This window comes from Pseudomonas sp. SST3 (assembly GCF_003325755.1).
In genome coordinates this window covers 57,672-115,342 of sequence record NZ_QORI02000002.1, presented here as the reverse complement: position 1 = coordinate 115,342, position 57,671 = coordinate 57,672, and the positions used below count along the sequence as shown (strand labels likewise).

Genomic DNA, 57,671 nt, shown 5'->3' with positions numbered 1-57,671 from the left:
GTCGCTCTAGCACCCGGGCACCGCGCTCACGACACAGCCGCTCAAAGTCCTCAAATGTGCAAAAGTGGATGTTCGGCGTGTTGTACCAAGTGTAGGGGAGAAACTCCGACACGGGCATGCGGCCCTTGCTCGCAAGGTACCAGCGGCAGCGCCAGTGCCCGAAGTTGGGGAAGGTAATGATGCACTCGCGCCCGACCCGGAGCATTTCCTTGAGCAGCAGGTGAGGGTAATGAACCGCCTGTAACGCCTGGGTCATGACCACCATGTCGAAGCTGTCACTGGCGAAGTTTCCCAGGCCCTTGTCGAGATCCTGCTCGATGACGTTGACACCTTTCTCGATGCAGGCGGCGATGTTGTCGGGATCGATCTCCAGGCCGTAACCGCTGACCTGCTTGTTGTCTCGCAGCCAGGCCAGCAGCTCACCGTTGCCGCAACCGAGGTCGAGCACGCGGCTACCTGCTGGTATCCAGTCTTGGATGATGTCCAGATCGGCGCGCATGTGGGTTCCTTATACAGCGATGCGGTTCATGTAGCCGCGAAACGCCTGCAGATAGCGGGGGATAGGAATAAGAAAAGCATCGTGGCCCTGAGGGGCGTCGACTTCCAGATAGCAGACGTTCTTGCGTGCCGCCATCAGCGCATCGACGATTTCATGCGAGCGCTCCGGCGAGAAACGCCAGTCGGTGGTAAAGGAAATCACGCAGAAGTCCGCCTTGGCGATCGATAAGGCTTCGGCCAGATCGTCGTCATAAGCGGCGGCTGGATCGAAGTAATCCAGCGCCTTGGTCATCAACAGGTAGGTATTGGCGTCGAAGCGACTGGAAAACTCTTCGCCCTGGTAGCGCAGATAACTCTCGACCTGAAACTCGACGCTGTTGAAATCGTAGTTGAGCTTTTCGCTCTTCAGGCCGCGGCCGAACTTGGTCCCCATGGCGTCATCGGACAGGTAGGTGATGTGCCCGACCATGCGGGCCAGCATCAGGCCGCGCTTGGGAATGACGTTCCGCTCCTGAAAGTGACCGCCGTGGAACTCCGGATCGGACAGAATCGCCTGGCGGGCCACCTCATTGAACGCGATGTTCTGTGCCGACAGCTTGGGCGCCGAAGCGATGGCGACGCAGTGACGAACGCGCTCCGGGTAGCTCATGGCCCACTGCATGGCCTGCATGCCGCCCAGGCTGCCACCCACTACCGCCGCCCATTGTTCGATGCCCAGCACGTCAGCCAGTCGTGCCTGGCTGTTGACCCAGTCCTCGACGGTAACTACCGGAAAGTCCGCTCCGTAAGGCTTGCCGGTCAGTGGGTTCTCGCTGCTGGGGCCGGTCGAGCCGTTACAACCGCCAAGGTTGTTCAGGCTGACCACGAAAAAGCGATTGGTGTCGATCGCCTTGCCCGGCCCGATGCAGCTGTCCCACCAGCCGGGTTTGCGGTCGCTGAGGTCATGGTAGCCGGCCGCATGGTGATGCCCGGACAGGGCATGACAAATCAGCACAGCGTTGCTGCGCGCGGCGTTCAGTTCGCCGTAAGTCTCGTAGATCAGTTGGTAGTCGTTCAGCGTGCGTCCGCAGGCGAGTGCCAGCGGCTCGGCGAAATGCTCAACCTTCGGACTCACCAGACCAACGGAGTCGGCTGGAATAGCTGTGGGCATCGACCCTGGCTCGTACTGGAAGAAGGCGGCAAAGTCTAAAGGTTAGCGCGCTTCAATTCATCCTCAATCGTAAAGCGGCGTCAGCTCACGCTGGCGCTGGTGAGGCTGACGACCTTGCCCTGACGGCGGATCGGTGCGGGTCGCCGCAGCAACCGCAGCATTTCCCCGGCCTGGGCCAGTTGCAGCTCCAACTCGGCACTGTAGCGTGCCAGCAGCCGGCCACGCTGACTGCTCTGCTGGCTATCCTGCGCCAGAGTCTTGAGGCGTAGCATGTGGGCTTCGAGCTGCTGCTTATGCTCCAGCGAATGTTGCATCAGCGGCATCAAGGCTTCACCAGCCCATTGCTCGGCCTCGCGTCGCAGGCGTTGATGCATCCCGATCACCTCTTGTGCGAGAGTGGCGAAGAAGCGACGGGTCAGGGTGCGTTGTTCAGTGAGCAGTGTCTTGAGCTGCAGGCGGAAATGGTCTCCCTTGATCTGCAGTCCTTTGAGTTCCTGCTGATACGGGGCGAGCAGAAACAACGGAGCGTCGGCGCCTTGCAAGGGGTTCGCTTCATTGTGCCGCCGATAGATCGCCGAGACGATTTTGTTTGCCAGTGCGGCTTCGTGCTCAAGCGCCCCCAGGTCCTGCTCGACCGAGCGGAAGAAGTGCAGGATGCTCAGGTTGATACCCAGGGTGGTCAGGCTGCCGGTCAGGCTTCGACGCAGGCGTGTCAGGTGTTCCTCCAAGCGCTCGGCGCGCACGGTGCTGCGCAGCAATTCACCCTGACGTTGCAGCAGGCGCTGGTTGGTTTTCAGCTGCAGCAGGCGCTTGTGGTGCTGGTTATGTTCATGACGAGTGCGGGCGGTCAGTTCCAGCAGTAGCTGCCCGCTATCCTGGCGCTGGTTGTTGAGCAGCTCGCCCTGTTCGCGAATCTTGGCCAAGCGCTGGGTCAGGATATGTTGGCTGTTCTGCAGCAGAGCGAGCACCTGGCGCACCACTTGTTGCTCGAGCAGGCTTTCCTTCTGCGCGAGGATGCGTTCGCAAAGCAGATGCTCCAGCGACAACAGCTGGCTGCGCTCGAGCAAGCCCCGGTCGCCGCGAATCTTTGCCAGCAGCGCCTGTTTGGCCGAGAGCGGTAGCACGTCTTCGACGGCGATCCCCAGCTGCTGAGCGGTGGCGGTTTGCATCCGTTGAATGGCCTCATTGACGAAGGCATCGCCGGAAACGTCGTCCCAGAGCACGTCGATTTTGTTCAGTACGGCGAACAGGTGGTTCTGGTTGCCGTCATCGAACTGACGGATGTGCTGCTGCCAGATATCCATGTCGCTGGCCGTCACGCCGGCATCGGCGGAGAGCAGGAATATCACCGCCTGGGCGTTCGGTAGCATGGACAGGGTGAGTTCCGGCTCGCTACCCAGCGCATTCAGGCCGGGCGTGTCGAGAATACGCAGGCCTTGGCGCAGCAGTGGATGATCGAAGTTGACCATCGCGTGCCGCCAGGCGGGCACCATCACTTCGCCGGCAGTTTCCGATTGCTCCAGGGTGTCAGGGTGGAATCCGAGCTGGATGGCTTGCTGTTCAGGCAGCGACCTGGTGGCAGCGACTTGGGTGAATGCTTCTACCATAGCGTCCGGGTTGTCCGGATCCAGCGGGATATTTCGCCAGACATGCGGGGTGCGCTTGAGCTGGGCGATGCTGGTTTCGTCCAGGCGTGATTCGATAGGCAGCAAACGGATGTAGCAGCGTTCCGCGCGCGGATCGAAAAACAGTTCGGTCGGACACATGGTGGTGCGACGGCCCGTGACGGCAGTATGCGTTGGCCGTACCCGGAGAAAAACAGACTGTTGATCAGTTCCGTCTTGCCCCTGGAAAACTCGCCAACAAAGGCCAGGGTGATGTGATCGGTGCGCAGCAGTTTCAGCGCGCGGTCCAGTCTGGCATCGACCGCCTCGGAATTGAGACGGTTGTGGGTCAGCCAGCTGCGGTAGCGAGTGATCTCGCGAATGAGGTCGCGCTTCCAGGTGACGTAGGCATCCACCTGCCGGTCGAGTCGTTCCATGATCGTGATGCATCCTGAAGGCGTAATCGGGCGATTATCCCAGTCGCCCGGTGCGCGTCAATCGAGCCGCTGTGAACTACCGCCCAAAGGCTGCATCAGGCGAGTGGGCGGCGGTACACGTCAGATCAGCGAACGGAGAATGTTGGGCATGTGCGTCATCATTGCCAAGTTATTGATGACCAGCATGTCCAGCAGCTTGATCGCGAGGAACGCAAAGATCGGTGAAATATCCAGTCCGCCGAGATTGGGTAGCAGGCGGCGGAAGGGCGCGAGCGCCGGCTCGACGATCTGGCTGACCAGTTGCGCGCCGGGGTTGTGGCTGCCAGGCGCTACCCAGGACAGGATCACGCTGATGATCAAGGCGTAGAAGAAGATGTTGAGGAACAGCCCGGTGACGCCAATGATCGCCCAGACCAGCAGCTGCAGCGGGTTGCCGATGGTGCCGTAGGCCAGCATCAGGATTGCAGCCATCAGCAACACTTGAACCACGATGGCCAATACCAGCGAGGACAGGTCGAGCCCGCCGACGCTGGGAATCACCCGGCGCAACGGCTTGAGCAGTGGGTGCGTGGCGCGCACGATGAACTGGCTCAGCGGGTTGTAGAAATCGGCCCGAACCAACTGCAGGATAAAGCGCAACAGCACGATCAGCAGGTAGAGGCTACCGAGCGTCTGGATGATCAGGATCAGGGCTTGCGAAAGTTGCGACATGAAGGCTCCTTATTTGCCCAATTGTTCGGCGAGTTCGGCCGAGCGGTGCGCGGCTGCATTCATCGCCTGTTGAACCAGGGTTTCGAAGCCGCCCGCCTGGAAGGTTTTGATCGCCGCTTCGGTGGTTCCGTTCGGCGAGGTGACCCGGCGCCGCAGTTCCGCTGCGTCGAGGTCGCTCTCGCAGGCCATGCGGGCAGCGCCTAGCGCGGTGTGCATGGTCAGTTCGGCCGCCGTGGCGCGAGGTAGCCCCAGCTGTTCACCGGCCGCGGTCATGGCTTCCATCATCAGGAAGAAGTACGCCGGGCCGCTGCCGGACACGGCGGTGACGGCGTCGATTAATGCCTCGTTGTCTAGCCAGAGTGCCAGACCAACCGCCGACAGCAGCTGCTCGGCCTGCTGCTTCTGTGCGTCGGTGACCTGGGCGTTGGCAAACAGCCCGCTGACCCCCTGGCGCAGCAACGACGGAGTATTCGGCATGCAGCGCACGATCGCTCTTGGCGACTGCGCACCCAGCCAATCCTGCAAACTGGCGCAATTGATCCCGGCGGCGATCGATACGATCAGCTGTTTCGCTTGCAGGTGTCTGGCGAGGTCACGGCAGACGGCTTGCATCACCTGTGGCTTGACTGCCAACACGATGACATCGGCGCTCGCCAAGGCTTGGCCGTTGTCGGCAAAGGTTTCGATGCCATGGGTGGCCTGGAGCTCGGCGCGCTTGTCTGCGCCGGGATCGCTGGCGCAAATGGAGGTGGCTGGGATGCCTTGGGCACGCAGCCCGCCGATCAGGCTGGCAGCCATGTTTCCGCCGCCAATGAAGGCAATACGGGGTGTGCTCATGCGTGGATTCCTTTATTCATGCGGGCGGGCGGCCATAGTCTCGGGCACCGAACAGAGCGGTGCCGATACGGACCCAGGTGGCGCCTTCGGCAATGGCGGCCTCGAGGTCCTGGCTCATGCCCATGGAGAGAGTGTCGAGTTCGAGTCCGAGCTCTTTTTGCAGTTGACGCAGGCGGGCGAAAGCGGCGCGCTGCTCGGCGGGGTCGTCGGTCGGTTCGGGAATTGCCATCAGCCCGCGCAGGCGGAGGCGGGGCAGGGCGGCAATGGTGTGGGCCAGTTCCGGTACATCCTGCGGCTCGCAGCCGGACTTGCTGGCTTCGCCGCTGACATTGACCTGCAAGCAGATATTCAGCGGTGGCAGTGATTCGGGGCGCTGGTCGGAGAGCCGCTGAGCGATCTTCAGGCGGTCCACCGAATGTACCCAATCGAAATGTTCGGCGATCGCCTTGGTTTTGTTTGACTGAATCGGGCCGATGAAATGCCAGGTGAGGGGGAGGTCGCCCAGGTCGGCCTGTTTGTCCAGCGCTTCCTGCAGGTAGTTTTCGCCGAAATCGCGCAGTCCGGCGACGCTGGCCTGGCGAATGGCGTCGGCGGGCTGCGTCTTGCTCACGGCCAGCAGGCGTACCTCGTTGGGATCGCGCGCTACAGCTTGCGCCGCCTCACGGATGCGCGCTGCGACCTTTGCAATATTGTTCGCTATCGTGGACATTACCTGCGCCTGCCACCTTAGGGTCTGCGCGGCATTCTACCTGCTTGCTTGTAATTGGGGAGTCCCATGGATATCACAGAACTGCTGGCCTTCAGCGCCAAGCAGGGTGCGTCTGATTTGCACCTGTCTGCCGGCCTGCCGCCGATGATCCGCGTCGACGGCGATGTGCGGCGAATCAACCTGCCGGCGATGGACCACAAGCAGGTGCACGCGCTGATCTACGACATCATGAACGACAAGCAGCGCAAGGATTTCGAGGAATTTCTCGAGACTGACTTTTCGTTCGAAGTCCCCGGCGTAGCGCGTTTCCGAGTCAACGCCTTCAACCAGAATCGCGGTTCCGGTGCCGTGTTCCGGACCATTCCATCAAAAGTGTTGACCATGGAAGACCTGGGCATGGGCGAGGTCTTCCGAAAGATCACCGACGTGCCGAGGGGACTGGTGCTGGTGACCGGTCCCACCGGCTCGGGCAAGTCGACCACCCTGGCGGCCATGCTCGACTACCTGAACAACACCAAGTACCACCACATCCTCACCATTGAGGATCCGATCGAATTCGTTCACGAATCCAAGAAGTGTCTGGTCAACCAGCGCGAAGTGCACCGCGACACCCTGGGCTTCTCCGAGGCCTTGCGTTCTGCCCTGCGGGAAGACCCGGACATCATTCTCGTCGGTGAAATGCGCGACCTGGAAACCATCCGTCTGGCGCTGACCGCCGCGGAAACCGGTCACTTGGTGTTCGGTACCCTGCACACCACCTCCGCCGCCAAGACGATCGACCGCGTGGTTGACGTGTTCCCGGCCGAAGAAAAGTCCATGGTCCGTTCGATGCTCTCCGAATCGCTGCAGGCGGTGATTTCCCAAACCCTGCTGAAGAAGGTTGGCGGCGGTCGGGTGGCGGCCCATGAGATCATGATCGGCACGCCGGCGATCCGTAACCTGATTCGCGAGGACAAGGTGGCGCAGATGTATTCCTCGATCCAGACCGGTGGGTCGCTGGGCATGCAGACACTCGATTCCTGTCTAAAAGGCTTGCTGGCCAAGGGTTTGATCTCGCGCGACAGCGCCAAGGAAAAGGCCAAGCAGCCCGAAAACTTCTAACCTACCGGAGGCCTGGCGGCGTTGTCGCCTGGCTTTCGCTTCGCGACAACGCGGCTACGCCAGACTACGAGAACGACAATGGAATTCGAGAAACTGTTGCGCCTGATGGTGGAAAAGGGCGGCTCCGATCTGTTCATTACCGCCGGCGTGCCGCCTTCGATGAAGGTCAATGGCAAGATCCTGCCGGTGAACAAGACGCCAATGTCGCCGGAGATGACCCGCGAAACCGTGCATGCCGTGATGAACGAGCAACAGCGCCGCGAATTCGCCGAGAACCACGAATGCAACTTTGCCATCAGTGCCCGTGGCATCGGTCGTTTTCGTGTCAGTGCCTTTTATCAGCGCAACCTTGCCGGCATGGTGCTACGTCGCATCGAAACGAACATTCCGACGCTCGAAGACCTCAAGCTGCCGGACGTTTTGAAGAAGCTGGCGATGACCAAGCGTGGCCTGGTGCTGTTCGTCGGTGCCACAGGTACCGGCAAGTCCACCTCGCTCGCTGCGATGATCGGCTACCGTAACAAGAACTCCAGCGGCCACATCATTTCCATCGAAGACCCCATCGAATTCATCCATCAGCATCAGAGCTGCATCGTCACCCAGCGCGAAGTCGGCATCGATACCGATTCCTTCGATGTGGCGCTGAAGAACACCCTGCGCCAGGCCCCCGATGTGATTCTTATCGGCGAGGTGCGGACCCGCGAGACCATGGATTATGCCGTGGCGTTCGCCGAAACCGGCCACCTCTGCCTCGCGACCCTGCACGCCAACAACGCCAACCAGGCGCTGGATCGGATCATCAACTTCTTCCCAGCCGATCGCCAGCAGCAGGTCTGGATGGACCTCTCGCTCAACCTCAAGGCCATCGTCGCTCAGCAGCTCATCCCCACGCCGGATGGCAAGGGACGCCGTGCGGTCATCGAAGTTCTGATCAACACGCCGTTGGCGGCCGATCTGATCCGCAAGGGCGAGGTGCACGAACTCAAATCACTGATGAAGCGCTCCACCGACCTCGGCATGCAGACGTTCGATCAGGCGCTCTACAACCTTTACGTGCAGGGCGAAATCACCTATGAGGACGCTTTGCTCCACGCCGACTCGTCCAACGACCTGCGTCTGATGATCAAGCTGGGCTCGGAGACCGATGGCGAGCACCTCTCCAGCGTCTCGCAGGGCCTGACTCTGGAAGTCAGCGACGACGAGCCGGGACGCAACTTCCGCTGATCAAATCTGCCTGGGCAGGCCGACGCGTTTACCTGGGCGGCTGGCAACACGCTCGGCCTGGCCGTCACGTTGCGCGCCGGCCCGGGCGCGGCTCATTAGCTGCGGAATTAACGGGCCTTCCGGCAGGTTTTTCCAGAAGCGCACCGGCAGGTTGCTCTGCATCACCTCGCGGTTGAGTCGTGCCGGGTTGAAGGTGCTTTCGTAGTAGGTCTTCCACAGTTCCGCACCCGGGTCCCGTGCGGTCTGCGCCAGCTGTTTCCAGGCGGGCGGACAAGGCTGGGCGTAGTGCATGACCTGGCCATCCCATAGCACCGCATCATCCGGTGTCGCGATCAGCCACGAATGCAGTCCCATACGCTCGGCGAAGTGCGGCGCCGCGCTGGGCAGAATATCGTGTGCAGGCTCGAACCAGGCCACATAGTCAGGGGCCTCATTTGAGCCCGTTGGGCTGAAGCGGAGAAAGGCGTGCATATGGTGTGCTTCGCGGCGTACTGACTTGATCCGCGCCTGCAGCTCACTGCCATCGGCATCGCCAGCCAGCCTAGCCGTTTGATCGCCTTTGGCGACTCGCCAGAGAATGCGATATAGCAAGCTCCAACGATCACTCGTGCGATAGCGCGCCGCCGCCTCCAGTTCCGCTAGCAATTGCCGCTGAATGCGGATTGACCGGGGTTTCTCGATCGCCTCGAGCGTTTCCGCCTCATCGAATAGACCGCCCGGCGCGTCGCCGCTTAGCCATTCCACTTGATGCGGCGCGACCCCGCCGAGCAGCAGACGGCGCGCGGCGGCGCGCCAGCCATCGAAACTGCCATCAAAGCGCACCTGGCGCATCACCACAGCCCCATCTGCACGGGACCTTCGCTGAGCTGCGACGCAAGGTGGCTGACTCTCGGTAGGCCAGATTGGGTCGGTAGTCCTGGGTGATGACGAAAGGTTTGGCTTTCTCCAGCGAGCAGCGCAGGCGTGTCAGGTCTTCGAAGCGGATGCGCTTCTGCCGGCGCAGGGCGACCAGGCGTTTGGCACTTAGTATTCCGATCCCAGGGACACGCGCGATCAATGCGGGCTCGGCCCGGTTCAGATCGACCGGAAACTGCTCTCGATTGGACAGTGCCCAGGCCAGCTTGGGGTCGATATCCAATGGCAGGTTGCCGGGGCCGCTGAGCAATTCGCTGGCCTGGAAGCCATAACCGCGCATTAGAAAGTCGGCCTGATACAGGCGATGCTCGCGCAGTAGCGGCGGTGCTTCGAAGGGCACGGTCTTGGGGCTATGCGGGATCGGACTGAACGCCGAGTAATACACCCGGCGTAGACGGTAATCGCCGTACAGTGACTGTGCGGTGTGGAGAATCGTGTTGTCATCCGTAGCATCGGCACCGACGATCATCTGGGTGCTCTGTCCGGCCGGAGCGAAGCGCGGCGCTCGTTTTTCTACCTGAGCTTCGGTCTCGCCCTGGTGAATTGAACGCATCGCCTGTTTGATCGTTACGACCTGCTTTTTTCCGGCGCCAGGCGGATCAGGCTGCTCTCGGTCGGCAGTTCGATGTTGACGCTGAGCCGATCGGCATAACGGCCAGCTTCTGCTATCAGGAGAGGGTCGGCGTCGGGGATGGTTTTCAGATGTATATAGCCGCGAAACTCATGTTCTTCACGCAGTAACTTGGCGACGCGGACGAGCTGTTCCATGGTGTAGTCCGCCGAGCGAATGATGCCGGAGCTGAGAAACAGTCCACTGATGCAGTTCCGGCGGTAGAAATCGAGCGTCAGCGTCACTACCTCTTCCGGTGTGAAGCGTGCGCGGGGTACATCGCTCGAGCGCCGGTTAACGCAATACTGGCAGTCATACAGGCAGAAATTGGTCAGCATAATCTTCAGCAGCGCTACGCAACGCCCATCCGGCGTAAAGCTGTGGCAGATGCCCATGCCGTCCGTGGCGCCGAGTCCGCTGCGGCCTTTTGAGCTGCGCTTCGGCGCGCCGCTGCTGGCGCAAGACACGTCGTACTTCGCGGCGTCCGCCAGTACGCTGAGTTTCTCTATCAGTTGCATGAGGAATTGCCGTGATACTGTTTGCATGTACAGTATCACGATGACATAGCCGAACAACGCCCGCTCGGCAGAAACTACACGCAATCGGAATCGGATAAGCTCAACGGGCATCACCCAAATCAGACAGCGAGGCTTAGATGCGGCAGAACACCCATAGCACCCTGATCGGTTATCTCCTGTGGATCTTTGGATTCCTCGGTTCCCACCGTTTCTATTACGGCAAGCCGATCACTGGCACCATCTGGTTCTTCACCCTCGGCTTGTTCTTCGTCGGCTGGATCATCGATCTGTTTCTCATCCCGTCGATGGATCGGCAGGCCGACATGCGCTTCCAGCCGGGGCCGATCGATTACACCGTGGCCTGGATCCTGCTGACTTTTCTCGGTGTGTTCGGCGTGCACCGTATGTATCAGGGCAAATGGATTACTGGCCTGATCTACCTGTGCACTGGCGGGTTGTTTTTCGTTGGCGTGCTCTATGACTTCTGGACACTGAACAGCCAGATCTCGATGCGCAACATGGAAAAGCGCTGGTAGCGGCGAGTCTCGAAGGCGGCCCGGCTTGCGGGCCGGGCTGCCTGAACATCATCGAATCAGTCTTGGAAGGCGACTCGGCCGTCCACGATAGTGTGGCGCACTGCGCCCGGCAGACAGTGGCCGATGAAGGGGCAATTGCGGCCTTTCGAGTGCCAGACTTCGCCGGCCAGCGTAGAGCCGCGCGGATCGAACAGAACCAGATCGGCAGCTTCGCCTACGGCCAGTCGTCCGACAGGCAGACGCATCGCGGCGGCCGGGCCGCTGCTCAGGCGAGCGAGTAGCGTCGGCAGGTCGAGCAGGCCATCTTCCACCAGCGTCAGAGCCAGCGGCAGGAGGATTTCCGCGCTGCTGATACCAGGCTCGGTTTCGCCGAAAGGTGCCTGTTTGGCGTCTGCTTCGTGGGGCTGATGGTGGCTGGATATCACCGAGATGACACCGGACCTGACGGCTTCACGCAGGCCTTCGCGGTCGGCTGCGCTGCGCAATGGCGGTTGCACGTGGTAAAGGCTGGAAAAGCCATGCAACGCCTCGTCGGTCAGAATCAGCTGATACATCGCCACATCGGCTGTGACCTGCAGACCGCGCGCCTGGGCTTCGGCGATCATCTGTGCACCGCGGGCTGTGGTGAGCTGGCTGAAGTGGGCGCGAACGCCGGTCTGCTCAACCAGTAGCAGGTTGCGCGCCAGTGCGATGGTCTCGGCGGTTTCGGGGATGCCGGCCAGGCCCAGGAAGGCTGCTGCGGGACCTTCGTGAGCCAGCCCGCCGGTGGCCAGGTCGGCGTCCTGCGAGTGAATGACGACCGTGAGGTCGAACGTCGCCGCGTATTCCAGAGCGCGGCTAAGGTTGCGATTGCTGTTGAAGTTGGTCAGGCCGTTGCCGAAGGCGACGCAGCCAGCATCGCGCAACGCCACCAGCTCGGCGAGCTGTTCACCCGCCAAATCGCGAGTCAGGGCGCCGATCGGGAAGACCTTGGCATGACCGGACTCGCGGGCGCGGTCGAGAATCAGCTCGGCAACCGCCGCGGTGTCCAGCACCGGCCGGGTGGCTGGTGGGCAGCACAGGCTGGTGATGCCGCCTGCCGTAGCGGCGAGTGTCTCGCTGGCGATGTTGCCCTTGCGGCTATAGCCCGGCTCGCGGAGGGCGACGGACAAATCGACCAGGCCGGGCGCGGCGACCAGACCCTGGGCGTCGATGGTGTGCGCTGCGCTGAAGCCTGCCGGCGCCTGGCCGATAGCAACGATCCTGGCGTCCTGGCAGTAGATATCGGTGACTTCATCGCGCCCGCTGGCAGGGTCGATCAGGCGTGCACCGAGGATTTGGGTTGGCATCAGTTCTGCTCCTCGGCTGCGTATTCGTTTTCGAGCTGCCGTTGGGCAGTCTGGCCACTCATCGCCATGGAAAGCACTGCCATACGGATTGCGATGCCATAGGTCACCTGGTTGAGAATGACCGACTGAGGGCCATCCGCCACTGCCGACTCGATCTCGACGCCACGGTTGATCGGCCCCGGATGCATAACGATGGCGTCCGGTTTGGCCAATGCCATGCGCTGCGTGGTCAGGCCGTAGAGGCGGTAGAACTCGCCCTCGCTGGGCAGCAGGCCACCTTGCATACGTTCACGTTGCAGGCGCAGCATGATCACCACGTCGACGTCGCGCAGGCCTTCGTTCATGTCGTGATAGATGCTGACGCCGTACTGCTCCAGGCCGACCGGCAGTAGCGTTTTCGGACCGATCACACGAATGTCCGGACAGCCGAGGGTCTTCAGGGCAAGCATGTTCGAGCGGGCCACCCGCGAATGCAGTATGTCGCCGACAATAGCCACCGACAGTTTCTCGAAGTCGCCCTTGTGTCGGCGAATGGTGAGCATGTCGAGCATGCCTTGGGTCGGATGCGCGTGGCGACCGTCACCGCCATTGATGACCGCCACATCGGGGCAAACCTGTTCCGCGATGAAATGCGCGGCGCCTGAATCGGCGTGGCGGACAACGAACATGTCGGCGGCCATGGCTTCAAGGTTGCGCAGCGTATCGGTGAGGGTTTCGCCCTTGCTGGTGGAAGAGGTCGAGACGTTCAGCGTGATTACGTCTGCCGATAGCCGCTGGGCCGCCAGTTCGAAGGTGGTGCGGGTGCGCGTGGAGTTTTCGAAGAAGACGTTGCAGACAGTTTTGCCGCGCAGTAGCGGGACCTTCTTGACTGCCCTGGCGCCGACCTCGAGAAAGGAGTCGGCGGTGTCGAGGATTTCGGTAAGCAGTGCGCGCGGCAGGCCATCCAGGGACAAGAAATGGCGCAACTGACCGTTGTCGTTCAGCTGTAGCGGGCGCTTGGCGTCGATAGGCGTCATCGCGAGGGTCTCAATTGGCGGAGGCGAGGGTCTGGAGCTCAAGTGCGAGCGGGGCGGGGCCAAGCAATTTGACGCGTTGGTCGGGTGGCAGAGATAGCGTCGCCCCGACCACGTCCGGTCGGATCGGCAGCTCGCGGGCGTTGAGGTCAAGCAGGCAGATCAGGCTGACGCTGGCGGGTCGGCCGTAATCGAACAGCTCGTTGAGTGCGGCGCGGACGGTTCGCCCGCTCATCAGCACATCGTCAATGAGCACCAGGTGTTGTCCATCGATTTCGAATGGCAGCGCCGAGGGGCGAACCTGCGGATGCAGGCCGTTCTGGGTAAAGTCGTCGCGATAGAAGGACACATCCAGCACACCGAGGGCTTCCTGTTTGCCGCGCAAGTCCAGCAGTGCCTGGGCGACCCAGACGCCGCCGGTATGGATGCCGATAAAGCGTGGCTCCAATATGTCGTGGCTGCTCAGGTGTTGCTCCAGTGCTGCGGCCATTTCCGGTAGCAGCTGATCAGGGTTCGGCAGGATCATTCGTTTCTCTCCTTGAAGCGGCTTTCAGGCGTTGTGCTGCGCGGTCAGCCAGCCTTCGAGTAAAAGGGCCGCGGCGAGGGCATCGACCGGGCGCTCGCGATAGCCACCTTGTTGTCCGCCGCGCAGGCGCTCGCCTTTGGCTTCGTAGGTTGTCAGGCGCTCGTCGTGGGTGTGTACCGGCAGATTGAACCGGCCGTTGAGGCGACGCGCGAACTTCTCCGCGCGAGCGCTCATCTCACTGGGACTGCCATCCATGTTCAATGGCAGGCCGACCACCAACGCATCGGGTTGCCATTCGCGTAATAACGCCTCGATCTGCGACCAGTCGGGCACACCGTTCTGTGCCTTGATCACGCAGAGTTCTCGTGCCTGGCCGGTGACCGCCTGGCCGACGGCGATGCCGATCTGCTTGGTGCCATAGTCGAAGCCCAGCAACAGGCGCAGGGCGCTCATGCGTGGCCGACCTGACTACTGAGCAGACCGAGGTCCACCCCTAGCGATGCAGCAGCGGCAGACAGGCGTTGCTCATGGGGCAGATCAAACAGGATATGCGGCTGCGCCGGGCAGCTCAGCCAGGCATTGTCGACCAGCTCCGCCTCAAGCTGGCCCGGCTCCCAGCCGGCGTAGCCGAGGGCGATGAAATGCTGTCTCGGGCCATATCCATCGGCAATGGCAAAAAGCACGTCCTGGGACGTGGTCACGCCTAGCTCGCCAAGTCCGAGCGTCGCCTGAAACTGGGCGTCGGATGGGTGCAGTACAAAGCCTCGGTCGGTCTGCACCGGGCCGCCGGAGAAGATCGATACCTGCTGGCTGCCAGGGTCGATGGGCTCCTCCGGGCGTAGTTGCTCAAGAATGTCGGCGAGATTCAGCCCGCTTGGACGATTGACGATGAGTCCCATTGCACCGTCCTGATTGTGCTCTATAAGGTAGATCAGTGCCTGGGCAAAGTTGGGATCTGCCATGTGTGGCATGGCAATCAGAAAGTGATGCTTGAGGTAGCTGGGCGAGGATGCGTTCATGGGCGCTAGCTTAAGCGTTGCGAGCAGGGTCGTGAAGCCGCTCAAGCTGGCTTGTCGCGCTCCCGAGGTTTCACGGCCTGCGCTTGATCGCCGATCAGCGGCTCGATAGCCGGTCGCCGCGCTCGAAACGCCAGGTCCTGATGATTTCGACCTGGTCAAATTTCTGCGCCAGCTCACCGGAGAAGGGTGCGAAGGGTGCTGCGAGCCTGACGATGCGCATGGCCGCCTCATCGAGCACTGTTTGGCCGGAGGATTCGAGCACCCGAAGCTCCTGTACCGCACCGTTGCGATCAATGATCACCAGCATGCGCAGGCTGCCATATATCTGTTGACGACGTGCTTCGTCGGGGTAGTTGAGGTTACCGATACGCTCAACTTTTTTGCGCCATTCGTCGCGGTACCAGGCGCTGATGTCGCGCATGGTAGCGGCGCTGTTCTGACGGCTGACCCGAGGCCGCTTGGCGTATTGCTCGACCTGCTGGGCCAGCTCCGCTTCGAGGCTGGCGATCTCCGCACTGAGCTGTGAGCTGTCATAGACGGGCGCCGGCTGTGCCTGGGGCTGCGGCTTGTTTTTCTGGGGTTTTACCGGGGTTTTGTCCGGTTGCGGCGCGCGGGTCGCCACGGCGGTCTTCGGTGCCTCGCTGCGCGTGCTCGGTGGTGGTGACGACGCCGGAGTCACCTTGCGTACCTGGGTGTCCTGAAACGGCGCCTGCTCGGTCGTTTTCGGCGACGCTTTATGTTCCAGTGTGCCGCTACCCTGCTGGTTGTCCTGTGCGAGGAAGTCGGCCTCTTTCGGCTTGTCTTCGCTTTTGAAGGTAGACAGGGTGATTTCCAGTGTCTTGCTGATCTGCTTCGGCTCGGATAGCGAGAAGCCGAGGCCGAGGATCAAGGCTGCATGCAACGCGGCGGCGAGAAATATCGTGAAGCCGAGACGATCCGCCGGACGGACGCCGGTATGGGCAGGAGTGGGTTGGCGTGTAGCGGCGTTCATCGCATTTCAGTCGGCTCGAAGTGCGCGCAGTCTGCCCAGCGTGACTGCAAAAGTCTATGAACCAGGCGGCAGCTTTGGTGAGTGAGTATGACGAGGGTAGCGGAGGCGGGTAGCCAGCATCCGCTTTGCCTGCGGCGGGTTGCGGCTGGTCCGGCGCGCCAGCCGCTGTGGCTTGCTAGGCGTTGTGCCGATCTTGCAGTTTCGTGGCGATAGCATCCATTAGGCGCTCGCCGATACGGGTATCGAACGCGTTATCGATCTCGCGAATGCAGGTCGGGCTGGTGATGTTGATCTCAGTAAGAAAATCGCCGATCACGTCCAGTCCGACGAACAGCAGGCCACGCTTTCGCAGCTCCGGCCCGACGATGCTCGCAATCTCTCTATCGCGATCGGACAACGGCTGAGCCACACCGCGTCCACCGGCGGCAAGATTCCCGCGGGTTTCGCCTGCCGCCGGGATGCGCGCCAGGCAGTAGGGCACCGGCTCACCATCGATCATCAGGATTCGCTTGTCGCCATCCTTGATGGCCGGGATGTAGCGCTGCGCCATGATCTGGCGACTGCCGTGCTCCGTCAGCACTTCGAGAATCACCGAAAGGTTCGGGTCGCCTTCGCGGTGTCGGAAAATCGAGGCACCGCCCATTTCATCCAATGGTTTGAGAATGATGTCACGCTGCTCGCGGGCAAACTCCCGCAGAATGTCGGACCGCCGACTGACAAGCGTCGGCGGCGTGAGTTGCGGGAACTGGGTAGCAAAGAACTTCTCGTTGCAATCGCGCAGGCTCTGCGGTCGGTTCACCACCAGCGAACCGGTTTGTTCGGCAAGCTCCAGCAGGTAGGTGGCATACACGTACTCGCTATTGAAGGGTGGGTCTTTGCGCATCAGGATGACGTCGAGCTCGGCCAGTGCGTTATCGACCTCTTCGTCCGCCTCGTACCAGTGTTGGGGGTCGTTGAAGACCTTGAGCGTGCGCATGCGGGCACGCGCTTCGCCGCCGAGCTGGTAAAGATCGCGCTGCTCCATGTAGTAGAGCGTCCAGCCGCGGGCCTGGGCAGCCAGCAACATGGCCAGCGAGCTGTCCTTCTTGAATGCGATCTGCGCGATTGGGTCCATGATGATCCCGACGCGAACAGTCATGTGATGATCTCCAACGAGGGGCAGGGCGGAGCTGCCAAGGCTTGAAATGTCGACGCAGATTGGCGGCGGTTGTGCGTTGGGTCAAGGAAAATCCCGCTGCTCCGGCGTCAGATAGCTTGCATTTGAGGAGTGTGCTAAAAAGGTCCGGCGATTGGGTGCAGCCCATCGATGACAGGGCCTCTGGCGCACTGACATAACGATAAACTACGACTCACCGAGGCGATGGTAGGGCGAAATGGAACAGCACTCCGAGGGCTTGAAGGTCATGGTGATCGACGATTCGAAAACGATTCGTCGCACCGCCGAAACGCTGCTGAAGAAAGTAGGTTGTGATGTGATCACGGCGGTGGATGGCTTCGATGCGCTCGCCAAAATCGCGGATAGTCACCCGCGCATCATTTTCGTCGATATCATGATGCCCCGACTGGATGGTTATCAGACCTGTGCGCTGATCAAGAACAACAGTTCTTTCAAGTCCACCCCGGTAATCATGCTGTCCTCCAAGGATGGCCTGTTCGACAAGGCCAAGGGGCGGATCGTGGGGTCGGATCAGTACCTCACCAAGCCTTTCAGCAAAGAAGAGTTGCTCGGTGCTATCAAGGCCCATGTGCCTGATTTCGCACCGGTAGAGCAAGTATCCTGAAGTTCGGCCCTGAGTGCCGCTGAAGCCTTTCCCACGGAGTAACCATGGCTCGCGTTCTGATTGTTGATGATTCGCCGACCGAAATGTACAAGCTGACTGCCATGCTGGAAAAGCATGGTCATGTCGTTCTGAAAGCCGAAAACGGTGCCGATGGCGTAGCGCTTGCTCGCCAGGAAAAACCGGACGCTGTGTTGATGGACATCGTTATGCCTGGCCTGAATGGTTTTCAGGCCACTCGCCAGCTGACCAAAGATGCTGAAACCAGTCACATTCCGGTAATCATTGTGACGACCAAGGACCAGGAAACCGATAAGGTCTGGGGCAAGCGTCAAGGTGCCAAAGATTACCTGACCAAACCAGTGGATGAAGCGACGCTGCTGAAGACTCTGAACGCCGTACTGGCCGGTTAATCGGCAGTTTCGTAATCCGGACAAGGGATGTTGCCAGCATGTCGGATACGCCTACGCCGTTTCAGCGACTTCTGGAAATCGATGCCCGTTGCCGAGCGTTGGCTGCCGGCCTGCCTTCGCAGCAGGAAGCCATCCAGACCTGGGCTGGCATCGGTTTTCGAATGGGGGGCCGTTTGTTTGTTGCCCCGATGGGGGAGGTCGGCGAAATACTCCATGAGCCCCGCTACACGCTGCTGCCCGGTGTAAAAGCCTGGGTGAAGGGTGTGGCGAATGTTCGCGGCAGACTGTTGCCGGTCATGGATCTGTGTGGGTATTTCGGTTTGGAGCTGTCGCCTCTGCGCAAGCAGCGGCGGGTTCTGGTGGTTGATCATCAAGAAGTGTTTGCGGGGCTGACGGTCGACGAAGTGTTCGGCATGCAGCATTTTCCGGTAGATGCTTTCTCCGAACAGCTGCCGCCGGTCGAGGCGTCGATTCAACCCTTTATTCATGGTGTGTTTCAGCGCGAGCAGCCGTGGCTGGTATTCAGTCCACACGCGCTTGCTGCGCATCAGACATTCCTGGACGTGGCGTATTGATTTAGGTGGGGTCGGCTAATGCCGGCCTTTTGGTTCTTGGAAGGAAACGTACGGGTGGTCCAGGCGGGGGCCGGAAAAATGAAAAAAATGAACGCAAATGCATTGCTGGCAGGGGTACGTAGCAATACGTTGATCGCCGGGCTATTTCTCCTTCTGATCGTGTCGATGGTGCTGTTGTTCGTGAACTTCGCGTACATCAATACCCAGGCTGACTATGACAATGAATACATCGGACACGCTGGCGAGCTGAGAGTTCTATCGCAGCGCATCGCGAAGAACGCGGTTGAAGCGGCTGCCGGTACGCCGGATGCGTTCGGCTCGCTGAAAGACGCACGAAACGACTTCAGCGAGCGCTGGGGCTATCTCTCCGAAGGCGATGAGAGCATCGGGTTGCCGGCGGTTCCGCAGTCGCTGCGGACCGAAGTCGCTGCGGTGCAGCAGGATTGGGATACCTTGCGGCAGAACACCGACGCAATTCTCGCCAGCGAACAAACCGTACTGTCCCTGCATCAGGTCGCGGCTACCCTCGCCGAAACCATTCCGCAGCTGCAGGTCGAGTACGAAGAGGTTGTCGATATTCTTCTGGAAAGTGGCGCTCCGGCGGCTCAGGTTTCCGTCGCGCAGCGTCAGTCACTGCTTGCCGAGCGTATTCTGGGTTCGGTGAACAAGGTGCTGTCCGGTGATCAGGATTCGGTTCAGGCGGCCGATATGTTCGGTCGCGATGCAAGCCTGTTCGGCCGCGTACTCAACGCGATGCTCGAAGGCAACGAAGCCATGGGCATCACTCGAGTCAACGACGTCGAGGCGCTGGATCGTCTGGCCGCGATTTCCGAACTGTTCCAGTTCGTATCGGGTTCGGTAGACGAGATTCTCGAAACCTCACCGGAGCTTTTTCAGGTCCGTGAGTCGTCGAACAGCATTTTCGAGGTTTCGCAAACCCTGCTCGACAAGACTTCGGTCCTGACCCAAGGGCTGCAAGGTCGTGCCGAAGCCCGCTACATCAATACCCTGGCGGGCTACGTCCTCGGTGCCCTAGCCCTTGCCTCGATCCTATTGATCGGCCTGGTCATGGTTCAGGAAACTCGTCGTCGATTGAGTGAGACGGCGGAAAAGAACGAGCGTAACCAGACGGCAATTCTGCGCTTGCTCGATGAGATCGGTGACCTGGCTGATGGTGACCTTACGGTAGCCGCCACGGTAACCGAGGACTTCACCGGTGCCATCGCCGACTCGATCAACTACTCCATCGACCAGTTGCGCGATCTGGTCGAAACGATCAACCAGACTGCCGTTCAGGTATCGGGCGCAGCCCAGGAGACCCAGGCAACCGCCATGCACCTGGCCGAGGCTTCCGAGCATCAGGCCCAGGAGATTGCCGGTGCCTCCGCAGCGATCAACGAAATGGCAGTGTCGATTGACCAGGTATCGGCCAACGCCGCGGAGTCCTCTGCGGTGGCGGAGCGGTCCGTAGCCATTGCCAACAAGGGCAACGAGGTGGTGCATAACACCATCACCGGCATGGATAACATCCGTGAGCAGATCCAGGACACGTCCAAGCGAATCAAGCGGCTTGGTGAATCGTCCCAAGAGATCGGTGACATCGTCAGCCTGATCAATGACATCGCCGACCAGACCAACATTCTTGCACTGAACGCCGCTATTCAGGCCTCGATGGCCGGCGACGCGGGCCGAGGCTTCGCTGTGGTTGCGGACGAAGTACAACGCCTCGCTGAACGTTCATCCGCTGCGACCAAGCAGATCGAAGCGCTGGTCAAGACTATTCAGACGGACACCAACGAAGCCGTTATCTCCATGGAGCAGACCACTTCCGAAGTGGTTCGAGGCGCTCGCCTGGCCCAGGATGCGGGTGTCGCGCTGGAAGAGATTGAGAAGGTATCCAAGAGCCTTGCAGCCCTGATTCAGAACATCTCCAACGCCGCCCGCCAGCAGGCTTCGTCGGCCGGCCACATCTCCAACACCATGAACGTCATCCAGGAAATTACCTCGCAGACCTCCTCGGGTACCACCGCTACCGCTAAGAGCATTGGTAACCTCGCGAAGATGGCCAACGAAATGCGCCATTCGGTTTCCGGCTTCACCTTGCCGGAAACGCAGGATCAGGCCTGACTGAGAGCGCAGCGGCCGGAAGGTCGCTGTGAAAGTTCATGAGTAAGGGGCAGGGCATGCAGCCAAGTGTCGACTGGTCACTCAGACCCTTGGCCGATATGTCGTCAGCGGAATTTCATGACTGGCAAGCCTTGCTCGAAGAGCGGTCCGGCATGGTGGTTACCGAACAACGTCGAATATTCCTGCAGGCGAACCTGAGCAGCCGCATGCGCGAAGTCGGAGTGACGGATTACGCCAGCTATTACCGCCAGGTCACCGATGGTCCTCGGGGCGCGGTGGAATGGTCAACGCTGATGGATCGCTTGACGGTCCAGGAAACCCGCTTTTTTCGACATCCGCCGTCGTTCGCGCTGCTTTCGGCCTACATGCAGCAGCGGTGCGAGTCGCGCGCTGCTGCACGGCCCTGGTCGTTGTGGAGTGTGGGGTGCGCAAGCGGCGAGGAGACCTATTCACTGGCGATCTGCGCGGCGGAAGCGCTGTCGGCCGAAGTCGGTGACGGGCAGTACGGGGTGATCGGCACCGATATCAGCCTCAGCGCGCTGGGCCGGTCACGGGATGGCCTCTACAGTCGTCGTCGACTCGAGCAGATGGCACCTGACCTGTGCGCTCGGTATTTCCAGCCAATGCCGGACGGTCGCTTCCAGGTGACGCCCAGCCTTGCTGCGCGTGTGTGCTTTGCCAGACTTAACGTGCTGGAGCTGAACGGTGCGCCTATGTCCGATATGGACGTCATTTTTTGTCAGAACCTGTTGATCTACTTTCGTCGCTGGCGCCGCCGCGAAATCCTCAATCATCTGGTCGAGCGCCTGGCGCCGGGAGGATTGCTGGTTATCGGTGCAGGTGAGGTAGTTGGCTGGCAGCATCCAGAACTGGTGCCGGTAGCTGATAGTCAGGTTTTGGCCTTTACCCGGAAATGTTTATGAGCGGAGTCGCTATGGGTGATCGGCACGATTATGTCGCCCTGGAGTGGGTGAAAGGCGAGATTGCCGAAACGCTGAAGCAGGCGCGACAGGCCTTGGAAGCGTTCGTCGAAAACCCGCAAGACTCGACGCGGATGCGCTTCTGCCTGACCTACGTGCATCAGGTGCACGGCACCTTGCAGATGGTCGAGTTCTACGGTGCTGCATTGCTTGCCGAGGAAATGGAGCAACTCGCCCGAGCCTTGCTGGACGAGCGCGTCGCCAGCCAGGCCGAGGCGCTTGAAGTGCTGATGCAGGCGATTCTGCAGATGCCGGTATATCTGGATCGCATCCAGAGTGCCCGCCGTGATCTGCCGATGGTCGTGCTGCCTCTGCTCAACGATCTGCGTGCTGCGCGGGGCGAGAAGCTGCTTTCGGAAACCAGCCTGTTCTCGCCCGATATGTCGGCCCGGACGCCGGCCCTGTCGGGTGAGTTCCTGGCTCAGCGGCAGACCTCCGATCTCCCCGGCTTGCTTCGTAAGCTGCGGCAGATGTTGCAGGTGGCGCTGGTTGGGGTGATTCGCAACCAGGATCTCCCCACCAATCTCGGGTACATGGCGCGGGTTTTCGCGCGTCTGGAGATGCTCTGCAAGGATGCACCGCTGGGTGCGCTGTGGCAGATCGCATCGGGCGTGGTCGAAGGCATGGCCAGCGGCGCGGTCGCTAACGGCACTACGATTCGCAACTTGTTGCGCCAGGTTGACAGAGAACTCAAGCGACTAGTGGCGCAGGGTGCCGACGGGATTAACCAGGCCGCACCGGACGAGCTGACCAAGAATCTGCTGTTTTATGTCGCTAAGGCACCCTCGCATTCTCCCCGTATTCAGGCGTTGAAAGCCGAATACAGCCTGGACGATGCGTTACCCGACAGCGCCGTGGTCGATGAGGAGCGTGCCCAGTTGGCCGGTCCGGACCGTGGGGCCATGCGTTCGGTTGTGGCTGCGCTGTGCGAGGAGCTGGTCAGGGTGAAGGACAGCCTGGATCTGTTCGTACGCAGCGATCGCATGGGGCTCGCCGAGCTCGCCGCGCTGCAGCCGCCGCTCAAGCAGATTGCCGACACGCTTGCGGTGCTGGGTTTCGGCCAGCCACGCCGGATCATTCTCGATCAGATCGGATTGATCGACGTTTTGGCGCAAGGGCAACAGCAGGCCGATGATGCAGCGCTGATGGATGTTGCGGGTGCGCTGTTGTATGTCGAGGCGACGTTGGCTGGCATGGTCGGGGGCACGTCTGACGAGCGAGGCGAAGAAAGCCATGTGCCGACTACCGACGTTGCCCAGATTCATCAGCTGGTTATTCGCGAAGCGCGTACGGGACTTGAACAGGCCAAGGACGCCATCATCGAATTCATCGCTTCTCAGTGGAATCATCAACATCTCGCTCGAGTGCCGGAGCTGCTGACGCAATCGCGCGGTGGGCTGGCGATGGTCCCGCTTGCGCGTGCCGCCGCCCTGCTGGAGGCCTGCAATCGTTATATACAAGAGCAACTGCTCGAGCCTCAGGCGATTCCGGATTGGCAGAGCCTGGATACGCTCGCCGATGCGATAACCAGCGTCGAGTATTACCTTGAGCGCCTTAGCGAGGACTGTGGATCGCAGGGTGATCTGATTCTCGACGTGGCCGAAGAAAGCCTCGAGACGCTGGGCTATCCATTGCGCGAGCAGCCGGTGCTGAAGCACCGCGACGAGCTCAGTGCTGAGGCAGATCTCACGCTGTCCGATCCGCTGGACGAGATCGAAGTGTTGCCGGAGCCAGGCCTGGAGCACTCTGACAACTGGCAGTCGGATCAAGACAAACTGCAATCCGGTGATACATCGGCTGAGGACCTGGCAGCCGGTGAAGCCGAGTTCTTCATTGATTGGAATGACGAAGAACACAGCGACCACGGCGATGACGCAATCGAGTCCAATGTTACCGCTTGGCCGAGTGAGACCATCGAGCTCACCGAGCCTGAGCTTGCGCGCCCTGTGACGGTTGATGACCTTTCGGAGCAGGCAGGGGACGATTCGCTCGGTTATACGGTGGATTGGAGTGAAGCTGAAATGGCTGAGCTCGATATGCCCGAGGTGATACTGCCTGAACCGGTCGAGCAGCCAGCCGCGGCGCAACCGGCAATGAGCATGGAAGACGTCATGGCGGCGCCGGTCGTCTCGATCAATCCCCCTGCACAGAATGTCCCGCAGAGCTTGCTGCCGCCGCCGGAAGGCGAGGAGCCGGTTGATGAGGACCTGCTTGAGGTCTTCATCGAGGAAGCGGCAGAGGTGCTCGAAACCATTGGTGAGTATTTGCCCCGGTGGTACACCGACGCCTCGGATAAGGAGGCGCTTGGTGAGGTTCGGCGAGCCTTCCACACGCTCAAGGGCAGCGGACGCATGGTGCGCGCGCTGGTTATCGGTGAATTGGCGTGGTCGGTGGAAAACCTGCTCAACCGTGTCCTCGACCGCAGTGTCGAGGCGAGTGATGCGGTGAAGAAGCTCGTGACCGATGTGGTCGCGCTGATGCCTGCTCTGGTCGACGAGTTCGCTGCCAAGGCGCAACGCCAGCGCGACGATGTCGATCGATTGGCGGCCAACGCCCATGCGCTGGCAAAAGGTCAGCCGACCGATCCTGATCCGCAAGGTGGTGATGCGCTCGATGCGCCACAGGAATCGGTCAACGAAGACGTGCTGGACCCGCAGCTGCTGGAAATCTTCCGCAACGAGGCGGAATCCCATCTCACCACATTGGTCGATTTTCTCGCCGATTGTGCGCAGCGTCTTCCTCAGCCAGTGACTGACGCGTTGCAGCGAGCGCTGCATACGCTGAAGGGCAGCGCGCATATGGCGGGCATCCTGCCCGTGGCGGAAATTGCCACTCCGCTGGAAAAGATGGTCAAGGAGTTCAAAGCCAATCTGATCCCAATGGATCTGGCCGAAGCGGAGCTGCTACACGCGGCCGAGCAGCTCCTGCGACGTGGACTGGAGAACCTAGAGCTCGATCCGTTGGCCCCGATCAAAGGTGCCGAGGAGCTCATCGCTCACGTCCATGCACTGCACCAGGCTCGGCTGGCGGACGCTGGCGAACGTGGGGACAACCAACAGGGAGAGCCTCGCGATCCCGGCATGATTGCACTGTTCCTGTCCGAAGGCATGAATATTCTGCTGGATGCCGAAGACCTGCTGCAGAGCTGGCGCGAGCATCCTGCCGAACGCCAAGAGTTGACCGCACTGCTGGAAGAGCTTACGACGCTCGGCCTCGGTGCGCAGATGGCCGATCTTCCGCAGATCGACGCGCTGTGTCAGGTGCTGCTCAATCTGTATGCAGTCGTGCAGGATGGCCGCCTCGCGGTTAGCGCGCGGTTCTTTGATGACGTTGAAGAGGGTCACGAGACGCTGGTCGGCATGATGGACCAGGTTGCTGCGGGCCTGCAGGTCACGGGGCAGCCCGAACTGGTGGCTCGGCTGCAGAACCTTCTAGCCGAGGCGATTGATCCATATGCATACGAGCTGCCGGCCGACGAAATACAGCCGGACTCCGTCGCCATTACCACTTCGGTTGGCGACGTAGCTCAGAGTACCGCCGAAGCCGAAGCCGAAGCCGAAGCCGAAGCCGAAGCCTGGCCTGCCGAGGCCAGCTCGGAGATGGACGAGCTGGACGAAGAAATGGTCGAGATATTTCTCGACGAAGCCGTCGATTTGCTGGAAAGCGCGGGTGGCGCGCTGGAACGCTGGCTGGGAGATTCGTCCAACCAATTGGCGCTCTCCGCCCTGCTGCGTGACCTGCATACTCTCAAGGGTGGCGCGCGGATGGCCGAGATCCGGCCGATCGGCGATCTGGCCCATGAGCTCGAAACCCTTTATGAAGGGTTATCCGATGGTCGCTACGTGCATGCCGACGATCTCGCGACGCTGTTGCTGCGCAGCCACGATCAGCTTGCAGTGCAGCTGGAGCAGCTCCAGGCGCACAAGCCAATGGATGACGCAGTGGGGCTCATCGAGCGTATTCGGGCCTATCGGCAGGGCGTCACGCCGGCCTTCGAGAACGGCGCTACCGCACTCGAGCAAGCGATAACCTCGTCCGAGGACGCACAAGACATGGTGCCGGGCGATGAGCATGCGCTTCTGGAGCCGGCGGACCTGATTGACGAGTCCCTGCGCATTCCCGATGCGGAGGCAGCGATCGACTCGGATATCGGTCAGGCAGAGGGCAAAGGCACACCGGACGGTGCGCTCGCCAGCGAACCTGGAAACCCTGACGAAGAGATACCAGAAGTTGCGGCAGAGGCTCTCGAGTCCGAAGCGCTCGAGCAACCCAAGGCGCAGGTGCCTCCAGCCATCGGAGAGCCCGCCACGACCGAGGCCACCGATTGGGAGAACCGTGATCCCGAACTGGTGGAGATCTTCCTGGAGGAAGGTTTCGACATCATCGAGCGCGCCGGCGCATCGCTGCAGCGCTGGATGGAAGACGTTGGCAATAGCTTTGAAATTGAAGCGCTACAACGGGATCTGCATACGCTCAAAGGCGGAGCGCGGATGGCGGACATACGTGAGATCGGTGATCTCGCGCATGAACTGGAGTATCTCTACGAGGGGCTGTGCGCCGGTAGTTATCGCGCAAGCCCGGCACTGTTTACACTGCTACAGACCTGCCATGACCGGCTCGCGGCGATGCTCGATGCCGTTCGTGCGTACCGCGAGCTGCCCGGCGGGCAGGATCTGATCGAAACCATCCGGCAGTTTCGAGCGAGCCCTGAAGAACAACTGAGCATGCCTAGCAGCGTTGCCTTGACAGCGGCTCAGGATGCCGCGCAGGACGCCGCCGAATCGGAGATCCTGGACATCTTCGTCGAAGAGGCTGATGAACTGCTTGAGGAGATGGAAACCGCGCTGGGACGCTGGGAGGCTACACGTGACGGCACAGCTCCCCTGGTCGACATGATGCGCGTGCTGCATACGCTGAAGGGCGGCGCGCGCCTGGCTGCCCAAGGTCGCCTGGGCGACATGGCCCATGACCTCGAGCAGCGCCTCAGTGAGGCGCAACAGCATGGCGGTGCCTGGACGGATAGCCTGTTCCTGGATGTACAGGGCGGCTATGACGGCTTGATGAAGGAAGTGGAATCGATGCGCTCGCGCTTGTCGAGCGATACCGCTACCGATGAGCAGCCGCAGGAGCATGATCAGGACGATCATCCCGCCTCTTCCGTCATTACGCTCGAAACGCCTATCGTCGCCGCCAGTGCTCAGGCGCCGGTCACCAATGCGCCGGCGAAGGTTTTGCCTTTCATTCGTCGCGCCGAGCAGGCCGCGCTGGACGCCGCGTCTCGTCGTGCGCCGCAGGAACTGGTGAAGGTACCGGCCGACCTGTTGGAAGGGCTGGTCAACCTGGCGGGCGAAACCTCAATTTTCCGCGGGCGGGTCGAGCAACAGGTCAGTGACGTAGGCTTCACGTTGGGCGAGATGGAAGCCACTATCGAGCGGGTACGTGATCAATTGCGGCGGCTGGATACCGAAACCCAGGCGCAGATCCTCAGCCGCTATCAGGCCGAAGCGGAGCGCGCGGGGTACGATGATTTCGATCCGTTGGAAATGGATCGTCATTCGCAGCTCCAGCAGCTTTCCCGCGCGTTGTTCGAGTCGGCTTCCGACCTATTGGACCTGAAGGAAACCCTGGCTGCACGTAACCGCGATGCCGAAACCCTGCTGCTGCAGCAGGCGCGGGTCAATACCGAGCTTCAGGAAGGCCTCATGCGCACGCGCATGGTTCCCTTTGATCGGCTGGTGCCGCGCCTGCGCCGGATCGTCCGTCAGGTCGCTGGCGAGCTGGGCAAGCAAGTCGAATTTCATGTCGGCAATGCCACGGGTGAGATGGACCGCAGTGTCCTGGAGCGCATCGTCGCGCCGCTGGAGCACATGCTCCGAAATGCTGTCGACCATGGTATCGAAACCGCAGCCAAGCGTGTGGCGACCGGCAAGCCCGAGCAGGGCAACATTCGTCTCGATCTGAGCCGTGAAGGTGGCGACATCGTTCTGGCGTTGAGCGACGACGGAGCGGGCATCAATCTCGAAGCCGTTCGTCGTAAGGCAATTGAGCGTGGACTGATGCAGCCCGGCAACGACCTGTCGGACCATGAGGTCCTGCAGTTCATTCTCGAGGCGGGATTCTCCACGGCCGAGCAGGTCAGCCAGATATCCGGCCGTGGCGTCGGCATGGACGTGGTGCACTCGGAGGTCAAACAGCTCGGTGGCTCCATGAGCATCGAGTCGAAGCTCGGCAGCGGTACGCGCTTCCTGATCCGCCTGCCGTTTACCGTATCGGTCAATCGGGCGCTGATGGTGTACTCCGGGGAGGACCTGTATGCGATCCCTCTAAATACCATCGAAGGTATCGTGCGGGTGTCGCCATACGAGCTGGAAGCCTACTACCAGCCGGGCGCATCGCGTTTCGAGTATGCGGGTCAGACCTACGAGTTGCGCTATCTCGGCGAGTTGCTGAACAACGGTCAAAGGCCCAAGCTGGTCGGCCAGAGCTTGCCCTTGCCGGTCATCCTGGTGCGCTCGAATGAACACAGTGTGGCGGTCCAGGTCGACAGCCTGGCTGGCTCGCGCGAAATCGTGGTGAAGAGCCTGGGTCCACAGTTTGCCACCGTGCCGGGGATTTCCGGTGCGACCATTCTTGGTGATGGTCGGGTGGTGGTGATTCTTGACCTGCTCGCGACCATCCGTGTCCTGCATGCGCACCTGCTCACGCAGCTGCAACCGCTGCGCCTGCTTGGCGAGGATGAGCCGGCGGAGGTCGAAGTTGATCGGCCAACGCTGGTGATGGTGGTGGATGATTCGGTCACCGTGCGCAAGGTAACCAGCCGCCTGCTGGAGCGGAACGGGATGAACGTACTGACCGCCAAGGACGGCGTCGACGCCATCACCCAGCTGCAGGAGCGCAAGCCGGACATCATGTTGCTGGACATCGAAATGCCACGCATGGACGGTTTCGAAGTGGCGACCCTGGTGCGCCACGATGAACACCTGAAGGATCTGCCGATCATCATGATCACCTCGCGTACCGGTGAAAAGCATCGGGATCGGGCAATGGGCATCGGTGTCAACGAGTACCTCGGCAAGCCATATCAGGAATCTCTGCTGCTTGAGACGATCCAGCAACTGGTCAAACGCCATGAGTGAAATCGTTGCGGCACGCATCGGCGTGGTCGCCGACACCTCGCTGCAACGGCATGTGCTGCAGCAGGCCTTGAGCGCCAACGGCTACAAGGTAGTGCTCAACAGCGACCCTGCGAAGCTGGAGGAAGCGGACCTGATGGCGGTGGAAGCCGACCTATGGCTCGTCGATCTGGCTCAGACGGAAGATTCGCCCTTGGTGAACGCGCTGCTCGAGCGAGACAGTTGCCCGGTTCTGTTTGGAGAGGGGCATGCCCCAGAGCGCCACTCGGAGCACTATCCTCGTTGGGAGCGGCGCTTGTTTGGCAAGCTGAAACGGTTGGTTGGTGATCCATCACGGGCTGTCGGCCCACGCCTTGAAGTGTTGCGTGAGGACGCGGAACGCCCTGCGCGCCTGCAATTGCCCAGGGCGCTGGCCAATGCCGATTCGATGACGGGCGAACCTGCTCGTGAGGTTTGGTTGCTGGCGGCATCGCTGGGCGGCCCGGAAGCGGTAAAGGCGTTTCTCGATGCGTTGCCGGGCGGCTTGCCGATTGGCTTCGTCTACGCTCAGCATATCGAGGCGAGTTTCGAGTCGGCACTGTCGCAAGTGGTGGGCCGGCACAGCCAATGGAATGTCAATCCGAGCCGGGAAAACGATTCGATTCGCTGCGGTGAAGTCGTGGTGGCGCCCATCACTCAGGAGATGGGCTTCGGCAAGGATGGCACCATGTCACTTAGCGGACGTAGCTGGCCCGAGCCCTACAGCCCTTCCATCGACCAGATGATGCTCAACCTGGCGCAGCAATTCGGCAACCGCTGTGGCGTCATTGCCTTCAGCGGCATGGGCAGCGATGGCAATGCGGCGGCTGCCTATGTGCTGCGCCAAGGTGGCAGAGTCTGGACCCAGCGCGCCGACTCCTGCGTCTGTTCGAGCATGCCGGACTGTCTTCGCGAGGGCGGCTACAGCTCACTTAGTGGCGATCCGCGCGAGCTGGCGCAGGCCCTGGTCAATCATTTCGCGCAACAGGCCAATCAGCCTGTCGTGGCTTTGCAATTGGATACCCCATGAGTCAATCCGCTATCACTCAGGATTCTTCCGCCAGTATCACCGGCCTGCTGGTGCCTTTGGCTGACCGCACCCTGCTGTTGCCCAACGTCGCCGTCGCCGAGCTGATTCCCTATCGCACCCCGCAATCCACTCAAGGCATGCCGTCGTGGTTTCTCGGACAGGTCACCTGGCGCGACCTGACGTTGCCGCTGCTGTCGTTCGAGGCAGCGTCCAACGGGCAGCCCGAAACGGGTTCACAGGCGCGAGTGGCGGTGCTCAACGCCTTGGGCGGACGCGATCATGTGAAATTTATCGCCTTGCTGGTGCAGGGCATTCCTCGCTCGATCAAGGTTGACCCGAGCCTGGCACGCTCGGACGTGGCGCTCGCGCCGCTCGAGTTGGATGCGGTCAACCTCGGTGACGTACAAGCGCGGATCCCGGACCTGGTCGCGCTGGAGCAGAAACTGGCGGATGCTGGGTTGATTTGATACGCCCGCTTAGCTCGGCTTCTGCGGCCGCCTATCGCCCAGCGATACGGTGTCATCAGGCGTCGGCCTGAAAGTCGCCCCAAAGCAGCTGTGCAACGCTCAATGCGACCACCGGTGCGGTCTCGGTGCGCAGCACGCGCGGCCCGAGGCTGGCCGGCTTGAATCCGGCACTCCGGGCCTGTTCGACTTCCGAATCACTCAAGCCGCCTTCCGGGCCGATTAGAAACGCCAACGTGGCGGGTCGCTGGTGGGTCGACAGCGATTCGGCTACCGGGTGCAGGACCAACTTCAGCTCCGCTTCCACCGCCAACCAATCCTGCAGCGGCATTGGCGGATGGATGGTAGGGATGACCGAGCGGCCGCTCTGCTCGCAAGCGCTGATGGCGATCTGGCGCCAGTGGGCCAGGCGCTTGTCGGCTCGTTCGTCCTTCAGGCGTACTTCACAGCGCTCGCTGACGATGGGCGTGATCTCCGTGGCGCCAAGCTCCGTCGCCTTTTGAATCGCCCAGTCCATTCGCTCACCGCGCGACAGCCCTTGGCCGAGGTGAATCCTCAGGCCCGGCTCGGGCAGACCGGGCAGCTGCTCGCTCAGTTCGACCGTCACCTGCTTCTTGCCTACCTCGACCACCTCGCCCCGGTATTCCAGACCGCTGCCGTCGAACAGCTGCACCACTGCGCCGTTCGTAAGCCTCAGGACTCGGCTGATGTAATGGGCTGAGGCCTCCGGTAGCGCATGAGCGCCGAGTGAGAGTGGTGCATCGACGAAGAATCGGGATATGCGCATCGGGACAACTGCGATCGAGAAATGAGGCGGCAGTCTATAACGTTGACCACAGTCTCTGAAGCCTGCACCGGACCTGCGCTAACCGGGATCGCGAAACTCGCTGGGCGCTCCTGGGGTCACCGCGACGCTGATGGATGCGCGCGTTGCGATATCGATGCCTTCGGTGGCGACCTCAGCGAGGAAGTCGATCTGCTCTTCGGTGATGGTATACGGCGGCAGGAAATACACCACGCTGCCCAATGGGCGCAACAGGGCGCCACGCTGCAGGGCGTGCTGGTAGACCTTGAGCCCGCGGCGTTCCTGCCAGGGGTAAGGGGTCTTGCTGGCCTTGTCTTGCACCATCTCGATCGCAACGGCCATGCCGGTCTGGCGCACCTCGGCCACCTGTGGGTGGTCGCTGAGGTGCTCGGTGGCTTTCGTCATTCGCGCGGCAAGCGCCTTGTTGGCTTCGATGACGTTGTCCTGCTCGAAGATTTCGAGGGTCGCCAACGCTGCAGCGCAGGCCAACGGATTGCCGGTATAGGTGTGCGAATGCAGGAAGGCGCGCAAGGTCGAGTAGTCGTCATAGAACGCTTGATAGAGCTTGTCGGTCGTCAACACGGCGGCCATCGGCAGGTAACCCCCGGTGAGCGCCTTGGACAGGCAGAGAAAGTCCGGCGTGATACCCGCCTGCTCGCAGGCGAACATGGTCCCGGTACGGCCGAAGCCGACGGCGATCTCGTCGTGGATCAGGTGTACATCGTAGCGATCACAAGCCTCGCGCAGCAGCTTGAGGTAGACCGGGTGATACATGCGCATGCCGCCGGCGCCTTGGATCAGCGGCTCAACGATAACTGCGGCGATCTCATCGTGATGCTCGGCGAGCGTCTGCTCCATAAGGGCGAACATGTTGCGCGAATGTGCTTCCCAGCTCATGCCGTCGGGGCGCAGATAACAATCCGGGCTAGGGACCTTGAATGTGTTCAGCAGCAGCGGCTTGTAGGTATCGGTAAACAATGCGACGTCGCCCACCGACATGGCCGCCACGGTTTCGCCGTGATAGCTATTGGTCAGGGTGACGAAACGCTGTTTGTTCGGTTGCCCGATGTTGCGCCAGTAATGGAAGCTCATCTTCAGCGCAACCTCGATGCCGGTCGAACCGTTATCGGTGTAAAACACCCGATCGAGGCCGGCAGGTGTGATCTGTACCAGCCGCTCGGAAAGCTCGACTACCGGCTGATGGCTGAAACCGGCGAGCATCACATGTTCCAACTGATCGAGTTGATCTTTGATGCGCTGATTGATCCGTGGGTTGGCATGACCAAACACGTTGACCCACCATGAACTGACCGCATCCAGATAACGCTTGCCGTCGAAATCCTCGAGCCAGACGCCTTCGCCGCGTCGTATCGGGATCAGCGGAAGCTGCTCGTGGTCCTTCATCTGGGTACAGGGATGCCAGAGTACCGAGAGGTCGCGCTGCATCCAGCTGTCGTTCAGGCTCATGGTCGCTCCTTTGCGTGAATGGAAACCGGCGCAGCCTAGCAGAACTCGTTGTCGCTTTACCGCGAGCAGACATATCTGCCTGTTCGATAGATTGAAACGAAAAAATGCGATTCAATTCGATCTGTTAGTCGTTAGGCTTGTCGAACTCAACTTCGGACCCTTTTCATGCATTGGCGAAACTCTTCGAACAACTACGGCCTGATCAGCATCGTGATGCACTGGCTGGTGGCGATTGCCGTGGTCGGGCTGTTCGCGCTGGGCTACTGGATGGTAGGGCTGACCTACTACAGCAGCTGGTACCGCACCGCACCGGATATTCACAAGAGCATCGGCTTGCTACTGCTGGGGTTGATGGTGCTGCGAATTATCTGGAGATTCGTCAGTCAGGGTCCGGCGCCGCTGGCAAGCCATGGCCGGACGGCGCGTTTGGCTACCAAGGCCGGGCACGGGCTTCTTTATCTGGGCCTGTTCGCGGTGATGATTTCTGGCTACTTGATTTCCACGGCAGATGGTCGTGCGATCAGCGTCTTCGGCTGGTTCGACGTGCCTGCGCTGGTGACCTCGATACCGAACCAGGAGGACATCGCCGGCCTGGTCCATGAATACCTTGCGTGGGCCTTGTTGATTCTTTCAGGCGTGCATGCCCTGGCAGCGCTGAAACACCATTTCATCGATCGCGATTCGACGCTCAAACGAATGCTCGGCCGCGCTTGATGCGTTACTTATCCCAAGGAGACCACAGATGTTAAAGAAAACCTTTGCTGCACTCGCCATAGGCTCGATGCTGTTCGCAGGGCAGGCTGCCGCCGCCGACTATGTGATCGATAAGAAAGGCCAGCACGCCTTCGTCAATTTCAAAATCAGCCACCTGGGTTATAGCTGGCTGTGGGGTACGTTCAAGGATTTCGATGGCAGCTTCAGCTTTGATGCCGCCCAGCCAGAAGCCAGCGAAGTCAACGTAACGCTGCAAACGGGCAGTGTCGACTCCAACCATGCCGAGCGCGACAAGCACCTGCGCAGCGACGATTTCCTCAACGTCTCCGAGCATCCAACCGCCACCTTCAAGTCCACCTCGGTGAAGTCGACGGGTGAAGGTACCGCTGATATCACCGGTGATCTGACCCTCAATGGCGTGACCAAGCCGGTGGTGATCGCGGCCAAGTTCATTGGTGAAGGCAAGGATCCCTGGGGCGGCTATCGCGCCGGCTTCGAAGGCACCACCACGCTGAGTCTGAAAGATTTCGATATCAAGATGGACCTGGGGCCAGCCTCGCAAACCGTCGATCTGATCATCTCGGTTGAAGGTGTTCGCCAGTAAAGGCATTTAGGTGAGCAAAAAACGCCGGCGTAAGCCGGCGTTTTGCTTTCCACCTCAGAACATCGGTCGATCAGGTGTGGATCGCGGTACGAAATATCCGCCGTAAGACGCAGGACAGAGCCCGGTGTGCCCCTTTGGCTATTTACAAACAGTCTTGCATGTAAGAACATTCGTTGCATTCTGCCATCCGTATCTGGCCAGGGGGCGCGCGTTCCCTTGGTTTGCCCGTTCAACGAGGTTCTACTTATGCCTATCAAGTCAGCCGGTGCTGCTCTGATCTCACTTTTCGCCGTGGTAACCCTGCTCAGCGGCTGCGAGGAAAAAGAGGCCTCGGCGCCTGCCGCTCAGGAAACGCCTCAGGTCGGAGTGGTGACGCTCGCGGCAGAGCCTTTCGCCCTGACTACCGAACTTCCCGGACGGGCGCAGCCCTATCGCATCGCCGAGGTGCGTCCTCAGGTGGACGGCATCATTCAGAAGCGGCTGTTCACCGAAGGTAGCGATGTCAAAGCGGGGCAGCAGCTCTATCAGATTGACGACTCGGTCTATCAGGCTGCATACAAGAGCGCCCAGGCTAGCCTGGCATCCACCAAGTCGCTGGCCGATCGCTATGCGCTACTGGTCGAAGAGCAGGCGGTCAGTAAGCAGGCTTACGAAGAAGCTCGGGCAGCCAGCCTGCAAGCCGAAGCCAACCTCGAGCAGGCGCGCATCAATGTGCGCTACACCAAGGTCCTGGCGCCTATATCCGGGCGTATAGGTCGCTCGGCGGTTACCGAAGGCGCGCTGGTCAATAACGGCCAGGCGCAAGAGCTGGCGGTCATTCAGCAGCTCGACCCGATCTATATCGATGTGACTCAGCCGGCCCGGGAACTGCTCAATCTGCGCCGTGACCTGGCCGAAGGGCGGCTGGAAAAAGCCGGCGAAAACGCAGCCAAGGTGACGCTGACCCTGGAAGACGGCAGTGAATACCCGCACGAGGGCAAGCTGGAATTCTCCGAAGTATCGGTAGATGCCGGCACCGGTTCGGTGGTGCTCCGCGCCGTGTTCCCCAATCCTGACAAAATGCTGCTTCCCGGCATGTTCGTCCATGCACAGTTGGTGGCCGGCGTGAGAAGTGAAGCGATCCTGGCACCGCAGCAGGGCATCACCCGTACGCCGAATGGCAGTGCGACCGCCCTGGTCGTCAACGCCGACAACCAGGTCGAGCTTCGCCAGGTGGTGGCCTCGCGGACCGTTGGCAATCGCTGGCTGATCAACGAAGGCCTGAACGCCGGGGATCGTCTGATCACCGAGGGCCTGCAGTTCATACGGCCTGGTATTGAAGTCAAAGCCGTGCCGGCTTCCAACGTTGCGTCTGCCCAGCCAAACGCGCAGTAAGGCTGAGCCAAGGATAATCATCCAATGTCTAGATTTTTCATCGATCGTCCCATTTTTGCCTGGGTCATAGCCTTGGTGATCATGCTTGCCGGGGGGCTTGCGATCCTGGGTCTGCCCGTCAACCAGTATCCGAGCATCGCGCCTCCAGCGGTGGGCATTCAGGTCAACTACCCGGGCGCGTCTGCGCAGACCGTGCAGGACACTGTGGTTCAGGTGATCGAACAGCAACTGAACGGCATTGACGGGTTGCGCTACATGTCGTCGGAAAGCAACTCGGACGGCAGCATGAGTATCACGGTGACCTTCGAGCAAGGCACTGACCCGGACATCGCGCAGGTGCAGGTGCAAAACAAGTTGCAGCTGGCCACGCCGCTGCTGCCGCAGGAAGTCCAGCAGCAAGGTATCCGCGTCACCAAGGCAGTGCGTAACTTCCTTATGGTGATCGGTGTGGTGTCCACTGACGGCAGCATGCGCCGAGGTGACCTTTCCGATTACATCGTATCGAACATCCAGGACCCGATTTCCCGTACGGCCGGGGTAGGCGATTTTCAGGTGTTCGGCTCGCAATATGCCATGCGGATCTGGCTCGATCCGGCGAAGCTGAACAATTTTGCCCTTACTCCGGTCGACGTCGGTGATGCGATTCGAGCGCAGAACGTGCAGGTTTCCGGAGGGCAGTTCGGTGGATTGCCAGCCGTCCCAGGGCAGCAGCTCAGTGCGACCATCATCGGCAAAACGCGTCTGCAGACGCCGGAGCAGTTCCGCGACATCCTGCTCAAAGTCAACAGTGACGGCTCCCAGGTACGTCTGGGCGACGTTGCGCGGGTCGAGCTGGCGGAGCAAAGCTCGGCCATCAGCGCGCTGTATAACGGTAAGCCTGCATCGGCGATCGCCGTCAAGCTGGCAACCGGAGCTAATGCGCTGAACACCGCCAAGGCCGTGCGCGCAACGATTGCCGAGCTGGAGCCGTTCTTCCCGCCTGGCATGGAAGTGGTTTACCCGTACGACACTTCCCCAGTGGTTTCGGCATCGATTACCGGTGTCGTGCATACCCTGTTCGAAGCCATCGTCCTGGTTTTCCTGGTGATGTACCTGTTCCTGCAGAACTTTCGCGCCACGCTGATCCCGACGCTGGCCGTACCGGTCGTGCTGCTGGGCACGTTCGGCGTTCTTGCAGTGTTCGGCTTCAGCGTCAATACGCTGACCATGTTCGCGATGGTGTTGGCGATCGGCCTGCTGGTGGACGATGCCATCGTGGTTGTGGAGAACGTCGAGCGGGTGATGGCCGAAGAAGGCTTGTCACCGCTCGAAGCAACACGCAAGTCGATGACCCAGATTCAGGGCGCGCTGGTGGGTATCGGTCTGGTGCTTTCCGCCGTGTTCGTACCGATGGCGTTCTTCGGTGGCTCGACCGGTGTGATTTACAGGCAGTTTGCGATCACTATTGCCTCGGCCATGACGCTTTCGGTGCTGGTGGCACTGATCTTCACGCCAGCGCTCTGTGCCACGCTGCTCAAGCCTATTCCAAAGGGGCATCATCACGAGAAGCGTGGCTTCTTCGGCTGGTTCAACCGAACCTTCGATCGGGGCGTCGGCGGCTACGAGAAGGGTGTACGTAGCGTTCTCAAGCGCAAGATTCCCTACCTGTTGTTGTACGCAGGCATTGTTGCCGCCATGGCTGTTCTATTTACCAAGCTGCCAACCTCGTTTCTGCCCGACGAAGACCAGGGCGTGCTCTTCGCCCAGGTTCAGACGCCGGCGGGGTCGACCGCCGAGCGTACTCAGCAAACCGTCGATGCGATGCGTGAGTATCTGTTGAAAGAGGAGTCCGACGTAGTCCAGTCGGTCTTCACGGTGACTGGTTTCAACTTCGCCGGACGCGGGCAGAACTCTGCAATGGCCTTCATCGGCCTGAAGCCCTGGAGCGAGCGCACGGCTGAAGGCCAGGACGTGGCGTCTCTGGCGCAGCGCGCTCAGCAGCACTTCAGTACGTTCCGTGATGCCATGGTGTTTGCCTTCGCGCCGCCCGCCGTAATGGAACTGGGCAACGCAACCGGCTTCAACTTCTACCTGCAGGACCGCGCTGGTGTCGGTCACGACGTCCTGATGAATGCACGCAATCAGTTCCTCGGGCTTGCTGCGCAGCATCCAGCGCTGATGGCGGTGCGACCGAACGGCCTCAATGACGAGCCGCAGTATCAGCTGCAGATCGACGACGAAAAGGCTCGGGTGCTCGGCGTGTCGCTCGCGGCAATCAACAACACGTTGTCGATTGGTTGGGGCTCGAGTTATGTGAACGACTTCATCGACCGCGGCCGCGTGAAGAAGGTTTACATGCAGGGCGAGGCGTCTGCTCGAATGAATCCAGAAGACTTCCAGAAATGGTACGTACGCAACGACCAGGGGGAAATGGTGCCGTTCAGCGCGTTCGCCAGCGGTGAGTGGGTTTACGGGTCGCCCAAGCTGTCGCGCTATAACGGTGTGTCGGCGATGGAGATCATGGGGCAGGCTGCGCCGGGATACAGCTCCGGTGAGGCCATGGCGGCGGTAGAGGAGCTGGCCCAACAGCTGCCACCGGGCGTGGGTATTTCCTGGACCGGGCTGTCGTACGAAGAACGGCTCTCCGGTGATCAGGCGCCGGCGCTTTATGCATTGTCCCTGCTGGTGGTGTTCCTCTGCCTTGCGGCGCTCTACGAGAGCTGGTCGATTCCATTCGCAGTCATGCTGGTGGTGCCGCTGGGGGTGATCGGTGCGCTGCTCGCTACCCTCGGCCGCGGTTTATCCAACGATGTGTTCTTCCAGGTCGGTCTGCTGACCACCATCGGCTTGACTGCGAAGAACGCAATCCTGATCGTAGAGTTCGCCAAGGACCTGCACGAGCAAGGCATGAGTCGCTTCGATGCGGCAGTCCAGGCCTGCCGGATGCGTTTGCGGCCTATCGTCATGACCTCGCTGGCCTTTACCCTTGGCGTGGTACCACTAGCGCTGGCGAGCGGTGCGGGTGCCGGCAGCTCGCATGCCATCGGTACCGGTGTAATCGGCGGAATGATCACTGCGACCCTGCTGGTGATCTTCTGGGTGCCGCTGTTCTATGTTCTGGTGTCCTCGATTGGTGATCGCAGAAAAACCGTCGAAGAACCGAAGGGAGATTCACAATGAACAAGTCGGTATTGGCCCTGGCACTGATGGCAGCGCTGAGCGGCTGTTCCCTGATTCCCGAATACCAGCGTCCGGACGCGCCGACAGCGGCCAGTTGGCCGAAAGGCGAAGCCTATGAGTACGCTTCCGGTGCAAGCCAGGGGCAGCAAATGGACTTGGGCTGGGAGGCGTTCTTCCGTGACCCCGCGCTGCGTCAGCTGATTGGCGTGGCGCTGGAGAACAACCGTGATTTGCGTGTCGCGGCGCTCAACGTCGACGCCTATCGGGCGCTGTATCGGATCCAGCGGGCAGACCTGCTGCCGGCCGTGAGCGCCGATGGCACCGGTAACCGTACCCGCACGCCAGGTGATCTCAATCAGACCGGACAGAGTGCGATCAATAGCCAGTACAGCGCGACGCTCGGCGTTTCCTGGGAGCTGGATCTCTTCGGTCGTCTCGGCAGTCTTCGCGAGCAGGCGTTGCAGGAATACTTCGCCACCGAAGCGGCGCAGCGCAGCACCCGGATCAGCCTGATTGCCAGCGTCGCCAGCGCCTGGCTGACCTTGCAGGCTGACCAGGCCTTGCTGCAGGTCAGCCGCGACACGCTGAAGACATACGAAGAGAGCCTCGGCCTGACGCAGCATAGCTTCGACGTGGGCGTCGCTTCTGCGCTCGAGCTGAGCCAGGCGCGCAGCGCCGTTGACACGGCGCGGGTTCGCATCGAGCAGTACACGCGTCAGGTGGCCCAGGACCGCAACGCCCTGGCCCTGCTTCTCGGGCAGAACGTTCCCGGCAACCTGCCGGCCACGGGCGACCTGGAGCGCGAGCAGCTGGCGGCGCTGCCCATCGGCCTGCCGTCCGACCTGCTCCACAAGCGTCCGGATATCCTTCGAGCCGAGCATCAGCTCAAGGCGGCGAATGCCAATATCGGCGCGGCGCGAGCTGCTTTTTTTCCGCGTATCAGTCTGACGGGCGCAGCGGGCACGGCGAGCAGCGAACTCTCCGGTCTGTTTGACGGTGGTTCCAGCTACTGGAACTTCTCGCCGAGCATCAGCGTGCCGATTTTCAATGCCGGCCAATTGCGCGCCAATCTCGACTACGCCGAAATCAGCCGCAACATTCAGGTCGCCCAGTACGAGCAGTCTATCCAGACAGCCTTTCGCGAAGTGGCCGATGGTCTGGCCGCACAGGCGACCTATACCCGCCAGGTGCAGGCGCAGCGCGATTTGCTGGAAACGAGCGAAGACTACTTCCGGTTGGCGGAACGGCGTTACCGAACCGGCGTGGATAGCTACCTGACCCTGCTCGATGCTCAGCGCCAGCTGTTCGAGGTGAAGCAGCAATACATCGGTGATCGTCTGGCGCAGATGATCAGCGAGGTCGATCTGTTCAAGGCGCTAGGTGGCGGCTGGGACGCGCAAGCCGAGCCGATTCCCAGCCAAGGCTGACAGCCGCTATCGGCAGGCATCGGCGCTCGCTATGCCTGTCGGAGCTGCACCAACAAAACACGCGCCTCTGAGGGCGGCGTTTTTGTTGGGCTTTACGACTCAGCGATTGCGGGTGAGCAAGGCTGGTTTTTCGCTACGCGGCTTGCTTGGTAGCTGATCCAATTGCTCAATACTCGGCAGTCGATCGAGCTTTGACTCCTTGTGGATGATCACCGGCTGCTTCTCCTTCGGTTTCGCGGCGACCTCCTGGCGGGCGCCGCCATCTCGCTCGACCCGACGGCCTTCGTTCTTGCGTCGCGGCTGACCGCCGCGGGACTGACCCTGCCGCTTGCCTTTACCTTGACCAGCGCCGCCTGTCGAGGCGCCGGCGCCACGAGGACCTGCCGCAGCAGTGCGCGGCTGGCCGGCGCCTGGCTGAGCGGGAGCGCTCGGACGGCGGCCACGGTTCTGCTTGTTCTGATAGGGGCTGACGTAATCGACGCGGTTGCCGAAATTGTCCAGCTCGTCATCCAGAAACACTTCGGGGTCACGGTCGCTGGGCAGGCGCGGCGGACGGCTAACCGGCGCGGCGGCGGCACCGGGTGCTGCTGAGTTCTGGCTAGCGCTGGCGCTGCGCGGCTTGTTCCGACCGCGGCGATTGCGCTCGCGCTCTTTTGGCTCGCTGCCGGTTTCTGCCGTCTTAGCGGCGCGCGGCTTGCGTTCGCTGTTGCGAGGCGGGCGCGGTTGGCGTGGTTCGCGCACTTCGGGCTTTTCCGCCTCGATGGTGCTGGCATCGAAGCCCATCAGATCGCCGTCTGGGATTTTCTGCTTGGTCATCCGCTCGATGCCCTTGAGCAGCTTTTCCTCGTCGGGAGCCACCAGCGAGATGGCCTCACCGCTGCGTCCGGCACGGCCAGTACGACCGATACGGTGAACATAGTCCTCCTCGACGTTCGGCAGCTCGAAGTTGACCACATGGGGCAGCTGATCGATATCCAGGCCGCGTGCAGCGATATCGGTGGCGACAGGATACGTACCTGGTTGGCCTTGAAGTCGGCGAGCGCCTTGGTGCGCGCGTTCTGGCTCTTGTTGCCATGAATCGCGACCGCCGGCAGGCCATGCTTGTCGAGGTACTCGGCGAGGCGATTGGCGCCATGCTTGGTGCGGGTGAACACCAGCACCTGTTCCCAGGCACCCTGGGTGATCAGGTGGGCCAGCAGAGCACGTTTGTGCGAGGCAGCCAGGCGGAATACGCGCTGTTCGATGCGCTCGACCGTGGTGTTCGGTGGCGTGACCTGGATCTTCTCCGGCTCGTGCAGCAGTTTGCCGGCCAGGTCGGTGATGTCCTTGGAGAAGGTTGCCGAGAACAGCAGGTTCTGGCGCTTGGCTGGCAGCTTGGCCAGCACCTTCTTGACGTCGTGAATGAAGCCCATGTCGAGCATGCGGTCGGCTTCATCGAGAACCAGAATTTCCACATGGGAAAGGTCGATAGCCTTCTGGTTAGCCAGGTCGAGCAGTCGACCCGGGCAGGCAACCAGCACGTCAACACCTTTGGCCAGCGCCTGGACCTGCGGGTTCATGCCGACGCCGCCGAAGATCACCGCGCTTTTCAGTGGCAGATCGCGGGCGTAGAGCTTGAAGCTGTCGTGCACCTGGGCGGCGAGTTCGCGAGTTGGCGTCAGCACCAGCACGCGCGGCTGGCGCGGACCGTGGCGATGCTCGCGGTCGGGATGGCCGCCCGGGAAGAGAATTTCCAGTACGGGGAGGGCAAAACCACCGGTTTTGCCGGTGCCCGTCTGTGCCGCGACCATCAGGTCGCGTCCTTGCAACACGGCGGGAATAGCCCGCTGTTGCACGGGTGTAGGCTGGGTATAACCGGCGGCCTCGACGGCACCGGCCAAAGCCTCGGAGAGACCGAGGGAAGCAAAGGACATGAGAAATCCTGTCTTGTGTAGGGCGCGGCCCTGGGATGGTCATGCCTGGTTCGAATCGCGACTGGCGTGCGATCCCGTCCGGTCCTGCCGTATCGAAAGATACTGGCATCCGGGCGTAAACCTGGCGGAAGCGCGGAGTATAACAGAGCCTGTTAACGCCGCATTGGTAGGACAGTGTGGCATTTCACAGGTTCATTGACCAGCTCCCTGTTTTCGCAGGGAGCCGGAATCGATGATTCAGCGGGCCAGCTTGAGGTTGTTCCAGATGGCCAGGCTGGGTTCGGCCTGGTTCAGAGTATAGAAGTGCAAGCCCGGCGCACCGCCGGTCAGCAGCTCCTCGCACATCTCGCTGATTACCTGTTCGCCGAAGGCCTGGATGCTTTCCATGTCATCACCGTAGGACTCCAGCTGCTTGCGTACCCAGCGCGGAATCTCGGCACCGCAGGCGTCGGAGAATCGCGCGAGCTTGCTGTAGTTGGTGATCGGCATGATGCCCGGGACGATCGGCGTCTCCACGCCCAGCTTGCGCACGCGCTCGACGAAGTAGAAATAGCAGTCGGCGTTGAAGAAATATTGGGTGATGGCACTGTCCGCGCCGGCCTTGGCCTTGCGCACGAAGTTGGCCAGATCCGCCTCGAAGTTGCGCGCCTGCGGATGCATCTCCGGATAAGCCGCGATTTCGATGTGAAAATGATCGCCCGTTTCGGCGCGAATGAACTCGACCAGTTCGTTGGCGTAGCGCAGCTCGCCACTGGCCATGCCCATGCCGGAGGGTAGGTCGCCGCGCAGCGCAACGATGCGTTTGATGCCGGCGTTCTTGTACAGGTTCAGCAGCTCGCGCAGTTCCTGTTTGCTATCGCCGACACAGGAGAGGTGCGGTGCGGTGGGCACCTTCACGTCGCCGTCGAGCTGCAGCACGGTGTTCAGTGTGCGGTCGCGGGTCGAGCCACCGGCGCCGTAGGTGCAGGAGAAAAAATCGGGGGTGTACTCGGCCAGCCTACGGGCAGTGGCGAGCAGTTTTTCATGCCCGGCTTCGGTCTTGGTAGGAAAGAACTCAAAGCTGATGGAAGGGCGGGGAGACGTCATTGTTGGAGATTCCTTTAGCGGCAAGCATCGAGACGAAAGCTGCAAGCCCGCACTGTGCGGCTTGCAGCTTATAGCTTTCAGCTCGAGGCTGCTCTTAGTAGCGATAGCTATCCGGCTTGAACGGACCTTCGACTTCCACGCCGATGTACTCGGCCTGGGTCGGCGTCAGACGGGTGATGACGCCACCGAAGCCTTTGACCATTTCGGCAGCGACTTCCTCGTCGAGCTTCTTCGGCAAGACCATCACGGTGACGTTCTTGGTCTTTTCGATCACCGGCAGATCGGCGAACTTTTCGTTGAACAGGTGGATCTGTGCCAGCACCTGGTTGGCGAACGAGCCGTCCATGATCCGGCTCGGGTGGCCCGTGGCGTTGCCCAGGTTCACCAGACGGCCTTCAGCCAGCAGAATCAGGTAGTCATCGTTGTTTGCATCGAAGCTGCCCGGGCCGGTGCGATGGATCTTGTGCACCTGTGGCTTGACCTCTTCCCATGCCCAGTTCTTGCGCATGAAGGCTGTGTCGATCTCGTTGTCGAAATGACCGATGTTGCACACTACAGCGCGCTTCTTCAGACCCTTGAGCATGCCGGCGTCGCAAACGTTGGCGTTGCCGGTGGTGGTGACGATCAGGTCGATCTTGCCCAGCAGCGCGGTGTCGATGCAGCCATCGGTACCGTCGTTGACGCCGTCTTTGTATGGAGAGACCAGTTCGAAGCCGTCCATGCACGCCTGCATGGCGCAGATGGGATCGACTTCCGAGACTTTGACGATCATGCCTTCCTGACGCAGCGACTGGGCCGAGCCCTTGCCTACGTCGCCGTAGCCGATGACCAGTGCCTGCTTGCCGGACAGCAAGTGGTCGGTGGCGCGCTTGATGGCGTCGTTGAGGCTGTGACGGCAACCGTACTTGTTGTCGTTCTTGCTCTTGGTGACCGAGTCGTTGACGTTGATCGCCGGGATCTTCAGGGTGCCTTTCTTCAGCATGTCCTGCAGGCGATGCACGCCGGTGGTGGTTTCCTCGGTGACGCCATGCACGCGCTCCAATACCTGCGGGTATTTGTCATGCAGGATCTGGGTCAGATCGCCGCCGTCGTCCAGGATCATGTTGGCGTCCCACGGCTGGCCGTCCTTGAGGATGGTCTGCTCGATGCACCACTCGTATTCTTCTTCGGTCTCACCTTTCCAGGCAAATACGGGGATACCGGCGGCGGCGATGGCAGCGGCGGCCTGATCCTGAGTCGAGAAGATGTTGCAGCTGGACCAGCGTACTTCGGCGCCGAGGGCAGTCAGCGTCTCGATCAGTACGGCGGTCTGGATGGTCATGTGGATGCAGCCGAGGATTTTCGCGCCTTTCAGCGGCTGCTCGCCGGCGTACTTGTGGCGCAGGCCCATCAGGGCGGGCATTTCCGATTCGGCGATGATGATCTCGCGGCGACCCCAGTCGGCCAGGGAAATGTCGGCGACCTTGAAATCGTTGAAACCGGCAGGCGTCATGACAGCGCTCATTAAAGAGTTCTCCATTCGTTTTGTGCGAATGGGCGCCGTTGATGCGTATGGTTAACGCCCCATCCGAGCCTGACAGTCGTCGCCGGGAAGGCGGTCCTGCTGCAGCGCCCCTCGGATGGTGGCGGGCACGGCCGAACAGCGTCGGTCGCGTGAAACTCGGCGATTATAGCCGCGACCGCAGCCAATCCCAAGCCCGGCGCGGCGCCCTCCGTCAGCGCTGCTTGGCGCTGTCGCGGGTGCAGATTCGCTGTACCAGGCGGCCGATGCTCAAGCCCTGTACCAGAATTGAGAAGAGCACCACCAGATAGGTGATGTTCAGGAGCAGGTTGCGCTCTTCGCTGGCCGGCAACGCCAGGACCAAAGCAACCGAAATGCCGCCCCGCAGTCCACCCCAGGTGAGGATGCGCACGGTGCCGTTGGGTAGGGCGCGGCCGAGCCTGCGCAGCAGTAGCGCTGGCGGACCGACTGCCACCAGGCGCGTGGCGAGTATCAGCAGCGTGACGCACAGGGCAATCAGCAGGTATTGCGCGCTGAAGGGCAGCAGCACCAGCTCCATACCGATCAGTACGAAAAGCACAGCGTTAAGAATTTCGTCGAGCAGCTCCCAGAAATTGTCGAGATTGCCCCGGGTGTGCTCGGACATGGCGTGACGGCGACCCTGATTGCCAATAATCAGGCCCGCCACGACCATGGCGATGGGGCCGGATATGTGCAGGTGCGTCGCCAGTGTGTAGCCGCCCAGAACCAGGGCCAGCGTCAGCAGCACCTCGATCTGATATTGATCGATGCTTTTAAGCAGAGCGAAGGTCAGCGCGCCGAGCAATGCGCCGAGTAGCATGCCGCCGCCGGCTTCCTCAATGAACAGCCAGACTGCTTCGCCGGCGCCCGGCGCTTCACCTCTGGCCAGAACGCCTAGCAGTACGGTGAATACCACCACTGCGACGCCATCATTGAAGAGTGATTCACCGACGATGGTGGTTTCCAGCGCCTTCGGCGCACCGGCTGAGCGCATGATGCACAGCACTGCAATTGGGTCGGTGGGTGAGATGAGCGCGCCGAACAGCAGGCAGTAGATTAGCGGCGGTTGCCGTCCGAACAGATCGAGAATCCACCAGCTGCCAAAGCCGATGACGGTGGTGGAGAACAGGACGCCGATGGTCGCCAGCAGGCCGATCGCCCAGCGGCGAGCGCGCAGATCGGACAGGTTGATATGCAGGGCACCGGCGAACAACAGGAACGACAACATGCCGTCCATCAACAGATGATTGAAGTCGATACGCCCTACCAGCGTTTCGATCTGCGCTTCGAGTGCTGGCAACCCCAGCATCGTCAGACCATGCAGCAGAAGGGAAAACGCCAGCGCCGTTGCCATCACGCCGATGGTCGGCGGTAGCCCTATGAATCGGTAATTGAGATAGGCGAGCAATGCCGTGAGGCTGATGAATATGGCCGAGAGTTCAAGCATGCGATCCCCAAGTCAAATTTTCACCATCGAATGCAAAGTGGACCCGCCGTTGATTCGATTGGTGCCGACGCGAACGCTAGGGGTGTCCGGCAGTGGCAGAACTCAGCCCGCACAAGAACGGTCACAACTAACAGGTTCGGTGAATCTCGCCGGGCGTGACTCAGGAGCCGCCAACATGAATTTCTTGTTCCGTTGCGTTCTGCTTGCCCTGGCTGCCGTCTTTACCCTGCCGGCTGCCGCCAACTCCTGCTATGTCAGTGCCGAAACCTCAGGTGCGGTGCCGCCGCCTGTGGCGACGGAAAAATGCTTCGAATACCAAGGCGTGGAAGACGACGCCATCGATTGGGCGTGCCAGGACAACGAAGCGATCAAGAATTCCGATCGCGAAATTCGTGACAGCTGTCCAGCCGGGCATTTCGGCATCTGCATCGCGGCGCTTACGCCTGCGACGCTCGCCAATGAGCGTGCCACGGGTACGCAGGCGGATAACGGTACCTTGCCGACCACCGTGCCCAAGGATGCCCGGATAGTCACCTATCACTACAAGTCCAGCGATCAGGTGCAGACCAAGATCGATTGTGAAAGCGCTGGCGGTGAATGGTCGCAGTAGCTCCGGGGGGTTTGGTGAAACGACGGCTTGCGGGGATAATCGCCGGCCGTTGTATTCACGAGTGGCCGAGCCATGAAACTGTTTCCTTTGAGTGTGTCGCTGGTCGCCGCCCTTGTGTTGGTCGGCTGCGATCGCATCGACCCCAACTCACCGCTCGGCAAGCGCAAGGCCATCTATCAGCAAATGCTCGATACCAAGGAAGACCTGGGAGGCATGCTGCGTGGGCGTCTGACGTTCGACCCACAGGGTTTCGTCAACGGCGCGGCCAAGCTGGACGAGCTATCGCGACAACCCTGGCAGCACTATCCTGAAGTCAAGGAAGAACAGAGCGATGCCCGTGCGGACGTCTGGCAGCAGCAGGAACGCTTCAATCAGATGGCTCGAGAGCTAGAGGCGCACACCGCGGCGCTGGTTGCTGCGACAACTCAGTCACCCGTGACGGCCGACAGTGTCGCGCCGGCGTTCCAGCGCGTGGAAGATGCCTGCGAGGCCTGTCACAAGGAGTTCCGCGCCTACTGAGCAGCGCTCGCGCTTTCAGCGTTTGGCGGCTTCCAGTTGCTTTCTCGCGTGATCGAGCCGGCGCTTGCTCAATTCGATTACCTCTGGATCACCTGTCGCCAATGCTTCGCGCAGCTGCGCCTCGCGCACCGTTGCCGCGCGCGATGCCCGCTCGACCTCGTGGTGGTTGGGTTGCAGCGGAACGATTCGGCGGCAGCGCTCATCAAGGGCGTGCAGGCGGGTTTCCATCGCGGCGCGTTGGCCGACATCTCCCTTGAGGCGCGTCGTCTTGATCTGTTCGCTGATCTGCTCCCGGGCTTCGCTGCAGGCCGCATCCGAGACATTGGCGGCAAAGGCTGGCTGACTCCCCAATAGACTGAACAGCAGTGGAATGAGCAAATATGGCCGGACGCTCATGCATTGGTTCCTTTCTTGTTATTGAATGCATATGACTTGAGGCGGGCCGTGAAGTGCCGCTAAAAGCCTGGAATGCCCGCCTCGTTTAAACGCTCGCGAAGCTGCAGTACCTCGGGTGTGGCAAAGAAGGCGTGCAGCTGCCGGGCTCGTTTTTTGCCGACTCCTGGTTCGGATTGCCACTGTTCCTGGGTTCTGCTCGCCAGCGCATTCCAGCCCCCTGCAAGCGCTGCATCGCCGCTGGGTGGTAATCCGAGCGCGTGAAGCCAGACGTGAAACGGCCGTTTGCGCGCCAGCTCGAAGCTCTCGATAAGGGTGCTGGCGCTCGTTTCGCCAATACCTGGGATTTGCTGCAAGTGCGCCTGGTCGAGTTTCAGCCAGTCGAGAAGTCCGAATACAAGTCCCTGTTCAACCAGCAGCTGCCAGGTTCCACGGCCGACTTGAGGCAGATCCAAGCCCTTCTTTCCGCTGAGCCAGGCGAGTCGCGCGACGAACTGCTGATCGCAATCGGGGCTCGCCTGCCAGCAACTCAGCAAATGGTAGTTCTCGGGCGTTGGAGCCTCGATCCGGTGGCGCGCTTGAGTCCGCCAGACCACGCCATCGAATCGGGGAATCGTCAGACCAGCGAGAACGATTGCGACCTGATCGTCGGGCTGAATGTCTGCTTCGCGCCAGCGCGCTAAAGAGCCGAGGCTCACGCGGCTGATGCGGCGGTCGTCGAGCTTGACCGGGTCGAGCTGCAAGACCGGGGTGATCCTGCCGCTGCGACCGATACTGAATTCCACATTGCGCACGCGCGCAACGGCGGTGCGCAGCGGGTACTTCCAGGCAACTGCCCAATGAGGTGGTTCGGCTTGCCAGCGGCTGGCGTCCGGCCGCTGTCCCTGGCGCAACACGACGCCGTCGCTGGCGAACGGCAGCGGGTGGCGGAACCAGTAGTTACGCCAATGTGCCGCTTGCTCGAAGGTGTCGATTGGCAGCGTCAGCGCGGCGCTCTGCGCAAAGCCCATCGCGATCAAGCCGTCCAGGCGCGCTTGCATGTCTGCCGGGCCGTTGGGCCAATCCCAAACAAACAATCCGACGTGACTGGCGGTACGGGCGTCCGGGGTGTGCCTCGCCATCGCGCCGGCGACTTTGCTACGCCCTCCTGCGCTCCCTGCGTCGGCCTGAACATGTTCGGATAACCGCCAGTACAGCTCGCCCTGCAGGATGACGTCAGCAGCGGCCGGCAACTGTAACGGAACGCTGGGAATATGTCGGGCCTGCTCGGTCCAGTCCGTGCCGTGACTACCATTGCCGCGGCTGATCGCCTGAACCAGTTTGCCGCCGTGGTAGTGCAAGGTCACCGCGACGCCGTCGACCTTCGGCTGAATCCAGAGGTCGCTACGAGGCGCGATCCAGGCGACCACGGCGGCCTCGTCGGCCAGCTTCGATAGACCGGTCTGGGCGATGGGGTGTGGCGACTCGCCGCCCGCTGTCGCCAGCGGGTGCGCATGGCTGGGGCGTGGTTCAAAACACTCCTGCCAAACCTGAAGGTGCTGGCGCGCCTGGTCGTATATCTCGTCATCGACCAGCGATACGCCGCGGCGATGGTAGGCGTCGTCCCATTCGGCGAGCTGGTGCTGCAGGCGAGCGGTTTCGGCTAGCGCGCGCTCGGTCGGCCAATCGGGGCATTCGGCCAGGCAAAAGGTTGGGGCGAAGCACAGCAATAACGTGAAGAGGCGTGACACGGGAGCATCCTTGCTCGGAGGGTTCACGGCCATTCTGCCCGCACGGCGCCAATTGCTCCGTGCGCTAGCGCATGTTGAATAGCTCCTGGTGGAAATCGCCGGACGACAGGCCGTGGCGGATCAAATCGCGCCGGAGTTCATCGCCAAAGCCGACCGGCCCGCAAAACCATATTTCGCGCTCCTGCCAGTCGGCAACGAGGTCACGAAGCCGATTGGGTGTCAGTCGGCCGTGCTCACTTGAGACCAGTACGTGCAGACGTATTTGTGCGCGCGTGGCTTGCTCTCGTATGCGATCAATGAAGCCGGTGTCCGGTGCGCTCGTGCAATAGAACAGGTCGACATGGTTGACCTTGCCGCTATCTGCTAGCGCCTGTAGTCGAGCGAGAAAAGGGGAAATGCCGATGCCACCGGCGACCCAGATTTGCCCTGACTTGTGCCCATGGAAATCGAAGCAGCCGTAGGGGCCTTCCACCGTGACCGCATCGCCCCTGTGCAGGGTGTTCGGTAATGTGCGGGTGTAATCGCCCAATCCCTTGATCGAGAAGCACAGTTTGCCGTCGTTCTGCCATGCGCTGGAAAGGCTGAACGGGTGCGGCCCTTCCTTTTCATCAAAGGTGACGAAGGCGTACTGGCCTGTCTTGTGCCCGGGCCACGGTCCGTCCAGCGCGAGTTCCACATGCAGTACCCGACTGTCGGGGTGGTAGGTGAGCGCCTCGACGTGTCCGACGACCTGGCGCCTGCGGCCCACCTGATGCAGGAGCGAGAAGCAGGCGGCGAAGCTGCCGGCGAGAAGCAGCACGGCCATCGTTACGCCGAGCAACGATGTCCAATAAGCGACCGGCATCAGCAACAGGCTGTGGATCACCAGGACCAGATAAACCACGGCCAACCAGCGATGCGTCTTGAAGAACCAGCGATAGGGGAATCGTTTGATCAATGCGAGGACAATCATCAGCGCCGAAAGATAGAACGCCCATTCGCCAATACCCTCCGCAAACCCGCGCTGCTCGTGCAGCCAGCCAACCAGCCCGTCCTGAGCCATGGCAGCAACCTTGCGCGCAGGCCGCTCAAGCCAGCCAAACTCCGCCAGCCATTTGGGCACTTGCGCCCAGCCCCAATGCACGACCGAAGCCACCAGCGCCGCGATACCCAGCCATTTGTGCAGCCGATAACTCTTATCCAGCCCATCGAGCAGGCGCTCCAGCCACAAGGGGCGGCTGGCAAGATAGATCGCCGCGCTCATCGCAGCGATAGCAAGAGCGCCACTGTAGTGAACCATGTCTGCGCGCAGCGGCCAGAACCGGGAGTAGTCGGTCGCGATGACGCCTGCAGCGGTAACCCAGAGAAGTGTCACGGTCACGAACAGCGTGACGAAGGCCAGTCTGATTCGTTGCATGGCGGTGCCCCTCTTGGCTGTCACGACGGCATGAAAAGCATGCGCCCGCGATGCGGCAGTGGACATGATCGTTATCAACCGCATCGATTAGTGAGCTAACCAACTGCGTCGTACAATCGTCAGCCAATGTTTTGAGGAGTGTTTCATCCGTGCAGCCCGTGATCTCCATCGAACAGCTGAGCAAGACCTACGCGTCAGGACATCCGGCGCTCAAACAGATCGACCTGCAGATCCGCCAGGGCGAAATCTTCGCACTGCTGGGCCCCAATGGGGCAGGTAAGACCACACTGATCAGCATCATCTGCGGCATCGTCAATCCGGGTAGCGGGCGTGTGATGGTCGATGGCTTCGACATCATCAACGACTACCGCGAGGCCCGTTCGAAGATCGGACTGGTGCCCCAGGAGCTGTTCAATGAAGGCTTCGAAAGCGTCTGGGCCACGGTGCGCTTTTCCCGCGGGCTGTTCGGCAAGGCGCCGGATGATGCCTATCTGGAAAAGCTACTGCGTGATTTATCGCTGTGGGACAAGAAGAGCGCGCGGATCATCGAGCTCTCTGGTGGCATGAAGCGCCGAGTGATGATTGCCAAGGCGCTGTCGCACGAGCCGAACATCCTGTTTCTCGACGAACCCACCGCCGGCGTCGACGTGGAGCTGCGCCGCGATATGTGGGAGATGGTGCGCGGTCTGCGCGAGCGCGGGGTGACCATCATCCTCACCACGCACTACATCGAAGAGGCCGAGGAGATGGCCGACCGCATCGGTGTGATCAGCAAGGGTGAGATCATCCTGGTCGAGGACAAACAGGTGCTGATGCACAAGCTCGGCAAGAAGCAACTGACTCTGCATCTGCAGCGGCCGCTGACGGAGATTCCGAGCGAGCTGGCCGGGTATCCGCTGGAGCTGGTCGATTCCGGCAACCAGCTGGTGTTTACCTTCGATGCCCAGCACGAGGACACCGGGATTGCCGACCTGCTCAGGCGCCTCGCCGAGCACGGCATCGATTTCAAGGATCTGCAATCGAGTCAGAGTTCGCTGGAAGAAATCTTCGTCAGTCTGGTAAAGGGCAGCCGCACATGAATTTCCATGCAATCCGTGCCATCTACCTGTTCGAGCTGGCGCGCACCTGGCGCACGCTGTTGCAGAGCATCGCTACACCGGTAATCTCAACTTCGTTGTACTTCGTGGTGTTCGGCTCGGCCATTGGTTCGCGTATGGAGGCGATGCATGGCATCCCTTACGGCGCGTTCATCATCCCCGGCCTGATCATGATGGCGCTGTTGACCGAAAGCATCTCTAACGCCTCGTTCGGCATCTACATGCCGCGTTATTCCGGGACGATCTACGAGGTGTTGTCGGCGCCGGTCTCGTATCTGGAGATCGTCATCGGATATGTCGGTGCAGCGGCGACCAAATCGATCATCCTCGGCTTGGTGATCCTGCTGACCGCTCGGTTGTTCGTCGATTACGAAATTGCCCACCCATGGGTGATGGCTCTGTTCCTGGTGCTGACGGCGGTGACCTTCTGCCTGTTCGGTTTCATCATCGGCATCTGGGCGGATGGTTGGGAAAAGCTGCAGATCGTCCCGTCGTTGATCGTCATGCCCTTGGCCTTTCTCGGTGGCAGCTTCTATTCCATCGAGATGCTTCCGCCAGTCTGGCAAAAGGTCACGCTGTTCAATCCAGTGGTGTACCTGATCAGCGGGTTTCGCTGGAGCTTCTACGGGGTATCCGACGTTAACGTCGGCATCAGTCTGGCCATGACGCTGGGCTTCCTGGCGCTGTGTTTGGGCTTGATCTGGTGGATCTTCAAGACGGGTTATCGGTTGAAGAACTGAGCCGGGCGGGGCATCTCCATGCGCTGGCCGTCTTGTAGGGTGGGCTTCAGCCCACCGAATTGGCGGCAAGTCCGTGTGGTGGGCTGAAGCCCCACCCTACGGGTTGGGGCGGGTCGAGGCCGAAGCGGTGCCGCGGGGTGTCTGCCCTGTCAGGGCGGAAGATAGCCGTCGCACGTGCGAAAAAAAGCCCCGTCCGGCTCTCGCTGGCGGGGCTTTTTCATGCGCTTGGCCGTCTCGTAGGGTGGGCTTCAGCCCACCGAGTTGGCGACAGCTCCGCGGGGGTGAGCTAAACCCACCCTACGGGTTGGGGCGAGTCAGAGCCCAGCAGCCGCGCGCAAGGCGTCGGCCTTATCGGTCTTTTCCCAGGTGAAGGCGGTGAAGGTGTCGCCACCGACCGTCATTTCATAGGGATCGCGACCGAAGTGGCCGTAGGCCGCGGTGGCTTTGTACATCGGGTGCAGCAGGTCGAGCATGGTGGTGATCGCGTACGGGCGCAGATCGAAATGCTCACGAACCAGCGCAACGATCTTTTCATCGCTGAGCTTGCCGGTGCCGAAGGTGTTGATCGAAATCGAAGTCGGTTGTGCGACGCCAATGGCGTACGAAACCTGGATCTCGCAGCGCTCGGCAAGACCTGCGGCGACGATGTTCTTCGCCACGTAGCGGCCAGCGTAGGCAGCGGAGCGGTCGACCTTGGACGGGTCCTTGCCGGAGAAGGCGCCGCCGCCGTGACGGGCCATGCCGCCGTAGGTGTCGACGATGATCTTGCGACCGGTCAGACCGCAGTCACCCACCGGGCCGCCGATGATGAACTGGCCGGTCGGATTGATGTGGAACTGAGTGTCCTTGTGCAGCAGTTCGGCCGGGATCACGTGTTTGACGATCAGCTCCATCACCGCTTCCTGCAGGTCGGCATGCTTGACCTCAGGGTTGTGCTGGGTGGAGAGCACGATGGCGTCGATGCCGACAACCTTGCCGCCTTCGTAACGGCAGGTGACCTGGCTCTTGGCGTCTGGACGCAGCCACGGCAGCAGGCCGTTCTTGCGCGCTTCGGCCTGGCGCTCCACGAGAGCGTGGGAGAAGCGGATCGGGGCGGGCATCAGCACGTCGGTCTCGTTGCTGGCGTAGCCGAACATCAAGCCCTGGTCGCCGGCACCCTGGTCTTCAGGCTTGGTGCGGTCGACGCCCTGGGCGATGTCCACCGACTGCTTGCCGATGATGTTGATGATGCCGCAGGTGGCGCCATCGAAGCCGACTTCGGAGCTGTTGTAGCCGATGTCGATGATGACGTCGCGCACCAGTTGCTCAAGGTCGACCCAGGCGCTGGTGGTGACTTCGCCGGCAACGATCGCAACGCCGGTCTTGACCAGGGTTTCACAGGCCACACGGGCGTGTTTGTCCTCGGCGATGATGGCGTCCAGCACCGCATCGGAGATCTGGTCGGCGATCTTGTCCGGGTGCCCTTCGGACACGGACTCGGAGGTGAAAATCGAGTATTCGCTCATCTATCGGTTCCTAAATTACCGGTGGGTGAGTCGGCTGTCAGTGGCGGGCCGGGAAAAGTACCGGGCCTGGATCTGAAAACCGTTCTTCAAGCCAATGTAGAGGCTCTCGCCGGGCGTGAGCCCCGCGGCATCGGCCCAACGGGCCAGATCGTCCTGTTCGAAGCCCAACCAGAGATCGCCGCAGGCCTCCCTGGCCCAACTCTGGTTGTGGCTGCACAACTCGGTAATCAGCAGGCTGCCGCCCACGTTCACCAGCCGTGTCAGTTGCTTCATTGCTTCGCCCGGCGCTGCCAGGTGATGCAGAACCATGTTCAATACGACGCAATCGGCTGAAGGGCATTCGTCCTGCAGCGCGTCGGCGAGCTTCAGCTCGACATTGTTCAGCGCCTCTTGCTCGCAGCGTGCGAATGCCAGCTCAAGCATTGCTGGGCTGTTATCGACCGCTACCACCCGCGCGAATCGGTGCGCCAGCTCAGGCAGAAAGCTGCCATCCCCAGGCCCGACTTCGAGCGCTGTCGCCGTGGGTGCGAAATTCAGCGCATCGAGCAGCGCCACTACGCTATCGCGATATTGCGGCAGCCCGGCGATCAGGTCCTGACGAGCCTGAAAGCTGCCGGCCATGCGTGCGAAGAAATCTTCGCTGGCCGCGCTGCGCTGGGTATGCACCGCCGCGATTCGCGCCTGCACCTCGAGCGGCAGGCTCAACTGGTCGACTTCCTCCAGCAGGGCGGCGTGCAGTTTGCCACCGAGGCTGTCGCCCTGGGGCAGGGCTCGGCGGTAAAAGATCGCATTGCCTTCGCGCCGGGTCGCCAGCAGGCCGGCCTGGGTCAGCACCTTCAAGTGATGGCTGATACCGGATTGTCCGGTGGCGAAGATCTGCGCCAGCTCGAGCACACCGAACGAATCGTTGGCCAGCGCCCGCAGCACATTCAGACGCAGCGCATCGCCGCCGGCCTTGCACAGGGCGGCGAGCTGATCGCTGTCATCGAAGGAAATCTGGGGAATGCGCAGGCTCATAGGCCGCGCAGTCTAGTCGGTCAATTTTCGTCCAGCAATGGCTGTATCAAAAAGTTTTGATATTGGCTGGCCCCGCTATCAGTTGACCAAGCTGGTAATGCCCATGCCACAGGACACCAATCCAAGGGCGAGAAGGAAAAAATTCGGCAGCAGATCAAGCAGCTGCTGCAGTCCCTCGTGGCTGGACAGCTTTCGCGAGACCAGGCTGTAGGCAATCAGAATCGTCACGTCGACCAGCGCCCAGATAACGATCAGTGCTGTGGCTTGAGGTGCGAACGGCTGAGCGGGAAGAATGAAGCCCGGCAGGAAGGCGAGAAAGAACAGGATGTCCTTGGGGTTCGACAGGCCGACCGCCATGGCGCGCCAGAAATAATGGACATGCGACCGTGGGAGTTGCGGCTTTGTGTCGTCGCCTCCGCACAGGCCATCCGCGCCGAGCCAGATCAGATAAAGGCCGCCGAGCACCTGGCCCCATTCGAGAATGATCGGCTCCAGGTCGAGCGCCAGGTAGATCAGAATCAATGCTGCGATCAGCAGGAGCTGGGCGGAGAGCACGCCGCCAAGAATCGTCCAGGCTGGCCAGCTGCGCCGTGCATCGGCGATCACCAGCGCAACGACGGGTCCGGGCGAGGCGATCAGCAGTGCGACCGCGGCGGCAAAAGCGAGGTAGGTGGCGTTCATAGTTCGGTTACCAGTTCGAAGATGCGCGACTGCCTGCCCAGTTTTTCCGTGTAAAAGCGCAGGTTGCAGGTGGCGAAGGCGCGTTGCATCCAGCGGTCAGTGCCGTCGAAACGGGCCGTGAAGGGGCTGCGTGCGTGCGCGGTGCGGCGGTTGTCAATGATCAGCAGATCGCCACAGCTGAGGCGCACCGGCTCGACGACATCCCAGGCGATACCGTGCAGGGCATCGAGCGTGCGTTGGGCGCGGTCGCTGTAGGCGACCATGAACTGCGGATCGAAACGAAAAAAAGGTGCGTTGGGATCGCCATAAAGCACGGTTTGATGCTTGTTGATATCGATGCGCTGATTCTTCTCGGTCGCACTGTAATCGGAGAAGAAGTTGTATGGCTCGTTGAGCAGGAACGCCTGTTGCTCATAGCTCAGGCGCTCGAGAATGCGCTCGATCGAGGCAACGTAGGTGATCGCTTCGGCCGCCGGATCCTGGCGTAAGCAGAGAAGGACGAGGTAGTCCGGCTGGATGGCGTGAAACGCGTTCTCGGTATGCAAATCGAGTTCGGTATCGAAGCTGTCCGAGGTCGCGGTGCGCGATTGCGTCTGGTGTGGAAAGAAATTGTTGACGATGCCGCCGTTGGACTCCTGGACGTAGCCGATCGGCTCGCCGAGCAGGGCGGTGGCCTGAAGTAGCAGGCGTTCGCTGCGATCGTCGGTCTTGCAAAGCGCCTCACGTGACACTGGAGTCGCCGGAATGTCGCCGATGGGCATGTCGGGCAGCAACAGAAATCCCTGAGGATTTCCGAATAGTCTGAATTTGAGAATCTGTTCGGTCTGTGCCTGGCTCAGCCCTCCGGTGCTGATACTGGAAGCCAGAAGTTCATCGATGGGGTTGGACATATCATCCTTACCTGTTGTTAATGAGGGTCCTGGTTGGCAGGGCTTCGCTACCGACCCCGCGAAGCGAGTATTGGTGCGTGTCGGAGGGTTTCAAAATGGATAATGCGAGCGGTTACGATGAGTTTTACTCATGCCGAGGGGCTGGGGTATGACGTTGCGTCTGCCGCCCCTCTACGCGCTACGTGCCTTCGAGGCCGCCGCACGTTTCAGCTCGTTCACCCAGGCGGCGAACAGTTTGTGCATCACTCAGAGCGCAATCAGTCGCCATGTCCGTACTCTGGAAGAAAGCCTTGGTTGTCAGCTGTTCGAGCGCCATGGCTCCCGGTTGGCGCTGACCGACGCCGGTCGCCGGCTGGCAGGCGACCTCAAGCACGGTTTCCGATTGATCGAGAGTGCCTGCGTGGCGGTCAGCCGTCAGGGCGGCGCGTTGCGCCTGAAGGCGCCTTCCACCCTGACCATGCGCTGGTTGCTGCAGGTGCTTGATGGTTTTCATGCCGAACATCGTCAGGGGCGGGTACACCTGACCAGTGCCTGGATGGACCTTGACGAGGTGGATTTCTATGGCGAGCCGTTCGATTGCGCGGTGCTGCTGGGCAACGGTGATTTTCCGGCCGAGTGGCGCAGCGTAAAGCTGTTCGATGAATGGCTGGTGCCGGTCTGTTCTCCCGCGATCTGCACTGACAGGCCCTGGGATGCCGAGACGTTAGCCGCTGCTGAATTGATTCACCCGTCGCGCGATTGTCGCGACTGGCGGCGTTGGCTGGAGCGGGTAGGGTTGGGCGAGGCGGTGGACTGGCGCAAGGGCACGCTGTTCGACACCCTGGAGCTGGGTATCTCGGCCGCGGCGCTGGGCCATGGCGTGTCCATTGGCGACCTGGCACTGGTGGGCGCCGAGCTACGCCGCGGAACCCTGGCATTGCCGTTCGATACGGCGTGCGCACCGGCGACAGTTATTACCTGGTCTGGCCCACGCGTAGCGAAGAACACAGCATGCTGGCCCGCATGCGGGATCATCTGTTGGCGAACCTGCCAGAGCCCCAGCAACCGGGCATGCGGCTGCTGGACTGAACGGAGCCTCCGCCTACGCGCCGCAGGAATGCCCGCAGAGGTCCACTGGATCCCGAAGACCAGGCAAAAGCATTCACCAGCGGTCGCATCTGTCATTGCCCTTGCATGCCCCGGTGGGCGAAAATGCTGGCCTTTTTCCGAGTACACCCGCAGGAGATTCAGCGATGCCCAGCCGTCGTGAGCGAGCCAATGCCATCCGCGCCCTCAGCATGGATGCCGTGCAGAAAGCCAACAGCGGCCACCCGGGTGCCCCCATGGGCAT

Annotated in this window: 46 protein-coding genes, 4 pseudogenes and 1 riboswitch (2 of these 51 cut by a window edge); of the genes and pseudogenes, 22 read left to right on the top strand and 28 right to left on the bottom strand. The window is 61.1% G+C overall.

Features of this window, described 5'->3' with window-relative positions:
- From metW to DQ405_RS02685, 6 genes and pseudogenes are all read right to left on the bottom strand, one after another.
- On the bottom strand, positions 1-499 hold the 5' portion of the coding sequence (gene metW, locus DQ405_RS02710) for a methionine biosynthesis protein MetW (RefSeq protein WP_168422819.1). The gene continues 101 nt to the left of window position 1, outside the view; only the first 499 of its 600 coding nucleotides appear in the window; its start codon is at positions 497-499; its stop codon lies beyond the left edge, outside the window.
- A gap of 9 nt (positions 500-508) precedes the next feature.
- Positions 509-1,648: a homoserine O-succinyltransferase MetX gene (gene metX, locus DQ405_RS02705; protein WP_168422818.1), complete on the bottom strand. Its 1,140-nt coding sequence runs from the start codon at positions 1,646-1,648 to the stop codon at positions 509-511.
- Positions 1,649-1,728: 80 nt separating this feature from the next.
- Positions 1,729-3,689 (bottom strand): annotated as a pseudogene (locus DQ405_RS02700) (dynamin family protein).
- A 120-nt stretch (positions 3,690-3,809) separates the two neighbouring features.
- The gene (locus tag DQ405_RS02695; protein ID WP_168422817.1) at positions 3,810-4,400 is read right to left on the bottom strand and encodes a YggT family protein; all 591 of its coding nucleotides are present in this window, start codon (positions 4,398-4,400) and stop codon (positions 3,810-3,812) included.
- A gap of 9 nt (positions 4,401-4,409) precedes the next feature.
- Positions 4,410-5,237 carry a pyrroline-5-carboxylate reductase gene (gene proC, locus DQ405_RS02690; protein WP_168422816.1) on the bottom strand — a complete coding sequence of 276 codons (828 nt, stop codon included), beginning with the start codon at positions 5,235-5,237 and terminating at the stop codon, positions 4,410-4,412.
- Positions 5,238-5,253: 16 nt separating this feature from the next.
- The gene (locus DQ405_RS02685) at positions 5,254-5,946 is read right to left on the bottom strand and encodes a YggS family pyridoxal phosphate-dependent enzyme (RefSeq protein ID WP_168422815.1); all 693 of its coding nucleotides are present in this window, start codon (positions 5,944-5,946) and stop codon (positions 5,254-5,256) included.
- 66 nt (positions 5,947-6,012) lie between these two features.
- Between DQ405_RS02685 and pilT the strand changes: the two genes are divergently transcribed.
- Both pilT and DQ405_RS02675 read left to right on the top strand, forming a co-directional pair.
- Complete coding sequence (pilT, locus tag DQ405_RS02680; RefSeq protein WP_003303153.1) at positions 6,013-7,047, top strand: type IV pilus twitching motility protein PilT; 1,035 nt, start codon at positions 6,013-6,015, stop codon at positions 7,045-7,047.
- Between the two features lie 78 nt (positions 7,048-7,125).
- Positions 7,126-8,271, top strand: a complete 1,146-nt coding sequence (locus DQ405_RS02675) for a PilT/PilU family type 4a pilus ATPase (protein ID WP_168422814.1) — start codon at positions 7,126-7,128, stop codon at positions 8,269-8,271.
- Here DQ405_RS02675 and DQ405_RS02670 read toward each other — a convergent pair whose 3' ends face one another.
- Both DQ405_RS02670 and DQ405_RS02665 read right to left on the bottom strand, forming a co-directional pair.
- Positions 8,272-9,102, bottom strand: a complete 831-nt coding sequence (locus tag DQ405_RS02670; protein ID WP_168422813.1) for a TIGR03915 family putative DNA repair protein — start codon at positions 9,100-9,102, stop codon at positions 8,272-8,274.
- Positions 9,102-10,314: pseudogene (locus DQ405_RS02665) on the bottom strand (putative DNA modification/repair radical SAM protein). The gene DQ405_RS02670 and the pseudogene DQ405_RS02665 overlap by 1 nt, the downstream one beginning before the upstream one ends.
- A 137-nt stretch (positions 10,315-10,451) precedes the next feature.
- On the opposite strand from DQ405_RS02665, the gene DQ405_RS02660 reads away from it, so the two are divergent.
- On the top strand, positions 10,452-10,850 hold the full coding sequence (locus tag DQ405_RS02660) for an NINE protein (RefSeq protein WP_168422812.1): 399 nt from the start codon (positions 10,452-10,454) through the stop codon (positions 10,848-10,850).
- A gap of 56 nt (positions 10,851-10,906) precedes the next feature.
- Here the strand turns inward: DQ405_RS02660 and DQ405_RS02655 are convergent, their stop codons facing one another.
- The 7 genes from DQ405_RS02655 to gshB all read right to left on the bottom strand — a co-directional run bounded on the left by DQ405_RS02655 (position 10,907) and on the right by gshB (position 16,865).
- Complete coding sequence (locus tag DQ405_RS02655; protein ID WP_168422811.1) at positions 10,907-12,178, bottom strand: dihydroorotase; 1,272 nt, start codon at positions 12,176-12,178, stop codon at positions 10,907-10,909.
- A complete protein-coding gene (locus DQ405_RS02650; RefSeq protein ID WP_168422810.1) occupies positions 12,178-13,194 on the bottom strand; it encodes an aspartate carbamoyltransferase catalytic subunit in 1,017 nt (338 codons plus the stop codon). Before DQ405_RS02650 ends, DQ405_RS02655 begins: the two co-directional genes overlap by 1 nt.
- A 10-nt stretch (positions 13,195-13,204) precedes the next feature.
- Entirely contained in the window at positions 13,205-13,717 is a 513-nt protein-coding gene (gene pyrR, locus DQ405_RS02645; protein WP_168422809.1) for a bifunctional pyr operon transcriptional regulator/uracil phosphoribosyltransferase PyrR, read from the bottom strand.
- Between the two features lie 24 nt (positions 13,718-13,741).
- Positions 13,742-14,170 carry a Holliday junction resolvase RuvX gene (gene ruvX, locus DQ405_RS02640; RefSeq protein ID WP_168422808.1) on the bottom strand — a complete coding sequence of 143 codons (429 nt, stop codon included), beginning with the start codon at positions 14,168-14,170 and terminating at the stop codon, positions 13,742-13,744.
- Positions 14,167-14,736 (bottom strand): YqgE/AlgH family protein, encoded by a 570-nt coding sequence (locus DQ405_RS02635; RefSeq protein ID WP_168422807.1) that lies wholly within the window; start codon positions 14,734-14,736, stop codon positions 14,167-14,169. Before DQ405_RS02635 ends, ruvX begins: the two co-directional genes overlap by 4 nt.
- Before the next feature lie 94 nt (positions 14,737-14,830).
- Positions 14,831-15,727 (bottom strand): energy transducer TonB, encoded by an 897-nt coding sequence (locus DQ405_RS02630; protein ID WP_168422806.1) that lies wholly within the window; start codon positions 15,725-15,727, stop codon positions 14,831-14,833.
- 175 nt (positions 15,728-15,902) lie between these two features.
- Positions 15,903-16,865, bottom strand: a complete 963-nt coding sequence (gene gshB, locus DQ405_RS02625) for a glutathione synthase (protein ID WP_168422805.1) — start codon at positions 16,863-16,865, stop codon at positions 15,903-15,905.
- Positions 16,866-17,100: 235 nt separating this feature from the next.
- Here gshB and pilG point away from each other — a divergent pair, with 235 nt between their 5' ends.
- From pilG to DQ405_RS02585, 8 genes are all read left to right on the top strand, one after another.
- Positions 17,101-17,508: a twitching motility response regulator PilG gene (pilG, locus tag DQ405_RS02620; protein ID WP_019339789.1), complete on the top strand. Its 408-nt coding sequence runs from the start codon at positions 17,101-17,103 to the stop codon at positions 17,506-17,508.
- A gap of 44 nt (positions 17,509-17,552) precedes the next feature.
- Positions 17,553-17,918: a twitching motility response regulator PilH gene (gene pilH / locus DQ405_RS02615; RefSeq protein WP_021206021.1), complete on the top strand. Its 366-nt coding sequence runs from the start codon at positions 17,553-17,555 to the stop codon at positions 17,916-17,918.
- Positions 17,919-17,956: 38 nt separating this feature from the next.
- Positions 17,957-18,493 (top strand): chemotaxis protein CheW, encoded by a 537-nt coding sequence (locus DQ405_RS02610; protein WP_168422804.1) that lies wholly within the window; start codon positions 17,957-17,959, stop codon positions 18,491-18,493.
- Between the two features lie 78 nt (positions 18,494-18,571).
- A complete protein-coding gene (locus DQ405_RS02605) occupies positions 18,572-20,620 on the top strand; it encodes a methyl-accepting chemotaxis protein (RefSeq protein ID WP_168422803.1) in 2,049 nt (682 codons plus the stop codon).
- A gap of 56 nt (positions 20,621-20,676) precedes the next feature.
- The gene (locus DQ405_RS02600; RefSeq protein WP_168422802.1) at positions 20,677-21,543 is read left to right on the top strand and encodes a CheR family methyltransferase; all 867 of its coding nucleotides are present in this window, start codon (positions 20,677-20,679) and stop codon (positions 21,541-21,543) included.
- A gap of 11 nt (positions 21,544-21,554) precedes the next feature.
- Positions 21,555-28,736, top strand: a complete 7,182-nt coding sequence (locus tag DQ405_RS02595) for an Hpt domain-containing protein (RefSeq protein ID WP_168422969.1) — start codon at positions 21,555-21,557, stop codon at positions 28,734-28,736.
- On the top strand, positions 28,729-29,781 hold the full coding sequence (locus DQ405_RS02590; protein ID WP_168422801.1) for a chemotaxis protein CheB: 1,053 nt from the start codon (positions 28,729-28,731) through the stop codon (positions 29,779-29,781). The genes DQ405_RS02595 and DQ405_RS02590 overlap by 8 nt, the downstream gene beginning before the upstream one ends.
- Positions 29,778-30,248, top strand: coding sequence for a chemotaxis protein CheW (locus DQ405_RS02585; protein WP_168422800.1), 471 nt, complete (start codon positions 29,778-29,780; stop codon positions 30,246-30,248). The genes DQ405_RS02590 and DQ405_RS02585 overlap by 4 nt, the downstream gene beginning before the upstream one ends.
- 55 nt (positions 30,249-30,303) lie before the next feature.
- Here the strand turns inward: DQ405_RS02585 and DQ405_RS02580 are convergent, their stop codons facing one another.
- Entirely contained in the window at positions 30,304-31,032 is a 729-nt protein-coding gene (locus DQ405_RS02580; protein ID WP_168422799.1) for a 16S rRNA (uracil(1498)-N(3))-methyltransferase, read from the bottom strand.
- A gap of 78 nt (positions 31,033-31,110) precedes the next feature.
- Positions 31,111-32,517, bottom strand: a complete 1,407-nt coding sequence (locus DQ405_RS02575; RefSeq protein WP_168422798.1) for an adenosylmethionine--8-amino-7-oxononanoate transaminase — start codon at positions 32,515-32,517, stop codon at positions 31,111-31,113.
- A 165-nt stretch (positions 32,518-32,682) separates the two neighbouring features.
- On the opposite strand from DQ405_RS02575, the gene DQ405_RS02570 reads away from it, so the two are divergent.
- From DQ405_RS02570 to adeC, 5 genes are all read left to right on the top strand, one after another.
- On the top strand, positions 32,683-33,231 hold the full coding sequence (locus tag DQ405_RS02570; protein WP_168422797.1) for a cytochrome b: 549 nt from the start codon (positions 32,683-32,685) through the stop codon (positions 33,229-33,231).
- A gap of 28 nt (positions 33,232-33,259) precedes the next feature.
- Positions 33,260-33,835, top strand: a complete 576-nt coding sequence (locus tag DQ405_RS02565) for a YceI family protein (protein WP_168422796.1) — start codon at positions 33,260-33,262, stop codon at positions 33,833-33,835.
- Between the two features lie 246 nt (positions 33,836-34,081).
- Positions 34,082-35,209: an efflux RND transporter periplasmic adaptor subunit gene (locus DQ405_RS02560; protein WP_168422795.1), complete on the top strand. Its 1,128-nt coding sequence runs from the start codon at positions 34,082-34,084 to the stop codon at positions 35,207-35,209.
- 24 nt (positions 35,210-35,233) lie between these two features.
- On the top strand, positions 35,234-38,368 hold the full coding sequence (locus DQ405_RS02555; protein ID WP_168422794.1) for an efflux RND transporter permease subunit: 3,135 nt from the start codon (positions 35,234-35,236) through the stop codon (positions 38,366-38,368).
- Positions 38,365-39,795, top strand: coding sequence for an AdeC/AdeK/OprM family multidrug efflux complex outer membrane factor (adeC, locus tag DQ405_RS02550; protein ID WP_168422793.1), 1,431 nt, complete (start codon positions 38,365-38,367; stop codon positions 39,793-39,795). The genes DQ405_RS02555 and adeC overlap by 4 nt, the downstream gene beginning before the upstream one ends.
- Positions 39,796-39,894: 99 nt before the next feature.
- On the opposite strand, the pseudogene DQ405_RS28425 reads toward adeC, so the two are convergent.
- The 4 genes and pseudogenes from DQ405_RS28425 to DQ405_RS02530 form a co-directional block, all read right to left on the bottom strand.
- A pseudogene (locus DQ405_RS28425) lies at positions 39,895-41,708 on the bottom strand (DEAD/DEAH box helicase).
- A 237-nt stretch (positions 41,709-41,945) separates the two neighbouring features.
- Complete coding sequence (gene metF, locus DQ405_RS02540) at positions 41,946-42,794, bottom strand: methylenetetrahydrofolate reductase [NAD(P)H] (protein ID WP_168422792.1); 849 nt, start codon at positions 42,792-42,794, stop codon at positions 41,946-41,948.
- A 94-nt stretch (positions 42,795-42,888) separates the two neighbouring features.
- Entirely contained in the window at positions 42,889-44,298 is a 1,410-nt protein-coding gene (gene ahcY / locus DQ405_RS02535) for an adenosylhomocysteinase (RefSeq protein ID WP_168422791.1), read from the bottom strand.
- Positions 44,299-44,321: 23 nt separating this feature from the next.
- Positions 44,322-44,417: riboswitch (S-adenosyl-L-homocysteine riboswitch) on the bottom strand.
- A 92-nt stretch (positions 44,418-44,509) separates the two neighbouring features.
- Complete coding sequence (locus DQ405_RS02530) at positions 44,510-45,763, bottom strand: cation:proton antiporter (RefSeq protein ID WP_168422790.1); 1,254 nt, start codon at positions 45,761-45,763, stop codon at positions 44,510-44,512.
- Positions 45,764-45,938: 175 nt separating this feature from the next.
- On the opposite strand from DQ405_RS02530, the gene DQ405_RS02525 reads away from it, so the two are divergent.
- Positions 45,939-46,373 (top strand): hypothetical protein, encoded by a 435-nt coding sequence (locus tag DQ405_RS02525; RefSeq protein WP_168422789.1) that lies wholly within the window; start codon positions 45,939-45,941, stop codon positions 46,371-46,373.
- A 72-nt stretch (positions 46,374-46,445) separates the two neighbouring features.
- Positions 46,446-46,892 carry a c-type cytochrome gene (locus DQ405_RS02520; RefSeq protein WP_168422788.1) on the top strand — a complete coding sequence of 149 codons (447 nt, stop codon included), beginning with the start codon at positions 46,446-46,448 and terminating at the stop codon, positions 46,890-46,892.
- A 15-nt stretch (positions 46,893-46,907) separates the two neighbouring features.
- Here the strand turns inward: DQ405_RS02520 and DQ405_RS02515 are convergent, their stop codons facing one another.
- From DQ405_RS02515 to DQ405_RS02505, 3 genes are read right to left on the bottom strand one after another with little or no spacing between them, the layout of a single operon-like run.
- Positions 46,908-47,288: a DUF1090 family protein gene (locus tag DQ405_RS02515; protein ID WP_168422787.1), complete on the bottom strand. Its 381-nt coding sequence runs from the start codon at positions 47,286-47,288 to the stop codon at positions 46,908-46,910.
- Positions 47,289-47,347: 59 nt separating this feature from the next.
- Positions 47,348-49,048 carry an NAD-dependent DNA ligase LigB gene (ligB, locus tag DQ405_RS02510; protein ID WP_168422786.1) on the bottom strand — a complete coding sequence of 567 codons (1,701 nt, stop codon included), beginning with the start codon at positions 49,046-49,048 and terminating at the stop codon, positions 47,348-47,350.
- Positions 49,049-49,079: 31 nt separating this feature from the next.
- On the bottom strand, positions 49,080-50,411 hold the full coding sequence (locus DQ405_RS02505; RefSeq protein WP_168422785.1) for a ferredoxin reductase family protein: 1,332 nt from the start codon (positions 50,409-50,411) through the stop codon (positions 49,080-49,082).
- Positions 50,412-50,560: 149 nt separating this feature from the next.
- Between DQ405_RS02505 and DQ405_RS02500 the strand changes: the two genes are divergently transcribed.
- Positions 50,561-51,490 carry an ATP-binding cassette domain-containing protein gene (locus DQ405_RS02500; protein ID WP_168422784.1) on the top strand — a complete coding sequence of 310 codons (930 nt, stop codon included), beginning with the start codon at positions 50,561-50,563 and terminating at the stop codon, positions 51,488-51,490.
- The gene (locus DQ405_RS02495; protein ID WP_073299140.1) at positions 51,487-52,248 is read left to right on the top strand and encodes an ABC transporter permease; all 762 of its coding nucleotides are present in this window, start codon (positions 51,487-51,489) and stop codon (positions 52,246-52,248) included. The genes DQ405_RS02500 and DQ405_RS02495 overlap by 4 nt, the downstream gene beginning before the upstream one ends.
- 314 nt (positions 52,249-52,562) lie before the next feature.
- On the opposite strand, the gene metK is transcribed toward DQ405_RS02495, so the two are convergent.
- The 4 genes from metK to DQ405_RS02475 all read right to left on the bottom strand — a co-directional run bounded on the left by metK (position 52,563) and on the right by DQ405_RS02475 (position 56,341).
- Positions 52,563-53,753, bottom strand: a complete 1,191-nt coding sequence (gene metK, locus DQ405_RS02490) for a methionine adenosyltransferase (RefSeq protein WP_168422783.1) — start codon at positions 53,751-53,753, stop codon at positions 52,563-52,565.
- 15 nt (positions 53,754-53,768) lie between these two features.
- Complete coding sequence (locus tag DQ405_RS02485) at positions 53,769-54,770, bottom strand: ArsR/SmtB family transcription factor (RefSeq protein ID WP_168422782.1); 1,002 nt, start codon at positions 54,768-54,770, stop codon at positions 53,769-53,771.
- Positions 54,771-54,848: 78 nt separating this feature from the next.
- Positions 54,849-55,451: a LysE family translocator gene (locus DQ405_RS02480; RefSeq protein WP_168422781.1), complete on the bottom strand. Its 603-nt coding sequence runs from the start codon at positions 55,449-55,451 to the stop codon at positions 54,849-54,851.
- Positions 55,448-56,341 (bottom strand): TauD/TfdA family dioxygenase, encoded by an 894-nt coding sequence (locus DQ405_RS02475; RefSeq protein ID WP_168422780.1) that lies wholly within the window; start codon positions 56,339-56,341, stop codon positions 55,448-55,450. Before DQ405_RS02475 ends, DQ405_RS02480 begins: the two co-directional genes overlap by 4 nt.
- Positions 56,342-56,489: 148 nt before the next feature.
- On the opposite strand from DQ405_RS02475, the pseudogene DQ405_RS02470 reads away from it, so the two are divergent.
- Together DQ405_RS02470 and tkt are read left to right on the top strand one after the other, a co-directional pair.
- Positions 56,490-57,409: pseudogene (locus DQ405_RS02470) on the top strand (LysR substrate-binding domain-containing protein).
- A gap of 164 nt (positions 57,410-57,573) precedes the next feature.
- Positions 57,574-57,671 carry the beginning of a transketolase gene (gene tkt / locus DQ405_RS02465; protein ID WP_168422779.1) on the top strand. It continues 1,900 nt past the right edge of the window, so 98 of the gene's 1,998 nt are visible here — the first part of the coding sequence; its start codon is at positions 57,574-57,576; the stop codon falls past the right edge of the window.

Bases quoted from the DNA above. Each gene is read 5' to 3' on its own strand.
- DQ405_RS02635 (WP_168422807.1), bottom strand. From the start codon at position 14,736: ATGAACGCATCCTCGCCCAGCTACCTCAAGCATCACTTTCTGATTGCC.
- metF (WP_168422792.1), bottom strand. From the start codon at position 42,794: ATGACGTCTCCCCGCCCTTCCATCAGCTTTGAGTTCTTTCCTACCAAG.
- DQ405_RS02480 (WP_168422781.1), bottom strand. From the start codon at position 55,451: ATGAACGCCACCTACCTCGCTTTTGCCGCCGCGGTCGCACTGCTGATC.
- metX (WP_168422818.1), bottom strand. From the start codon at position 1,648: ATGCCCACAGCTATTCCAGCCGACTCCGTTGGTCTGGTGAGTCCGAAG.
- DQ405_RS02610 (WP_168422804.1), top strand. From the start codon at position 17,957: ATGTCGGATACGCCTACGCCGTTTCAGCGACTTCTGGAAATCGATGCC.
- DQ405_RS02600 (WP_168422802.1), top strand. From the start codon at position 20,677: ATGCAGCCAAGTGTCGACTGGTCACTCAGACCCTTGGCCGATATGTCG.
- pilH (WP_021206021.1), top strand. From the start codon at position 17,553: ATGGCTCGCGTTCTGATTGTTGATGATTCGCCGACCGAAATGTACAAG.
- metK (WP_168422783.1), bottom strand. From the start codon at position 53,753: ATGAGCGAATACTCGATTTTCACCTCCGAGTCCGTGTCCGAAGGGCAC.
- DQ405_RS02580 (WP_168422799.1), bottom strand. From the start codon at position 31,032: ATGCGCATATCCCGATTCTTCGTCGATGCACCACTCTCACTCGGCGCT.
- DQ405_RS02570 (WP_168422797.1), top strand. From the start codon at position 32,683: ATGCATTGGCGAAACTCTTCGAACAACTACGGCCTGATCAGCATCGTG.
- DQ405_RS02575 (WP_168422798.1), bottom strand. From the start codon at position 32,517: ATGAGCCTGAACGACAGCTGGATGCAGCGCGACCTCTCGGTACTCTGG.
- pyrR (WP_168422809.1), bottom strand. From the start codon at position 13,717: ATGATCCTGCCGAACCCTGATCAGCTGCTACCGGAAATGGCCGCAGCA.
- pilT (WP_003303153.1), top strand. From the start codon at position 6,013: ATGGATATCACAGAACTGCTGGCCTTCAGCGCCAAGCAGGGTGCGTCT.
- ahcY (WP_168422791.1), bottom strand. From the start codon at position 44,298: ATGAGCGCTGTCATGACGCCTGCCGGTTTCAACGATTTCAAGGTCGCC.
- DQ405_RS02660 (WP_168422812.1), top strand. From the start codon at position 10,452: ATGCGGCAGAACACCCATAGCACCCTGATCGGTTATCTCCTGTGGATC.
- DQ405_RS02605 (WP_168422803.1), top strand. From the start codon at position 18,572: ATGAAAAAAATGAACGCAAATGCATTGCTGGCAGGGGTACGTAGCAAT.
- ligB (WP_168422786.1), bottom strand. From the start codon at position 49,048: ATGGCCGTGAACCCTCCGAGCAAGGATGCTCCCGTGTCACGCCTCTTC.
- DQ405_RS02585 (WP_168422800.1), top strand. From the start codon at position 29,778: ATGAGTCAATCCGCTATCACTCAGGATTCTTCCGCCAGTATCACCGGC.
- ruvX (WP_168422808.1), bottom strand. From the start codon at position 14,170: ATGAGCGCCCTGCGCCTGTTGCTGGGCTTCGACTATGGCACCAAGCAG.
- DQ405_RS02695 (WP_168422817.1), bottom strand. From the start codon at position 4,400: ATGTCGCAACTTTCGCAAGCCCTGATCCTGATCATCCAGACGCTCGGT.
- gshB (WP_168422805.1), bottom strand. From the start codon at position 16,865: ATGACTGTTCGCGTCGGGATCATCATGGACCCAATCGCGCAGATCGCA.
- DQ405_RS02630 (WP_168422806.1), bottom strand. From the start codon at position 15,727: ATGAACGCCGCTACACGCCAACCCACTCCTGCCCATACCGGCGTCCGT.
- DQ405_RS02485 (WP_168422782.1), bottom strand. From the start codon at position 54,770: ATGAGCCTGCGCATTCCCCAGATTTCCTTCGATGACAGCGATCAGCTC.
- DQ405_RS02530 (WP_168422790.1), bottom strand. From the start codon at position 45,763: ATGCTTGAACTCTCGGCCATATTCATCAGCCTCACGGCATTGCTCGCC.
- DQ405_RS02565 (WP_168422796.1), top strand. From the start codon at position 33,260: ATGTTAAAGAAAACCTTTGCTGCACTCGCCATAGGCTCGATGCTGTTC.
- DQ405_RS02590 (WP_168422801.1), top strand. From the start codon at position 28,729: ATGAGTGAAATCGTTGCGGCACGCATCGGCGTGGTCGCCGACACCTCG.
- DQ405_RS02555 (WP_168422794.1), top strand. From the start codon at position 35,234: ATGTCTAGATTTTTCATCGATCGTCCCATTTTTGCCTGGGTCATAGCC.
- DQ405_RS02685 (WP_168422815.1), bottom strand. From the start codon at position 5,946: ATGTCCACGATAGCGAACAATATTGCAAAGGTCGCAGCGCGCATCCGT.
- DQ405_RS02675 (WP_168422814.1), top strand. From the start codon at position 7,126: ATGGAATTCGAGAAACTGTTGCGCCTGATGGTGGAAAAGGGCGGCTCC.
- DQ405_RS02515 (WP_168422787.1), bottom strand. From the start codon at position 47,288: ATGAGCGTCCGGCCATATTTGCTCATTCCACTGCTGTTCAGTCTATTG.
- DQ405_RS02475 (WP_168422780.1), bottom strand. From the start codon at position 56,341: ATGTCCAACCCCATCGATGAACTTCTGGCTTCCAGTATCAGCACCGGA.
- DQ405_RS02520 (WP_168422788.1), top strand. From the start codon at position 46,446: ATGAAACTGTTTCCTTTGAGTGTGTCGCTGGTCGCCGCCCTTGTGTTG.
- DQ405_RS02650 (WP_168422810.1), bottom strand. From the start codon at position 13,194: ATGACGCCTATCGACGCCAAGCGCCCGCTACAGCTGAACGACAACGGT.
- DQ405_RS02595 (WP_168422969.1), top strand. From the start codon at position 21,555: ATGGGTGATCGGCACGATTATGTCGCCCTGGAGTGGGTGAAAGGCGAG.
- adeC (WP_168422793.1), top strand. From the start codon at position 38,365: ATGAACAAGTCGGTATTGGCCCTGGCACTGATGGCAGCGCTGAGCGGC.
- DQ405_RS02655 (WP_168422811.1), bottom strand. From the start codon at position 12,178: ATGCCAACCCAAATCCTCGGTGCACGCCTGATCGACCCTGCCAGCGGG.
- DQ405_RS02670 (WP_168422813.1), bottom strand. From the start codon at position 9,102: ATGCGCCAGGTGCGCTTTGATGGCAGTTTCGATGGCTGGCGCGCCGCC.
- DQ405_RS02495 (WP_073299140.1), top strand. From the start codon at position 51,487: ATGAATTTCCATGCAATCCGTGCCATCTACCTGTTCGAGCTGGCGCGC.
- DQ405_RS02560 (WP_168422795.1), top strand. From the start codon at position 34,082: ATGCCTATCAAGTCAGCCGGTGCTGCTCTGATCTCACTTTTCGCCGTG.
- DQ405_RS02505 (WP_168422785.1), bottom strand. From the start codon at position 50,411: ATGCAACGAATCAGACTGGCCTTCGTCACGCTGTTCGTGACCGTGACA.
- DQ405_RS02525 (WP_168422789.1), top strand. From the start codon at position 45,939: ATGAATTTCTTGTTCCGTTGCGTTCTGCTTGCCCTGGCTGCCGTCTTT.
- pilG (WP_019339789.1), top strand. From the start codon at position 17,101: ATGGAACAGCACTCCGAGGGCTTGAAGGTCATGGTGATCGACGATTCG.
- proC (WP_168422816.1), bottom strand. From the start codon at position 5,237: ATGAGCACACCCCGTATTGCCTTCATTGGCGGCGGAAACATGGCTGCC.